This window comes from Duganella callida, from assembly GCF_004614165.1.
Taxonomy (GTDB): Bacteria; Pseudomonadota; Gammaproteobacteria; order Burkholderiales; family Burkholderiaceae_D; genus Rugamonas; species Rugamonas callida.
Genome location: NZ_SPVG01000185.1, coordinates 1 through 55,041 on the forward strand (window position 1 = coordinate 1; position 55,041 = coordinate 55,041).

General features: G+C 60.6%; 60 protein-coding genes, 1 tRNA gene and 1 pseudogene (1 of these 62 only partly in view). 40 read left to right on the plus strand and 22 right to left on the minus strand.

The features are described 5' to 3' along the window. The 3 genes from E4L98_RS18370 to E4L98_RS18380 all read left to right on the plus strand — a co-directional run. On the plus strand, window positions 1–599 hold a 599-nt coding region (locus E4L98_RS18370; protein ID WP_135203000.1), incomplete at its 5' end, for a type II secretion system F family protein. A 12-nt stretch (window positions 600–611) separates the two neighbouring features. Beyond that, window positions 612–1,526, plus strand: a complete 915-nt coding sequence (locus E4L98_RS18375) for a type II secretion system F family protein (protein ID WP_135203001.1) — start codon at window positions 612–614, stop codon at window positions 1,524–1,526. A 9-nt stretch (window positions 1,527–1,535) separates the two neighbouring features. Next, window positions 1,536–2,168 carry a LytR C-terminal domain-containing protein gene (locus tag E4L98_RS18380; protein WP_135203002.1) on the plus strand — a complete coding sequence of 211 codons (633 nt, stop codon included), beginning with the start codon at window positions 1,536–1,538 and terminating at the stop codon, window positions 2,166–2,168. 90 nt (window positions 2,169–2,258) lie between these two features. On the opposite strand, the gene E4L98_RS18385 is transcribed toward E4L98_RS18380, so the two are convergent. From E4L98_RS18385 to E4L98_RS18395, 3 genes are all read right to left on the minus strand, one after another. After that, window positions 2,259–3,026, minus strand: coding sequence for a head GIN domain-containing protein (locus E4L98_RS18385; RefSeq protein WP_135203003.1), 768 nt, complete (start codon window positions 3,024–3,026; stop codon window positions 2,259–2,261). A 29-nt stretch (window positions 3,027–3,055) separates the two neighbouring features. Beyond that, entirely contained in the window at window positions 3,056–3,250 is a 195-nt protein-coding gene (locus E4L98_RS18390; RefSeq protein WP_135203004.1) for a hypothetical protein, read from the minus strand. 113 nt (window positions 3,251–3,363) lie between these two features. After that, window positions 3,364–4,266, minus strand: a complete 903-nt coding sequence (locus E4L98_RS18395; protein WP_135203005.1) for a LysR family transcriptional regulator — start codon at window positions 4,264–4,266, stop codon at window positions 3,364–3,366. A gap of 151 nt (window positions 4,267–4,417) precedes the next feature. On the opposite strand from E4L98_RS18395, the gene E4L98_RS18400 reads away from it, so the two are divergent. Further along, complete coding sequence (locus E4L98_RS18400; RefSeq protein WP_135203006.1) at window positions 4,418–5,395, plus strand: alpha/beta fold hydrolase; 978 nt, start codon at window positions 4,418–4,420, stop codon at window positions 5,393–5,395. Window positions 5,396–5,532: 137 nt separating this feature from the next. Continuing rightward, on the plus strand, window positions 5,533–6,528 hold the full coding sequence (locus E4L98_RS18405) for an alpha/beta fold hydrolase (protein ID WP_135203007.1): 996 nt from the start codon (window positions 5,533–5,535) through the stop codon (window positions 6,526–6,528). Here E4L98_RS18405 and E4L98_RS18410 read toward each other — a convergent pair. Continuing rightward, the gene (locus E4L98_RS18410) at window positions 6,525–7,409 is read right to left on the minus strand and encodes a dienelactone hydrolase family protein (RefSeq protein ID WP_135203008.1); all 885 of its coding nucleotides are present in this window, start codon (window positions 7,407–7,409) and stop codon (window positions 6,525–6,527) included. The genes E4L98_RS18405 and E4L98_RS18410 overlap by 4 nt on opposite strands. Before the next feature lie 64 nt (window positions 7,410–7,473). Here E4L98_RS18410 and E4L98_RS30100 point away from each other — a divergent pair, with 64 nt between their 5' ends. The 5 genes and pseudogenes from E4L98_RS30100 (at window position 7,474) to E4L98_RS18430 (ending at window position 11,805) form a co-directional block, all read left to right on the plus strand. After that, entirely contained in the window at window positions 7,474–8,265 is a 792-nt protein-coding gene (locus E4L98_RS30100; RefSeq protein ID WP_167761373.1) for a transporter substrate-binding domain-containing protein, read from the plus strand. Window positions 8,266–8,582: 317 nt separating this feature from the next. Then, window positions 8,583–8,780, plus strand: a pseudogene (locus E4L98_RS30105) (transposase domain-containing protein); the annotation flags it as partial. Window positions 8,781–9,098: 318 nt separating this feature from the next. Beyond that, on the plus strand, window positions 9,099–9,284 hold the full coding sequence (locus E4L98_RS18420; protein ID WP_135203010.1) for a hypothetical protein: 186 nt from the start codon (window positions 9,099–9,101) through the stop codon (window positions 9,282–9,284). A gap of 354 nt (window positions 9,285–9,638) precedes the next feature. Continuing rightward, complete coding sequence (locus E4L98_RS18425; protein ID WP_167761375.1) at window positions 9,639–10,940, plus strand: AAA family ATPase; 1,302 nt, start codon at window positions 9,639–9,641, stop codon at window positions 10,938–10,940. Then, window positions 10,930–11,805 (plus strand): DUF4435 domain-containing protein, encoded by an 876-nt coding sequence (locus E4L98_RS18430; RefSeq protein ID WP_167761376.1) that lies wholly within the window; start codon window positions 10,930–10,932, stop codon window positions 11,803–11,805. The genes E4L98_RS18425 and E4L98_RS18430 overlap by 11 nt, the downstream gene beginning before the upstream one ends. 79 nt (window positions 11,806–11,884) lie before the next feature. Here the strand turns inward: E4L98_RS18430 and E4L98_RS18435 are convergent, their stop codons facing one another. The 3 genes from E4L98_RS18435 to E4L98_RS18445 are packed head-to-tail and all read right to left on the minus strand — an operon-like array spanning window position 11,885 to window position 13,563. Beyond that, the gene (locus E4L98_RS18435) at window positions 11,885–12,526 is read right to left on the minus strand and encodes a DUF6753 family protein (RefSeq protein WP_135203013.1); all 642 of its coding nucleotides are present in this window, start codon (window positions 12,524–12,526) and stop codon (window positions 11,885–11,887) included. Beyond that, window positions 12,519–13,211 (minus strand): nucleotide-binding protein, encoded by a 693-nt coding sequence (locus E4L98_RS18440; RefSeq protein ID WP_443093091.1) that lies wholly within the window; start codon window positions 13,209–13,211, stop codon window positions 12,519–12,521. The genes E4L98_RS18435 and E4L98_RS18440 overlap by 8 nt, the downstream gene beginning before the upstream one ends. Before the next feature lies 1 nt (window position 13,212). After that, window positions 13,213–13,563: a protein mobC gene (locus tag E4L98_RS18445; RefSeq protein WP_135203015.1), complete on the minus strand. Its 351-nt coding sequence runs from the start codon at window positions 13,561–13,563 to the stop codon at window positions 13,213–13,215. Window positions 13,564–13,847: 284 nt separating this feature from the next. On the opposite strand from E4L98_RS18445, the gene E4L98_RS18450 reads away from it, so the two are divergent. Continuing rightward, a complete protein-coding gene (locus tag E4L98_RS18450) occupies window positions 13,848–14,168 on the plus strand; it encodes a plasmid mobilization protein (RefSeq protein WP_135203016.1) in 321 nt (106 codons plus the stop codon). Beyond that, window positions 14,149–16,212, plus strand: coding sequence for a TraI/MobA(P) family conjugative relaxase (traI, locus tag E4L98_RS18455; protein ID WP_135203017.1), 2,064 nt, complete (start codon window positions 14,149–14,151; stop codon window positions 16,210–16,212). The genes E4L98_RS18450 and traI overlap by 20 nt, the downstream gene beginning before the upstream one ends. Window positions 16,213–16,448: 236 nt before the next feature. Here the strand turns inward: traI and E4L98_RS18460 are convergent, their stop codons facing one another. Both E4L98_RS18460 and E4L98_RS18465 read right to left on the minus strand, forming a co-directional pair. Beyond that, complete coding sequence (locus tag E4L98_RS18460; protein ID WP_135203018.1) at window positions 16,449–16,748, minus strand: hypothetical protein; 300 nt, start codon at window positions 16,746–16,748, stop codon at window positions 16,449–16,451. Further along, window positions 16,729–18,750 (minus strand): PHP domain-containing protein, encoded by a 2,022-nt coding sequence (locus E4L98_RS18465; protein WP_135203019.1) that lies wholly within the window; start codon window positions 18,748–18,750, stop codon window positions 16,729–16,731. The genes E4L98_RS18460 and E4L98_RS18465 overlap by 20 nt, the downstream gene beginning before the upstream one ends. A gap of 423 nt (window positions 18,751–19,173) precedes the next feature. Here E4L98_RS18465 and E4L98_RS18470 point away from each other — a divergent pair, with 423 nt between their 5' ends. The 4 genes from E4L98_RS18470 (at window position 19,174) to E4L98_RS18485 (ending at window position 22,697) form a co-directional block, all read left to right on the plus strand. Beyond that, entirely contained in the window at window positions 19,174–19,536 is a 363-nt protein-coding gene (locus E4L98_RS18470) for a helix-turn-helix transcriptional regulator (protein ID WP_135203020.1), read from the plus strand. Window position 19,537: 1 nt separating this feature from the next. Continuing rightward, a complete protein-coding gene (locus tag E4L98_RS18475) occupies window positions 19,538–20,881 on the plus strand; it encodes a type II toxin-antitoxin system HipA family toxin (RefSeq protein WP_135203021.1) in 1,344 nt (447 codons plus the stop codon). Between the two features lie 204 nt (window positions 20,882–21,085). Next, complete coding sequence (locus E4L98_RS18480; RefSeq protein ID WP_135203022.1) at window positions 21,086–21,349, plus strand: hypothetical protein; 264 nt, start codon at window positions 21,086–21,088, stop codon at window positions 21,347–21,349. Window positions 21,350–21,485: 136 nt separating this feature from the next. Next, window positions 21,486–22,697 carry a DUF6932 family protein gene (locus tag E4L98_RS18485; RefSeq protein WP_135203023.1) on the plus strand — a complete coding sequence of 404 codons (1,212 nt, stop codon included), beginning with the start codon at window positions 21,486–21,488 and terminating at the stop codon, window positions 22,695–22,697. Between the two features lie 18 nt (window positions 22,698–22,715). Here E4L98_RS18485 and E4L98_RS18490 read toward each other — a convergent pair whose 3' ends face one another. From E4L98_RS18490 to petA, 7 genes are all read right to left on the minus strand, one after another. Further along, window positions 22,716–23,717, minus strand: coding sequence for a tyrosine-type recombinase/integrase (locus E4L98_RS18490; RefSeq protein ID WP_135203024.1), 1,002 nt, complete (start codon window positions 23,715–23,717; stop codon window positions 22,716–22,718). Window positions 23,718–23,909: 192 nt separating this feature from the next. Then, window positions 23,910–23,985: transfer RNA gene (locus E4L98_RS18495), tRNA-Thr, on the minus strand. 27 nt (window positions 23,986–24,012) lie between these two features. After that, window positions 24,013–24,483 carry a ClpXP protease specificity-enhancing factor gene (locus E4L98_RS18500; RefSeq protein ID WP_135203025.1) on the minus strand — a complete coding sequence of 157 codons (471 nt, stop codon included), beginning with the start codon at window positions 24,481–24,483 and terminating at the stop codon, window positions 24,013–24,015. 82 nt (window positions 24,484–24,565) lie between these two features. After that, window positions 24,566–25,177 (minus strand): glutathione S-transferase N-terminal domain-containing protein, encoded by a 612-nt coding sequence (locus tag E4L98_RS18505; protein ID WP_072788101.1) that lies wholly within the window; start codon window positions 25,175–25,177, stop codon window positions 24,566–24,568. Window positions 25,178–25,290: 113 nt separating this feature from the next. Next, entirely contained in the window at window positions 25,291–26,055 is a 765-nt protein-coding gene (locus E4L98_RS18510; RefSeq protein WP_135203026.1) for a cytochrome c1, read from the minus strand. A gap of 22 nt (window positions 26,056–26,077) precedes the next feature. Continuing rightward, window positions 26,078–27,490, minus strand: a complete 1,413-nt coding sequence (locus E4L98_RS18515) for a cytochrome b (RefSeq protein WP_135203027.1) — start codon at window positions 27,488–27,490, stop codon at window positions 26,078–26,080. Window position 27,491: 1 nt separating this feature from the next. Next, entirely contained in the window at window positions 27,492–28,100 is a 609-nt protein-coding gene (gene petA / locus E4L98_RS18520; RefSeq protein ID WP_135203028.1) for a ubiquinol-cytochrome c reductase iron-sulfur subunit, read from the minus strand. Window positions 28,101–28,438: 338 nt separating this feature from the next. Between petA and mscL the strand changes: the two genes are divergently transcribed. The 3 genes from mscL to E4L98_RS18535 are packed head-to-tail and all read left to right on the plus strand — an operon-like array spanning window position 28,439 to window position 30,771. Then, window positions 28,439–28,879: a large conductance mechanosensitive channel protein MscL gene (gene mscL / locus E4L98_RS18525; protein ID WP_135203029.1), complete on the plus strand. Its 441-nt coding sequence runs from the start codon at window positions 28,439–28,441 to the stop codon at window positions 28,877–28,879. 36 nt (window positions 28,880–28,915) lie between these two features. Then, on the plus strand, window positions 28,916–30,076 hold the full coding sequence (locus tag E4L98_RS18530) for a trypsin-like peptidase domain-containing protein (RefSeq protein WP_135203030.1): 1,161 nt from the start codon (window positions 28,916–28,918) through the stop codon (window positions 30,074–30,076). 8 nt (window positions 30,077–30,084) lie between these two features. Further along, window positions 30,085–30,771: a DUF2461 domain-containing protein gene (locus tag E4L98_RS18535; RefSeq protein ID WP_135203031.1), complete on the plus strand. Its 687-nt coding sequence runs from the start codon at window positions 30,085–30,087 to the stop codon at window positions 30,769–30,771. Window positions 30,772–30,863: 92 nt separating this feature from the next. On the opposite strand, the gene E4L98_RS18540 is transcribed toward E4L98_RS18535, so the two are convergent. From E4L98_RS18540 to E4L98_RS18560, 5 genes are all read right to left on the minus strand, one after another. Beyond that, window positions 30,864–31,889 carry an NAD(P)H-dependent glycerol-3-phosphate dehydrogenase gene (locus E4L98_RS18540; protein ID WP_135203032.1) on the minus strand — a complete coding sequence of 342 codons (1,026 nt, stop codon included), beginning with the start codon at window positions 31,887–31,889 and terminating at the stop codon, window positions 30,864–30,866. Window positions 31,890–31,929: 40 nt separating this feature from the next. Then, on the minus strand, window positions 31,930–32,373 hold the full coding sequence (locus E4L98_RS18545) for an SH3 domain-containing protein (protein WP_135203033.1): 444 nt from the start codon (window positions 32,371–32,373) through the stop codon (window positions 31,930–31,932). A 67-nt stretch (window positions 32,374–32,440) separates the two neighbouring features. After that, window positions 32,441–32,914: a protein-export chaperone SecB gene (secB, locus tag E4L98_RS18550; protein ID WP_135203034.1), complete on the minus strand. Its 474-nt coding sequence runs from the start codon at window positions 32,912–32,914 to the stop codon at window positions 32,441–32,443. A gap of 172 nt (window positions 32,915–33,086) precedes the next feature. After that, window positions 33,087–33,347 (minus strand): glutaredoxin 3, encoded by a 261-nt coding sequence (gene grxC / locus E4L98_RS18555; RefSeq protein ID WP_135203035.1) that lies wholly within the window; start codon window positions 33,345–33,347, stop codon window positions 33,087–33,089. An 11-nt stretch (window positions 33,348–33,358) separates the two neighbouring features. Next, window positions 33,359–33,760 (minus strand): rhodanese-like domain-containing protein, encoded by a 402-nt coding sequence (locus E4L98_RS18560; RefSeq protein ID WP_135203036.1) that lies wholly within the window; start codon window positions 33,758–33,760, stop codon window positions 33,359–33,361. Between the two features lie 100 nt (window positions 33,761–33,860). On the opposite strand from E4L98_RS18560, the gene gpmA reads away from it, so the two are divergent. The 21 genes from gpmA to E4L98_RS18665 all read left to right on the plus strand — a co-directional run bounded on the left by gpmA (window position 33,861) and on the right by E4L98_RS18665 (window position 54,528). Continuing rightward, the gene (gene gpmA / locus E4L98_RS18565; protein WP_135203037.1) at window positions 33,861–34,607 is read left to right on the plus strand and encodes a 2,3-diphosphoglycerate-dependent phosphoglycerate mutase; all 747 of its coding nucleotides are present in this window, start codon (window positions 33,861–33,863) and stop codon (window positions 34,605–34,607) included. Between the two features lie 43 nt (window positions 34,608–34,650). Beyond that, window positions 34,651–36,084 carry a murein hydrolase activator EnvC family protein gene (locus E4L98_RS18570; protein WP_135203076.1) on the plus strand — a complete coding sequence of 478 codons (1,434 nt, stop codon included), beginning with the start codon at window positions 34,651–34,653 and terminating at the stop codon, window positions 36,082–36,084. A gap of 14 nt (window positions 36,085–36,098) precedes the next feature. Continuing rightward, the gene (locus E4L98_RS18575; protein ID WP_135203038.1) at window positions 36,099–37,592 is read left to right on the plus strand and encodes a S41 family peptidase; all 1,494 of its coding nucleotides are present in this window, start codon (window positions 36,099–36,101) and stop codon (window positions 37,590–37,592) included. 28 nt (window positions 37,593–37,620) lie between these two features. Then, window positions 37,621–38,382 carry a HesA/MoeB/ThiF family protein gene (locus tag E4L98_RS18580; protein ID WP_135203039.1) on the plus strand — a complete coding sequence of 254 codons (762 nt, stop codon included), beginning with the start codon at window positions 37,621–37,623 and terminating at the stop codon, window positions 38,380–38,382. Next, window positions 38,379–40,499, plus strand: a complete 2,121-nt coding sequence (locus E4L98_RS18585; RefSeq protein ID WP_135203040.1) for an amidohydrolase family protein — start codon at window positions 38,379–38,381, stop codon at window positions 40,497–40,499. The genes E4L98_RS18580 and E4L98_RS18585 overlap by 4 nt, the downstream gene beginning before the upstream one ends. Before the next feature lie 132 nt (window positions 40,500–40,631). Next, the gene (gspG, locus tag E4L98_RS18590; protein ID WP_135203041.1) at window positions 40,632–41,075 is read left to right on the plus strand and encodes a type II secretion system major pseudopilin GspG; all 444 of its coding nucleotides are present in this window, start codon (window positions 40,632–40,634) and stop codon (window positions 41,073–41,075) included. 20 nt (window positions 41,076–41,095) lie between these two features. Continuing rightward, window positions 41,096–41,566: a type II secretion system minor pseudopilin GspH gene (gspH, locus tag E4L98_RS18595; RefSeq protein WP_135203042.1), complete on the plus strand. Its 471-nt coding sequence runs from the start codon at window positions 41,096–41,098 to the stop codon at window positions 41,564–41,566. A 2-nt stretch (window positions 41,567–41,568) separates the two neighbouring features. After that, window positions 41,569–41,946: a type II secretion system minor pseudopilin GspI gene (gspI, locus tag E4L98_RS18600; protein ID WP_135203043.1), complete on the plus strand. Its 378-nt coding sequence runs from the start codon at window positions 41,569–41,571 to the stop codon at window positions 41,944–41,946. Next, complete coding sequence (locus tag E4L98_RS31195; RefSeq protein ID WP_307722132.1) at window positions 41,943–43,256, plus strand: FimV/HubP family polar landmark protein; 1,314 nt, start codon at window positions 41,943–41,945, stop codon at window positions 43,254–43,256. Before gspI ends, E4L98_RS31195 begins: the two co-directional genes overlap by 4 nt. Window positions 43,257–43,306: 50 nt before the next feature. Beyond that, on the plus strand, window positions 43,307–44,110 hold the full coding sequence (gene truA / locus E4L98_RS18610; RefSeq protein WP_135203044.1) for a tRNA pseudouridine(38-40) synthase TruA: 804 nt from the start codon (window positions 43,307–43,309) through the stop codon (window positions 44,108–44,110). 10 nt (window positions 44,111–44,120) lie between these two features. After that, window positions 44,121–44,822 carry a phosphoribosylanthranilate isomerase gene (locus E4L98_RS18615; protein WP_135203045.1) on the plus strand — a complete coding sequence of 234 codons (702 nt, stop codon included), beginning with the start codon at window positions 44,121–44,123 and terminating at the stop codon, window positions 44,820–44,822. Continuing rightward, window positions 44,794–46,020, plus strand: coding sequence for a tryptophan synthase subunit beta (gene trpB, locus E4L98_RS18620; protein WP_229257451.1), 1,227 nt, complete (start codon window positions 44,794–44,796; stop codon window positions 46,018–46,020). The genes E4L98_RS18615 and trpB overlap by 29 nt, the downstream gene beginning before the upstream one ends. Before the next feature lie 11 nt (window positions 46,021–46,031). After that, window positions 46,032–46,829: a tryptophan synthase subunit alpha gene (trpA, locus tag E4L98_RS18625; RefSeq protein WP_135203047.1), complete on the plus strand. Its 798-nt coding sequence runs from the start codon at window positions 46,032–46,034 to the stop codon at window positions 46,827–46,829. 69 nt (window positions 46,830–46,898) lie between these two features. Further along, window positions 46,899–47,147: a BrnT family toxin gene (locus tag E4L98_RS18630; protein ID WP_135203048.1), complete on the plus strand. Its 249-nt coding sequence runs from the start codon at window positions 46,899–46,901 to the stop codon at window positions 47,145–47,147. A gap of 347 nt (window positions 47,148–47,494) precedes the next feature. Further along, window positions 47,495–48,367 carry an acetyl-CoA carboxylase, carboxyltransferase subunit beta gene (gene accD, locus E4L98_RS18635; RefSeq protein WP_135203049.1) on the plus strand — a complete coding sequence of 291 codons (873 nt, stop codon included), beginning with the start codon at window positions 47,495–47,497 and terminating at the stop codon, window positions 48,365–48,367. A 78-nt stretch (window positions 48,368–48,445) separates the two neighbouring features. Then, entirely contained in the window at window positions 48,446–49,735 is a 1,290-nt protein-coding gene (gene folC / locus E4L98_RS18640; protein WP_135203050.1) for a bifunctional tetrahydrofolate synthase/dihydrofolate synthase, read from the plus strand. Window positions 49,736–49,756: 21 nt separating this feature from the next. Further along, window positions 49,757–50,752 carry an SPOR domain-containing protein gene (locus E4L98_RS18645; RefSeq protein ID WP_135203051.1) on the plus strand — a complete coding sequence of 332 codons (996 nt, stop codon included), beginning with the start codon at window positions 49,757–49,759 and terminating at the stop codon, window positions 50,750–50,752. Between the two features lie 18 nt (window positions 50,753–50,770). Continuing rightward, window positions 50,771–51,259, plus strand: a complete 489-nt coding sequence (locus E4L98_RS18650; protein ID WP_135203052.1) for a CvpA family protein — start codon at window positions 50,771–50,773, stop codon at window positions 51,257–51,259. A 38-nt stretch (window positions 51,260–51,297) separates the two neighbouring features. Then, entirely contained in the window at window positions 51,298–52,824 is a 1,527-nt protein-coding gene (purF, locus tag E4L98_RS18655; protein ID WP_135203053.1) for an amidophosphoribosyltransferase, read from the plus strand. Between the two features lie 2 nt (window positions 52,825–52,826). Continuing rightward, complete coding sequence (locus tag E4L98_RS18660) at window positions 52,827–54,071, plus strand: cystathionine gamma-synthase family protein (RefSeq protein WP_135203054.1); 1,245 nt, start codon at window positions 52,827–52,829, stop codon at window positions 54,069–54,071. A 4-nt stretch (window positions 54,072–54,075) separates the two neighbouring features. After that, window positions 54,076–54,528 carry a hypothetical protein gene (locus E4L98_RS18665; protein ID WP_135203055.1) on the plus strand — a complete coding sequence of 151 codons (453 nt, stop codon included), beginning with the start codon at window positions 54,076–54,078 and terminating at the stop codon, window positions 54,526–54,528. On the opposite strand, the gene lexA is transcribed toward E4L98_RS18665, so the two are convergent. Next, window positions 54,455–55,041, minus strand: partial view of a transcriptional repressor LexA gene (lexA, locus tag E4L98_RS18670; RefSeq protein ID WP_135203056.1) — the 3' portion only. It continues 55 nt past the right edge of the window; only the last 587 of its 642 coding nucleotides appear in the window; its start codon lies off the right edge, out of view; its stop codon occupies window positions 54,455–54,457. The genes E4L98_RS18665 and lexA overlap by 74 nt on opposite strands.

Genomic DNA, 55,041 nt, shown 5'->3' on the forward strand with positions numbered 1-55,041 from the left:
TGCCGGCGCTGGCGGCCGCGCTGCCGTGGGTGGCGCTGGTGCGCGAGCGCGCCGCGCGCCTGCGCAAGCTGGAGGAGCAACTGCCCGAGACCGCCGACTTCCTCGGCCGCGCACTGCGCGCCGGCCATTCCTTCGCCAACGTGATGCAGATGGTGGGCGACGAGATGCCCGAGCCGATCGCCGGCGAATTCAAGTTCGCCTACGAAGAGGTCAACTACGGCGTGCCGATGAACGAGGCGCTGCACAACCTGGCGCTGCGCGTGCCGCTGACCGACCTGCGCTACCTGGTGATCGCGGTGCTGATACAGCGCGAGTCGGGCGGCAATCTGGCCGAGGTGTTCGGCAATATCAGCCGCCTGATCCGCGCGCGACTGAAGCTGCTGGCGCAGGTGCGGGTGATGTCGGCGGAAGGCCGCATGTCGGCTTGGGTGCTGGGACTGCTGCCGCTGGGCGTGATGGCCTTGCTGACGCTGTTGAACGCGCCCTACGTGCGGGTGTTGTGGACGGATCCCATCGGCGTGCACCTGCTGTGGTATGCGGGCGCCATCGCCATGGTCGGCGTGCTGTGGATGCGCAGGCTGATACGCATCCGCGTCTGAACGGAGATGGTCATGAATGGCGGGCAGATCGCGTTTCTGGCGGTGGTGTTCCTGGTGGCGGCGGGTATCGCCGTCGTGGTGGTGTGCCTGTTCGCGCCGGTGGCGGTGCGCGAACGGCTGAACGAGGTGGTCGATGCGGTGGACGCGCCGGCCGAGCCGCTGGCCGGCGGCTGGGTGGAGAAGGTGGCGCAGGCGGCCCAGCCGTTCTCGCGTCTGTCGCTGCCGGAGGAGGGATGGGAGCGCTCGCCGCTGCGCACACGCTTCATGAACGCCGGCTGGCGCAGCGCCTCGGCGCCGTCGCTGTACTTCGCGGCCAAGACGCTGCTGGCGCTGGGATTGCCGGCGCTGCTAACGCTGTCCGGTGCGTTTACGCTGACCGGCTTCATGTACCTGTTGCTGTTGTCGGCCGCGGGCGGCTATTACCTGCCCAACATGGTGCTGTCGCATAAGGCCACGGCGCGCTGCCGCGAAATCTTCGAAACCTTCCCCGATGCGCTGGACCTGCTGACCGTATGCGTGGAGGCGGGGCTGAGCCTGGAGCGCGCACTGGCCAAGGTGGCCGGCGAGATTCACATCAAGAGCGTGGCGCTGGCGCAGGAACTGCAGCTGGTGCTGATGGAGATGCGCGCCGGCTTCACCAAGGAACGCGCCTTGCGTAACCTGGCGCTGCGCAGCGGCGTGGAAGATGTCGACACGCTGGTGGCGATGCTGATCCAGTCGGAGCGCTTCGGCACCAGCATGGGCGAATCGCTGCGCGTGCACTCGGATAATCTGCGCAGCAAGCGCAGCGTGCTGGCGGAGGAGGCGGCGGCCAAGATCGCGCTCAAGCTGTTGTTCCCGCTGATCTTCTGCATCTTCCCGACGCTGATGCTGGTGCTGGTCGGTCCGGCCGGCATCCAGATCTACCGCATGATGGCCAGCCATTAGGAGGTGACGATGAACAAACCGCTGGCCGCATGCGCCGGCATGCTGCTGATGGCGTGCAGCGGCATGCCGGTGGAGCCGGACCTGATTACCCCGCTGGAGCAGGCGTGCCTGCGTGATCCGCTCAATCCGTCGCGATGGGAGCAGCTGGCGGCGGCGCTGGCGGTGGACGGCCAACGCGAGCGTGCCGCCACCATGTACCTGCAGGCCGCATCGCTGCGTACCCACGACATCCGGCAGGATTACGCAATCCTGAAACAGGCGCGCGACGACGCCGTGGCGGATATGCCGCGCACGCTGGTGCGCCAGGTCGGACCGGCGCTGGTGGAAGTGAGCCGCAGCGTCGCCGCGCAACCGGTGACTGCCGCCAACGCGTTACGGCTCGAAATCGCCAACGGCAACGGCGTGCGCGGCGCGGCCGCACGGCTGGCGCGGTCGCTGCAGGTCGACGGCGTGCGCACGGTGCGGCTGTCCAACCTGCGTCCCTTCGATGTGCCGCTCAGCCGCATCGAATATCAGCGTGACCGGAAGGATGCGGCGCAGACGCTGGCGCGCCGTCTCAACATGCCGCTGCATCCCTTGCGCAGCGGCGCGTATGCCGACATGCGCATCGTGCTGGGACATGATGTCCGCTACCTCAAATAAAAAAACCGTCCGAAAGGAGGGGGCTCCTTCGGGACGGTAAAAACACACCCATGTGTTTCCGGTGCCCGGCCCCGCAGGCCGGCGCATTCCTTACTGCCAGCTGACGCTGCCCATGCCGCGCGCGCTGGCGTTACGATTGGCCGGGTTGCCGTACACCTTGGCCGAACCCATGCCCGTTAATTTGAGATTGGCGCTGGTCTTCGCATACAGCGAGGCGCTGCCCAGGCCCGTCATGTTGACGTCGATGATGTCGGCGCGCAGCTGCTGCGCATCGAGGCTGCCGACGCCGCCCAGCGTGGCGTGCAACTGCCTGGTCTGGCCGCTCATTTCGATCTTGCCGGCGCCGCTCAGATGCAGGTCGACGTTGTCGCTGTTGCCGCCGTTGACGGTGACGCCGCCGACGCCGCCCAGGCGCACGTCGAAATTGCGGTACTGCGCATCGACCTTGGCCGAGCCCGCGCCGTCCAGCGACAGGCGCAGGTTGTCGCCTTTGAATCCGCTGACTTCACTCGCGCCCACGCCGCCGGAGGTCAGCTGGCGCAGATTGGGCAGCGTCAGTTCGGCGCGCAGTTCGCGGTTGTTGCCGAAGTTGATGCTGTTGAATTTCCTGGTGCCGATGTGCAGCGTCTCGCCATTCTGTTCGACGATCACTTTCTGCAGCATTTCCGGCTCGCCGTAAATGGTCAGCGCCGGCGCGGCGCCTTGCTTCACCTTCAGGCTGATCACGCCATCGAGTTCGATGTTGACGGTGCGCGCATCGACGCTGCGGCTCTCGCTGGTGATCTCCGCGGCCGGCGCTGCGTGTGCGCCGCTGCTCAATACCGCTGCCAGCATCATGGCCTTGATCGTGTTCTTCATCGTGCGCTCCATCGTCATCGGTCGGGTGATTACAGTGCGGCTTTTTCAGCGGCGGTCAGGCGCTTGGCGACCACCGTCACGGTGGGCAGCGGCTGTGCTTCCGCTTTCACTGCGACCACTGGCGCGGTGCGCGCCGCCGGCACGGCCGCGGTGGCGAAAGAGGTGGCGCTGGCGACCACGATGGCGGCGACGAAGATGGCTTCCATGTTTTTTGCGATGTTCATTTTGAGCTCCTTGTGGGTGGTTAGTTCGTTGCGTTGAGTGAACTATAGACAAGGCCCATACGTCCATCCACCGGGATGTGACGAACTGCAAAAAACGGGGGGCAGAATGCGTTTTAGCGGTGTAAAGCCGCGCCGCACAACAGGTGTTCGTTGGCGGCGTAGACCTGCGACAGCCAGGCGGAGACGGTTTTAAAGCGCGCGATGGTGCCGGCGTCGCGATGGCTGAGCAGCCAGATATCGCGCTGCACTTCGACCGTGGCGCCGATGCGCACCAGGCCTTCCTGCTGGCCCATGATGCAGGGCAGGAGCGCCATGCCGACGCCGGCGCGGCAGGCGCGCACCATGGTGCTCAGGCTGTTCACCTTCAGCACGCGGCGCGGCTGCGGCTCCATCGCCGCCAGCCACTGCATCTCGCCGGTGCCGGCCAGGCTGTCGTCGTAGGCGATCCACGGTTGCGTGCCCCAGCAGCCGCGCGGCACGTCGGCGTACCGCTGGTGGCCGTAGACGGCGAAGCCCATGTCGCCCAGCTTGCGCATCACCAGCGCGGCGTCCTCGCTGGGTTTGCCCAGGCGCAGGGCGAAGTCGGCTTCGCGGCGGGTGAAGGACAGATTCTGGTTTTCCGCCTGCAGCGTCAGTTGCAGTTGCGGGTGCTGGGCGTGCAGGGCGGGCACGTGGTCCAGCAGCCAGTAGTCGAACAGGAAATCGATGGACGTGATGTTGACCGCACCGGCCACCGCGCCCGCCTCCTGCGAAGATGCCTGCAGCATGCTTTGCACATTGCCGTAGACCGCCTCGCCATGTTCGACGAAGACCTGGCCGGCGTCGGTCAGCTGGTAGCCGGTGTTATCGCGGATGAACAGGCGCAGTTGCAGCGCCTTTTCGGCGGCGGCGATGCGGCGGCTGATGGTGGAGGCGTCCACACCCAGCTGGCGGCCGGTGGCGCTCATGCTGCCGCTGCGGGCCAGCGCCAGGATCAGGGGAATATCGTTCCAGTCGAATTCGGTGCTAGATGGCATGGGGGGTCTGCATTTGTGCAAAGTGACCTTGCAGTGTTGTCTGTTCCGCAAATCATGCGCCGGGCCTAAGATGCATTCCATCGCAGCTGCAGACAGCAACGACTGTAGCACACCACTGAATATCCATACATAGACTAAAAGGAAGAACATCATGAACAACGTCGATCTGAGCCGCCGCAATGCCCTGTTCAACAGCGTCGGCGCCGCTGCCGCCGCCGTCGCACTGCCGCTGGCCGCGCTGGGCGCTTCGGAAGCGCAGGCTGCGCCAGTCAACGCCAAGGGCGCGGTCGGCAAGACCGCCAGCACCATCACCACCCGCGACGGTGTCGAGATCTATTACAAGGACTGGGGCCCACGCAACGGCCAACCGATCATTTTGAGCCACGGCTGGCCGCTGAGTTCGGACAGCTGGGAGTCGGCCGCCTTCTTCCTGGCCAATAACGGCTTCCGTGTGATTACCCATGACCGCCGCGGCCATGGCCGTTCCAGCCACCCCTGGGAAGGCAACGACATGGACCACTACGCCGACGACCTGGCGCAGCTGATCGAAGCGCTGGACCTGAAAAACATCATCCTGGCCGGCTTCTCGACCGGCGGCGGTGAAGTGGCGCGCTATGTCGGCCGCTACGGCACCAAGCGCATTGCCAAACTGGGCCTGATCTCGGCCGTGCCGCCGCTGATGCTGAAAACCGACACCAACCCGGACGGCCTGCCGCTCGAGGTGTTTGACGGCATCCGCGCCGGCCAGGTCAAGGACCGCGGCCAGCTGTACCTGGACATCGCCTCCGGCCCGTTCTACAACTACAATCGTCCCGGCGCCAAGCCGTCGCAGGGTGTGATCCAGGCGTGGTATGCGCAGGGCATGCAGGGTGGCTTCAAGAACACCTATGATTCGATCAAGGCGTTCTCGGAAACCGACTTCCGCGAAGACCTGAAAAAGTTCGACAAGCCGACCCTGGTAATCCACGGCGACGACGACCAGGTCGTGCCGATCAAGGCCGCCGGCATCGCCTCGGCCAAGATTGTCAAAGGATCGAAACTGATCGTCTATCCGGGTGCGCCGCATGGCTTGACCGAAACGCACAAGGACAAGTTCCACGCCGACTTCCTGGCCTTCGCCAAAGCATAAGCAGAAATATTTTTAAAAATTGCTTGCTATTGAATAGCGAGCGATATATATTGAGTACATGGCCGCACGAAATACGGCCGAGCAAGATCAAAATACATAGTTTGCTACTAAATCGTTACCTATTAATGGAGTTTATCATGAGCAAAGATATCCAAGACCAAGCTATCAACGCCTCCCGCCGCAGCGCACTGTTCAGTGGCGCCGGCGCCGCAGCGGCCGCCGTGGCGGTTCCACTGGCCGCGCTGGCCGGCGGCAGCGCCGAAGCCGCGCCAGTGGCCGGCAAAGGTCCGGTAACGAAGACCGCCAGCACCATCACCACCCGCGATGGTGTCGAGATCTATTACAAGGACTGGGGCCCACGCAACGGCCAACCGATCATTTTGAGCCACGGCTGGCCGCTGAGTTCGGACAGCTGGGAGTCGGCCGCCTTCTTCCTGGCCAATAACGGCTTCCGTGTGATTACCCATGACCGCCGCGGCCATGGCCGTTCCAGCCAGCCTTGGGAAGGCAACGACATGGACCACTACGCCGACGACCTGGCGCAGCTGATCGAAGCGCTGGACCTGAAAAACATCATCCTGGCCGGCTTCTCGACCGGCGGCGGTGAAGTGGCGCGCTATGTCGGCCGCTACGGCACCAAGCGCATTGCCAAGCTGGGCCTGATCTCGGCCGTGCCGCCGCTGATGCTGAAAACCGCCGACAATCCGGACGGCCTGCCGCTCGAGGTGTTTGACGGCATCCGCGCCGGCCAGGTCAAGGACCGCGGCCAGCTGTACCTGGACATCGCCTCCGGCCCGTTCTACAACTACAATCGTCCCGGCGCCAAGCCGTCGCAGGGTGTGATCCAGGCGTGGTATGCGCAGGGCATGCAGGGTGGCTTCAAGAACACCTATGATTCGATCAAGGCGTTCTCGGAAACCGACTTCCGCGACGACCTGAAAAAGTTCGACAAGCCGACCCTGGTGATCCACGGCGACGACGACCAGGTCGTGCCGATCAAGGCCGCCGGCATCGCCTCGGCCAAGATCGTCAAAGGATCGAAACTGATCGTCTATCCGGGTGCGCCGCATGGCTTGACCGAAACCCACAAGGACAAGTTCCACGCCGACTTCCTGGCTTTCGCCAAAGCCTAACCGAGGCGGGTACGGAAAAAATCGATGGTGCGCTGCCAGGCCAGCTTGGCAGCCGCAGCATCGTAGCGCGGCGTGGTATCGTTGTTGAAGCCGTGCTCGACGCCGGGGTAGACGTGGTATTCGTACTTCACCCCGGCTTCTTTCAGCGCCTTTTCGTAGGCTGGCCAACCGGCGCGGATACGCTCATCGTTGCCGGCATCCTGGATCAGCAGCTGTGCCTTGATGCGCGCCACCTCTTCCGCCTTGGGCTGGGCGCCGTAGAACGGCACGGCCGCCAGCAGATCCGGCAGCTGCGTTGCCAGATAGTTGGCGATGCCGCCGCCATAGCAGAATCCCACCACCCCCAGCTTGCCATTGCCTTCCGGCTGCTGCTTCAGCCATTGCGCGGCGGCGATGAAATCGGCGCGGGTCTTGGTCTGATCGAGTTTGCCGAACAGCGCGCGGGCCTGGTCTTCATCGCCGGGATAACCGCCCAGCGGATACAGTGCGTCCGGCGCGAAGGCGATGAAGCCGTCCAGCGCGAGGCGGCGCGCGATGTCTTCGATATGCGGATTCAGGCCGCGGTTCTCGTGCACCACCAGCACCAGCGGCAACTTGCCCCTGGCCTCGGCTGGCGACACCATGTACCCGCGCACCTTGCCATAGCCTTGCGGCGAAGGCAGTTCGACATGGCGGGCGTGCAGACGTTTGTCCTCCGGCGCCACCAGCGGCGCGGCAAAGGTCGGACTCAGCGCGCTGAGCAGGCCGGCCGCCGTGGCGCCGCCCACCGCGTAGCGCGTGGCCGACGTCAGGAATTCGCGCCGGCTGATGCCGCCGTGGACATATTGGTCGAACAACCTCAGGACTTCCGGATCAAAATCGGCAGCGGTCTTGCGGGTCATGGCGGGACTCCGTGGCGAATAAAGACTTGTCAAGTTTAGCCGATGAAACGCTATACTCGGAGGCATGAAGTATTGGAGCGGGCCATTATTATTCATCTGCGCGGCGGCTGCGCATGCGGCCACGTCCTGCACGCCCGTGCGCATCGGCTACTCCGACCGCGAGCGGGTGCCGTACTACATGGGCAACGGCGGCGAAGCGCCGGAAAAGCCGGGCGTGCTGGTGGAACTGTTCCGCGACGCTTTCCGCTCGGTGGGTTGCCAGGTAGTGCTGGTGCGCCTGCCGGTGGCGCGCGTGCGCCTGGCGCTGAGCAGCGGCGCGGTCGACGTCGCTCCGGCCGACACCCCGGCCGATGAACGCGCCGGCTATGTGATCGCCACGCTGGCCGGCGGCCAGGCCGACCTGCGCCGCGCGCTAAAAACCACGTCATATGTGTTCGTCCGCAGCGACGACAAGCTGCCGCCCGAAACCGACCCCGCCGAATACTTCAGGACCCACACGCTGGCGGCCAACCAAGGCACGCTGCTGGCGTCGCAGCTGAAGTCGATGGGGCTGCAAGTGGACGACGGCAGCTTCAGCTCATGGAACAACCTGGACAAGGTGCGCCTGAAGCGCGCGGATGGCTTCACGCTGGCGCTGCTGACGCCATCGGCGCTCGATCCGTATGTGACCGAGCGCTACGGCAAACTGCTGACGCGGATGGAGAAACCGGTGCGCACTTCCTACATGTGGCTGGGTGCGAACAGCGACTATTACCGCCGCAACCGCGTACAGGTCGAGGCGGTTTGGAACTGGCTGGGGACCCATGGCATGCAGGAGGTGGATGCGCTCACGCGCCGGTACGCGCCCGGGCCTTAATTCGAGGCACCGAGGTCAAACAAAAAGCCCAGCCAAAGGGCTGGGCTTTTGCGCTTGGTGCCGACTGCCGGAATCAAGAACGCAAAGAATGCAAGGGCTTAGACCCGGAATTGGCAAATTTTTGCCAGTGGCAGACTGGCTCATCCAGGTGCATTCCCCGGTTTAACCGGACTCTTACCTGGCGCCCCCATCCTGCGCGTTCAGCGAAAGATGCGGTAGGGCCGCTCACTCAGGCGGTCGTATTGATGATGTTGCCGACCGTGCCGGCAGTAATTTTCGGCGGTTCGACAGCGGCGACCTTGCTGCGGAGATATTGGGGGCGATTGAATTACCTGTTCGCCGGTTCGGCGCGTGGCTGCCACGCGGCGGCGACGACGTACTCGTTGATTGGCACGGCCAAGCTGAACGGAATCAATTCCTACCTGTGGCTCAAGGACGTGCTGGCCCGGCTACCATCGCATCCGATCAACCAGGTCGCCGAGTTGCTGCCGCTGGCGACCTACCAATGGGCGTGACGCGTTAGAATTGCGGGATGGACTCCGTCTCCTTGACACCCTGCGTAGCGCCCCCAGCCTGGATTTGTATGAATTGAGCCTGGCCATCAACCAAGTGCTCGCCGACCTGCGTCGCATTCTCAACGTGCGTCGCCATCTCACTTGGGCGCCCAGGTGATGTACTTCAACCATCGGCGTAGCACCCTCGCACCGGGCCGCGTGCTGCGGCTTCAAGCGACCAGCGTCACCGTTCAGGACACTACCGCGCACACGCGACGGAAGCTGCCCTACGCCGCCATCGTCGCTGATCCGGGCTAGCGCACGGAGCCGGTGCCTGCCATGCCGCCATGCCTCGCCGACGTGGCCACGTTCAAACTCGGCGACACGGTCAGCTTCACCGACAAGCATCTGCGCGAACGCATCGGCACCGTCACACGCATCAACGTGAAGTCATGTTCCCTGCTGTGTGATGGTGAGCAATGGCGTGTCTCACCTAAGTTGCTGCGCAAGATCATCGATTTGTAGGTAATACGCCGGGGACGGGTTTCGCTGACGCTTACAATTGAAATTGATCCGGCACAAAAAAGTGATTGTTCAGCAGAAGTAAAGTGAACAGTAATTCCCAGTCCCGATTATCTTGGACCGTCTGAACTACAGCAGATCACTTTTTTAGAGCTATGTGTTCCAGCGGGTAACCGTCTAGGACACACATGTCCAAAACATGCTCCTCTAGAGTAAGTGAGAATGTGCGTATTTTTCGGCATAGCAACATGCTATGCTGCCATGTTGGCTCTTTGCCTACGGCTCACCCAACTTGATGGTGCGTCGATCTGTCGGGCGAGGTTGCTGGCATCTGCCATACCTTCTCAAAGGACTATTTTGAAAATTGCTAAATTTTCGGCCACGAAAGTACATGGTCATTACAATTTCGACTTCCGATTTTTTCCAGATATTAATTTTCTAGTGGGCATCAACGGCAGTGGCAAGACAACTGCTTTAAGGTTGATTCAGGCCATTCTTACCCTAGACTTTTCGACATTGCAAACGATTAAGTTTTCAAGATTAGTTTTGGTAGTGGAGCGCGATAACCGCAACCATGAGATTCAGATTCATAATGAGGGTAAAGGACTCGTTGTTATCTTTGATGGAACTCCAGCGGACCAGCATGTGCCATTCTTAGGGGATGAGGAACGAATTTTGTACATGAAAAATGATCGACTGGACGATCATTATGAGCAACTTCGGTTGCAATTCTTGAAATCATTGGGCGATAGCAATCGTCGCCTGATTAGTGGCGAACACCCTTTGTTTCTTGGTTTGGAGCGTCGTACCAATCGCTATGACGAGGAATTGAATTTTCCTGATGACCACCGAAGGGTGACACTAAGACATGGATCATATGTCCGGCGTGAAACTTTTGAAGGATTGGAAAATTGTGCACGTCTAATCGAACAATCATATAAAAATTATCGAAGATTAAGTGATCTATCTTTTGATAAACTGATTCGAGTCCTAATCGAATCATCGTTCGATTATGTGCAGTTTGATTCAAAAACTCTTTCCACGCCAGCAGAAACTTACACAGATCTGCAATCCCTTTTAGCTAGGCGAGAAGAGCTTGAGCAGTTTGCTTATAATTTTGGTGATTCCAGGTTGTTTAAACCTACCGTTGATTCATTTTTTAAGAAAATTGCGGAGTTATTGGAAAGTGAAGATAAGAACGAGCTTAGCTTAGAGCTGTTACTGAACAGAGCACAAATTCTCCGCTTTCAGAAAATATTTGGTGAGCTAGATAGTCAAAAGAAAGCGTCAGAACGAGCATATCTTCCTATTAAGTCATTCGAGGCAGCTCTAAATAGGTTTTTTGAGTCTTCAAGAAAATCGGCCGAGATTGATAGCATTGGCAAGTTAAAAATAATGCATAACGGAGAAAATGTACCTGTCCAGTCGCTCTCATCCGGTGAGAAACAATTAATTATTTTATTGGCTCACGCTTCGCTCTCGAAAAACAAGGGCGGTGTGGTAATTGTAGATGAGCCAGAGCTTTCGTTACATCTGAGATGGCAGGAGATGTTGGTTGACGAGCTGGTCGGTGGAAATAAGAACAATCAATATATTTTTGCCACCCATTCGCCTGAAATCGTGGGTTATCGTAAGGAGAATTGCGTCCGTGTCGGCTGAATTATTTTCTAGAGGCGATGCTGCGAGAGCAGCACTTTCTGTATTTTACGAAACATTTAATGATTTAGATGTTTATATCGAGGATACTGCTGAGGGCTACGATAAGATTTTTGCTCGGCTGTTAAGCCGTGCATTGGATGGAAAGATTGCAATTGATAGAGTATTTCCACTTGGCGAACGAGGAATAGTTATTGACGCCGCTCGAGCAAATGTTGGACAAACTTCTACGCGGGTTTCAGTTTATATAGTAGATGGAGACCTATACTTGCTTGCGGGTGAGAAAGTGGCACTACCCAATAATTTGATTGTTTTACCTCGATATTGTATTGAAAATTTCTTGTTTGATAAAGAGTCGCTCTTACAGATTTTAGATGAAGCGGACGCTATTAACGATATTGGCACGCTTGAGCAAGCCCTCGATTATGAGGGCTGGATAGGAGCACTATCAGTTGCACTACGTCCATTATTCTGCATTTTTGCTGTTTCGCATTCACTTTCGAGTGGAATTAAAACAGTGAAGAATGGTAGTCGAAGCGTTTGCAAGGATGCATTCGGGAATATTGACCAAGCTAAAGTAGCCGGCTTGTTCAATCAAATTCACACTGAGCTTAGCGCGCTTCATGGTGTTGTCGTTGTTGAATCATTGCTGAAGAAGGTTGAAAATCGAGTAATGGCAAGTGAGTGCTTTGCTACAAAATATGTTTCTGGGAAAGATTTTGTTTTGCCACTCTTATTTTTGCGATTGCGCTCAATTTCTAAATCAAAGGCCAGCCACATTAATTTTAAAATTCGATTGGCGAATAAGTGTAATACAGATTCCTTTAGCCATGTGGCTTCGAAAATAAAATTTGCGATGGCTGCCTAAAGGGCACCTCGAAAAACCCCAGTAGCTCTGGCGTGATGCGAGCCGAAACTACTATGATAAATGTCGTCAAATTTATCGGCTAATGAATTTTCCAGCCGTAGATTTGCTGATCCGATGTCGGATGAACGTAGCAGATTCCTTGTGCGATTTTCCAGCCCGGTTGATTGCACTTGATAAGGCTGTCAATCGTGCCATATTGCGCTAAGCGATAAGCTGCCTTGCCTTGCGGTGTATTCGCCCAAGCAGCGGCGGCCTTTTCGTCTTTGGCGTCCCCATAGGCCTGGCCATACCCTTTGTCATAGCCGGCCTCGTAAGCATCGCGCTGAATGTAAAAGCTCAAGGCGCCGATCGCCATGCAACAGGCCAGCAGACACGTAGCAATCCAGCTGGCCGTTTGTTTCGCTGTTGTCAGGCGCGCGACATCTCGCGCCGCCGCTGATACGGCCTTGGCCAGGTCGGCTTTGGTGGATTGGCTGGTCGCGGCCAGGACGGCGTCGGCGGATTGCTGAAATTGCTGCAATGTGGTGGCTGCCGCTTGCTGAATGGGCTCCGGGAAATGCGCATACATGGAGTGGTGGTACTGCAGGGCCATCAGAACGAGCCACAGCGCATCGTTGTTCTTCAATCCCAGGGCATCGCGCACCTGGTACAGCTGCTGGCGTTCAGCGTCGGTTGGCTGTCTGCCCAGCAGTTTCGTGAAGCTCTCGTCGAGGTCATTCATGCCGCAGTTGGTCCAGCAGAGATTTCACAGCGGCGCGCCAACGGTGTAGCTCCGCGCGATTACCCAGCGGCAGATCCTTTGCTGCCAATGCGATGCTCAAGCGCTTACTGTAAATGTCATCGCTTACACGGTCGGCCAGGTCGGGGAAGGTCAGTGAGAGACCGCCGCGCTCTTCCACCAGAGTGCGACGCTTGGAACTGTTGTAGAGCTCAAATTTGCGTTCCTCCCCGAAGTAGCCATTGCGCATGACATGGACGATGGCGTCGGGGATGGCGTCCATGTATTCCTTGAGTAGTTCCAGGCTGTCGCGCTGGCGGTTGATGACCCATAGCGTCACCAGTTTTCGTTTGAGTTCGGACAAGGTGCCGTTCAAGGTCGTGCCATAGGCGCTCACCCCTTTGTTGTTGCGGGCAGCGGTGTTGATGACGACGATGCACTCCGGATTGTTGTCGCACAGGTTGATCAGCTCTATCCAGTCGTCCGCTTTATCCAGATCCAGCAGATCGGTGCGCACGATGTCCTTGTAGGCCTTCCAGACGTCGGGATTGCTGGTATCCGCGTCGACGAGCAAGACCTCTTCATCACGCTGCATGAGGTAGTCCACTGTCGCCATGGAGACCAGTGATTTCCCAACTCCGCCCTTGCTACCGCCGATCAGGTAAATATTCTTTGCCATGGTGCTCATCCTAGATGTCGTCGGTATCGGGGGAGACGGGGAACGATGCGGTACGCGCTGCCCCTTTGTCTTTGGTTGCTACCGCTGCAGGGCGGGACGGTGGTGCTGGCGTCTTCTGGCGTGCTGTCCTGTTGCGTAGCAGGTAGCTCTTTAAAGTTGGCGTGGCAATGTCCAATCCTTCACCGCGCAAAGCCTCAGCGATTTGCTGCAAGGTGTAGCCGCGCTTTTGCAAAGCGGTGATTTCCTTGGTGAGCAAGGCGATGGCCTCTTGCTTGCTGAAGTGCTGGTTGCGTTTTTCCACAGCCGGCAAACCTTTTAGTTTGGCTGCGATCGCATCGATTTGCTCGCTGGTGTATTTCATCGTCCGACTCCGTGCTCACTGTTTGATACGTTAGCACCACAAGCGCAATGGACTTTGTGGCAGATCAGTTTGCGGCTTCCACAAATCCGTAGACTTGGCTGGTGAGGAAAAGAGATACAGGATGGCCCTTGTCACACGCATGCTTCGCCTGCTATGCCAAGGGACGCCTCGCCATTCGGCGCTACGCTTCTCACGGCAAGGCTCATCCTGCAAGGGGCGGGCCCCTTGACCCCAGACGCGCTGCGCGCACACCCCAAAACTTCATCGTCATATCCGGAGGCAGTATGCCTTTCGAAAAGCGTGGAGAAGAACCTTTGGACGCCGTGATCAATGTTCGACTGACGACGGCAGAAAAGACGCGCCTTCTTGAAGATGCCGACATGGCTGCATTGAGTATGTCCGAACTAGTAAGACGTCGCTACTTTAGCCGTCCCGTTTTGGCGAGCGCCGACCAGGCAATGATCCGAGAGTTACGGCGCCTGGGTGGACTGCTCAAGCACCTACACAACGACACTGGCGGAGTGCTTCATCGCGATGCCGCAGAGGTATTGGCGGCACTGAAAGCCTATATTGAGAGGCTCAGTCATGATCGTCAAAAAAATTAAGAACCCCAAGAAGTCTGCTTCCAAAGGTGCCCGCGTTGGTCGGCTGATGGACTATATCTGCGCACAGGAGACGGAGAGGGCGGGTGAAAAATGTTTATATGCCGGGGCGCGCGGTTTCCTATCTGACGACCACGAGGCACAGAGGGCCGAGATGCTGGCGTTGTCGCAGGAAGCGGTGCGCAGCGCCGACACCATCAATCACTATGTCCTGAGTTGGCAAGAGGGCGAGCAACCGAGCCCGCACCAGGTCGAAGAGGCCATCGACATTTTTCTCAAGGAGCTAGGCCTAGAAGGACACCAGGCGATGTATGGCCTCCATGTGGACACCGACAATGTGCACCTGCATATCGCCGTCAATCGTGTCGATCCTGATGCGCTGAAAGTCATTAAACCGAATCGTGGCTTCGACATCGAGGCGGCGCATAGGGCTGTGGCGCGCATCGAGGAAAAGCAAGGCTGGCAACGGGAGCAGCATGGGCGATACCGCGTCAACGAGAACGGCGAAGTAGAGCGCGATACGCGCGGGCGATGCGACTCACGACAGCCGGAGCAGGCCAAGCGGGATATGGAGCAACGCACCGGTGAAAAGTCGGCCGAGCGGATCGCGATCGAGATTGGCGCGCCAATCATCAAGGCGGCCGGCAACTGGCTGGATTTGCACAAGGCGCTGGCCAAGGAGGGCATGCGCTATGAGCGCACCGGTAGCGGTGCCGTGCTGTTCGTGAACGACGTCGGCGTGAAAGCCAGTCGCGCCGATCGCGACGCCAGTCTGGGCAAACTAGAAAAGCGCCTGGGAGCGTTTGAGCTATCGTTGACGCGGAAGGTGGTGGAGCGTGCACCGGAAGCGGTTCAGCATGTTGCACCCGGTTGGGAGGAGTACATCGGCGGACGGCATGCGCATACCGTCGAAAAGGAAGCGGCCTTGAAGGCGCTAAAAGAGCGCCAGGAGGCCGAGCGCAAGGCGCTGAGGGCAAGGCATCAACGCGAACGTTTGGAGGTGCTGCAGGGGCGCTGGCAGGGGCGCGGCGAGCTACGGCGTGCGCTGGAGAGTATATTGGCGGCGCGGCGGGCCGTGGAGCAAGCCGAGTTGCGAGACCGTCAGCGCGAGGAGAGGGCATTGCTGCGCGAGCGGTATCGACCGTATCCCGATCTGGAGCAGTGGTTGCGGCAGCAGGAACATCCTGAGCTGGCCGAGCAATGGCGTTACCGCGCCACCGAAGTGCAGCATATCCGGGGTGAGGGTGCGGAGCCAGTTAGGCCGCGTGACCTCCGCGACTATGTGCCGCAGATCCTTGGCGAGGAGGTACGCTACGCGCGGCGCGACATGGCGCACGCAGGCGTTGAACCGGCCTTTGTCGACAAAGGCAGCGAGATCGATATCCATGCCTGGCGCGAACGCGCCAGTGTGCTGGCTGCGCTGCAGCTGGCGGAGCAGAAGTGGGAAACCTTCGAGGTGACGGGGCGCGCGCAGTTCAAGTCTCTGTGCGTTGAACTCGCGGTTGAACATGGGTTCAAGCTGGACAATCCGGAATTACAGGAGCAGATGGCGCAGGAGCGGCAGCGGCAGCTGGAGGCGAGGGCCATGTCGCGTGGTCAGGCTGCGGCTCCGCGTTCTCCTGCACGCAATGAGACCAGGGAGGCGCCTGCGATGTCGCTACCAAGAGATGACGCTAAGCTCCCCGTGGACTATGAGAGTGGCGCCAAAGCTTATGCGAGCCACTACCGGGACGTTCTGCAGCGTCAAGGTGGACGCCTCACCGACTTGTCGCGGGTGGATGCCATGATCGCTGTGCGCATGCGAGCCACCGGCCATTCGAAGCAGGAGGTCGAGGCTGTGTTGCGCTATTGTGCGCCGCTGATACGGCAAAAAGATGAAGGAAGGGACTGGGATAACTACGCGCATCGGACAGCTGAACATGCCTTTGGCGCAGCCGGCGAACGCCAGGCGAACGAACTGAAAAGGTATTGGTCGCAATGGAGGCAGGTGGAGGGGCGGCACGAAGTCGAGCGCCAGCGGGAGCAGGGCCGAGGCATGTCCCGTTAGGTGTAGTAGCTCAGACTTAATCTGACACCAACTGTCAGATAAGTTAGAGTTCTACGTGACAGTTACCAGGCAAGAGCTGACTGTGGGTTACGACGAGAGCAATCGATGCGACCAGAAATTCGAAGGCTAGTTGTATTGCGTTCTTCCTCTATCTCGTGTGGCCCGCGAAGGCGGCTTGGCAATGGCATGAGATCCACTAGATGCGTTAAGGAGCCTACGATCATTTGCTCTGGCAACTATGCAGCCGCTTGGGAATATTTATCGTATTCCTTTTGGAAGAGCTTTTCAGATTCGTCTTTGTACTCCTGCCTCCGGCTGGCCAGGTTTTGCAATTTTTCCGCGATGTTCTTGTAGACAATGCGTTGCGCCTGATTTTGTAAAGCATCCTCATCAAATGCATCGAGTTCGACGTCACTAGCCAACGTGGCGTTGATGATTGCCAGCAGGTGTTCCTTGTTGATCTTGTCTATCTCCAGGAAGTTTCCATCCTCCATACGGAAGAACCCGTTACCGCCTTCAATTTTTAATAGCTTCATATCGTTTCCTTCGTGCGTCGTAGGCCTCTTTACCTGCTTCTAGTGAGTTCATTACCACAGCATGACTTTCCATCGACTTCCCGTCGGTCGAGACCAGAGTCTTGTCAGAAGGTCTTCCTGAGTACAATCGATAGTAGGGTACGCCGTTCTCGAATTCCTTTCTTGCGTAAAGGATGTAATCAGCGCCGACCGATGCTCCTACAGTGTTGTTATGAGTGACGACCACCACCGGCATGGTCTCGGAGATTGCTTTGAGAATGGCGTTCACATCGCTTTTCAAAAACAGATTGTCAAACGAGGACTCTGGCTCGTCGATCAGTAGGATGTCATAGTTCTGAGCATCGCTAATATGCTGAAGCAATCGGAATTCGGAGCGTTCACCGCCTGAGACTTCGAAACCGTCGCGGTTCAAGATTCGATAGTTAATTTTGACAAACAGCCTGTAGATCTCTGAGCGCGCCAGTGTCTCAATTTTAAGGAGTTCGCGCAGATAGATGTAAGGCGCATCATATTTTTTGAAGGCGTCGCTGAAGGCCAATTTGGTGCCGCTTGCAGTCTTGACGTCCGCCGTATTTGCAAAAGGCAGTCGCTTTGCCTCGACTCTGAACCCTTGGATGCCCTGATCAGAAATCGTCGCTTCCTGTTTGAGCAGGGACACTAAATTTTCGAACCTCGCTACTTTTGCTCGATCCAGGCAATACTCGAACAGGTCAATCTCATCGACCGTAGTTGCCGATGTTCGGAGCCGTAGTTCCGATTTGACGTCCTTAATGATCTCGTTAGCGATCTTCCTTTTCCGCAGCTCATACGAGCGTTCTCGTAAGATCAATATGAGTTCACAGGCAAGGTCCTTGAGCGCTTGAATCTGTACATGCCTTTGGATAACGGTGCGAAATTCGATGTTCTCGATAATGTTCCGCACAGACTCGATTAGTTCATTTAGCGCCTTTGGGTCGGGCAAGATGAACTCGGTCTCGCTGAACAGCGCAGTCTTGGAGTAGGCATCTTGGCGATCAGCGTCGGCAGCTGACTTAAGCAAGGACTGTACATAACCATCAAGCCTTAACTCGTTGGCATGCAGATCGATGTTGATGACTCCATCGATGACCGTTTTCAGGCCGGATAGGTAAGCTTCGACAAAGATGCTACGACTATTTTGAACCTCGCTGTTGAACTCTCGCTCGTCAGCGGCATCTTGCTGCACTAGCTGAAATTGAGCGATGTACTTTGGATTGTCGACTGTTTCACGAATCTTATTAAGGGTGTATGTCTTGCCTGAGGATCGCTCGCCAAGAAGGATGTTGAGGCCGCTAGAAATCATTTGCCCGTCGTCGAAGATGGGAAGCAAACTGTTGCCATCTTCCGCGCTGAGCGCCACTTTGCTTTTGTCCTGCAGGCAGGACTTGATCGAATCAAAACTGACTTCACCGCAATCGATGTAGGTCTGCCGGCCAGTGAATTTATTCAGTTTTTGCTGAATGCGGAGGTCGCTAAACAGCACTGGTGTAGGTTTCTGAATGTCCTTGATCGCGTAGATGAATTTTTTACTACTAGCGACTTCACCAGCGGCCATGAAGGGCTTCAATTTCTCTAAAACGGTGCCTGTAATTTCTGGATTCTTATCCGCGTGGGGGATCAGCAGATAGTTGTCCAGATCTCCATAGATGGCATGCAACTCTTCAAAGCTGATGGAGTCCGTTTTCTTTTGGATTCTCGCGGTGACCTGATTGCACTTGGTTTGAAACCCATCTAAATCGCTGCCATTGCTTATCAAGAGAAGATGGCCTGCCGCCAAATTTATTTCGATCCCAGGAAACACCGGTATTGAAAGTGCATTCCTGATATTACGAAATTGCTCGGCATCGAACATGTCGTGATTGGTGACGGCGACGGCATCGAGTTTTGCTGTCGAAACGTATTCTTGAAATGAGGCTAGATTGAATTCAAACGGAACATCACTCTGTGTCGAGATAGTGTGTATGTGCAGATCGATTTTCTTCAAAAAAGCCCCCCGGAGCTAAGCCACGTCAAAGTCTTCGCGGCAGGATTGAAAACCTTGTAGGAAACATCCTACACGACGACCTTTGCTTGCTTTCTCACACATTGTCACGACCGGCCGGCCGGTAACGGTATCGGAGGCGAGCATGCCGACAAGCCAGTATTCATGTGCGAGTATCAGGTTAAGCTCATCCGTTTCTCGTAGCCTTAGGATGGCCGCTTTTGGGGCGGATTCAGCGGGTCATCAGACGCCATGTGTCAGGTGAACTCTGAGCCTTTACACGTTATGGCATGGGACCCGCCTAGGACAGCCTTTGGGCTGTAATTTAGATATACAGCTTAAGAGTTGTAGATATAAAATACAGTTTTAAAATTGTATTTTTAATTTACAGCTACTATACTGTAAGGCTAGATGAAAGGGCCATCCATGGACTATCCGATCCGCACGTTGCTGCAGGTTCGCCCGCTACTCGTCGGCTTCCGAAAGCGCGCAGGTTTGTCGCAGGCCGAGGTGGCGGGGTTGCTCGGGGTGACGCAGCAGACTTACGCGAAGATTGAGGCGAACCCTACCGCGACCAGCGTGGAACGGTTGTTCACGATCCTGCGACTGCTGGGCAGTGAAATCGTATTAGTACAAAGTGGTGAGTCAAACGACGCCATGGCGGCAGATATGGTGCCGGACCCAAGGCAAGCGGCAGGGATACCTCTGCCCGCGCTCAAGTCAAAGAGGGTCAACGTGGCTGCGCCTTCCAAAGTGACACCGCCGTCCAAGAAGACGGAGCGCTGGTAGCATGGGCAGGCGAGCGCACGCACAGCGATTGAATATCTGGCTCAACGGCTCCCCGGTTGGTTACTGGGATGCCTCGGCCGGCGGGAATACTCTGACCTATTTTGACGAGTGGGTTGACGATGAGCAGGGCCGTCCGCTCTCGCTTTCCTTGCCTTTCCAGCCTGGCAATGCACCGTATCGCGGCCAGGTGGTGCAGAACTATTTTGATAATCTGCTGCCCGACAGCGATGTCATACGCCGCCGGATCGCGCAGCATTTCAGGACAGCGGGCACGGAGCCGTATCAGCTGCTGGCCGCTGTCGGCCGCGATTGCGTCGGCGCGATCCAGCTGCTGCCGGCAGACGAATCGCCCACGGATCTTTTCTCGATCAGCGGTGAGCCTTTGGATGACCACGGCGTAGCGACGCTGTTGCGGCACACTTTGTCGGATCGGCCGTTAGGGCAAGGGGACGAGGTGGATGACCTCAGGTTGTCGATTGCCGGCGCGCAGGAGAAGAGCGCGCTGCTGTGGCATGAAGGCCAGTGGCAGCGGCCGCTCGGCAGCACGCCGACGACGCACATTCTCAAGCTACCGCTTGGCTTGGTCGGCGCAATGCAGGCGGATATGCGTACCTCCGTCGAGAATGAATGGCTGTGTTCGCGCATCATGCAGGCATTCGGATTACCGGTCGCACGCTGCGAGATTGCGCATTTCGAGGATATGAAGGTGCTGGTGGTCGAGCGTTTCGACCGCCGGCTGGCGGCAGACAGTAGCTGGATCGTGCGCCTGCCGCAAGAAGATTTTTGCCAGGCCACTGGCACCTCTCCGCTGCACAAGTATCAAGCGGATGGCGGACCAGGAATCAGTAAGATCATGGAAATTCTGCTCGGTTCAGAACAGGCGGAACAGGATCGTTTGAACTTCTTCAAGACCCAGCTGGTGTTCTGGCTGCTGGCGGCCACCGATGGGCATGCGAAGAACTTCAGCATTTTCCACTTGCCCGGAAGCCGCTACCAGGCGACGCCGCTATACGATGTGCTCTCCGCACATCCGATTATCGGGACGGGCGCGAACAATGTGGCGCCGCAGAAGGCGAAGCTGGCAATGGCTGTGCGGGGATCGCAGAACTACTACCACCTTCAGCAGATTCAGCGTCGCCATTGGCTGAATCACGCCAAGCAGGTTGGCCTGGGGGCCGCTGCAGCGGAAGTGGCGATTGCCGACGTGCTCAGTGCTGTTGATGGTGTCGTGGACTCAATCGCTGCGGAGATTCCCATCGGTTTCCCGGCAGATCTGGTTGAGTCGATCCTGCAAGGCTTGGTGCGGCAGAGGGATCGCATGGCTGGTATGGGCATGACGCCGTAACTTCGACACAAAATCAATAAGAATTGACATAAAGTTAATCATGATTGCCTCAACGGTACAAAATCGTGTGACGGTGCTTCAGATCGATGACGAGGACTCGGGCCATCAATCGCACCGAAGCGAGGATGCCTGACCAGAGAGTTGGGATCCCCTTGTCGACGTTCATCGATACGCAACCGTAGGGCTGTGCGAAGGAGTGCAAAAATGACTATTGAGGAAGTTCTTGAAAAATTGCTGGAGCATTTATCGAAACCCGCTGTATCCATGCCTGTGGCAATCGATTTATGGGATACCAGGCATATTGCCGCTTACCTGAAGCGTTCTGTCGATACGGTTCGAGACGATATCATCACGCTGCCGTCATTTCCGCGTCCTGTCCGACTCCCAGTGCGCGGTGTGGCCCGCGCGCAAGCGCTCTATAAGGCACGTGAAGTGATTGCATGGGCGGAGCGGCATACTGCACGGTAATCATTGATTAGCTCAGTAGCCGGAAGGAGAACCCAGCTTGATTGGCGCCGTGAATACAACTAACTTGCTACTGTCATAGTCGTGATATGCTTTAACAAAATATTATCGACTGCCGAAAATTAATTTCAACGGAAATATGAATAATCACGTGATAAATTTTGACGACTTTGGTTACATAAAAGATGAAGTTCATCAGCTAACCTTGGAATCTTTTATTGAAATTTTTTGCAGCGCAGAAGATCCACAATCAGTTCGCGTTCCCTATGGCGACGCAATGCGTCAGGTATATGAATGGGCTGATAAAGCAGGCGTCGCATCAATTATAGTTGGTGGGTCATTCATCACCAATAAGCATGATCCTGAAGATATTGACATATTAGTGATTTTTCGCAATCGCAGCGATATTGTCAAAGTTCCACGAGAGATCGGTGGAAGTCAGACGATAGTGGATTTTCAGTGCTTGTCTGAGGATGATTTGGAGCTTGTAAACGCATATCTCCAGTTACTTGGCTCAGATAGAAGAGGTGTAGGACGTGGATTAATTCAATTGAAACTACATTCAAGTATGCTGACTCACATAAAAAGCGCATCAAAGTCGGCTCTATTTGATCTTGCGAAGGTTTCATACGGCTATCGCACTCGGGTAAAAAAGTCACCACCCAAAAAACTGGTCATCCCTATCCATGGTGTTCGTTCGGATGCCTCTTGGATGGCAAAATTTACTTTTTTAGCTTCGAATGCTGGTTGGGTCGTCGCACCGTTTATGTATGGATTTGAAAGTGGTGTGATTATAACGGATGAAAAAAGAAAAGCCCAAGTGGTAAATGATTTCAGACTTTGGCTCGATGATGTACGCAAGAATTATGATGGAACTATTTCTATAGTTGCACATTCCTTTGGGACATACATTGTAGGGCGTTATCTAGAAGACGCTGGATTCTTGTCTGATGGCTTTTGCGGAATTGTGCTTGCAGGGTCTATTTTGAATAGCGAGTACCCATGGCACGAGGTTTTGGAATTCGGTGACGTGAGTATGGTTCTGAACACCAAATCTGATAATGACCAGTGGGTCAGTAAGCTGCCTGATGGATGGTTATCGGTTTTGACAGATGATCCGTTAATGGGCCGCGCAGCTGTCGATGGTTTTCATAACAAACATGACCGTCTCTTAGAGAGCAAGAGCAATCTTCTTGATCACAACAATATGTTCTACGCGGATGTAATGGCAGGACTCTGGCTTCCTTTCCTCGAGCTTGCAGATAGGCAAAGAAGGCAGGCTGAAAATGCGACAGAACTGTGGCCGGATCCAAATGGCGAGATAGGGCGACAAGTCGCTGGAAAAATCTAGATGTGCCAGATTCGAAACTTAGGCTTCTTTAAACACGTGCGATTCCCCCTGGACTTGTAATTTCTTTGCGATGTCTTCGGCGCTGGCGTTGTAGTAAGTCTGCAACTGCTTGATATCGTGGTGCCCGACCATTCGCGCCAATTCTAGAACATTCAGCTTGCCTGCAAGGCGCGTAATTGCTTCATGGCGGGTATCATGGAACGTTAGGCCTTCAATGTCGGCCCGCTTTCTCGCGGCACGAAACATGGCGTCCAGGGTTGCTGTTTTTATACCAAATCCGTCCGGAACCATTGCCCAGATCTCCATGGCGCGCGGCGATAACGCGACATTGCGCGGCAAGCCGTTTTTGGTCATCTTTAGGCGGGCGACACAGCCATTCACGTCGCCAGCGCGGAGTGCACAGATTTCGCCTGCACGCATGGCAGTTTCAATTGCGAAAAGGAAAGCCAGAGCGATTCGTTGCTGGACGGTTTCAGGCCGCGACAAGCTACCATCGTTGGGCCAGCGTAGGGCGATACAGATTCGATCAATCTCATCTTGGGTAATGCGACGGTCGCGGTGCGGTTTTGCTTTGGGACGGGCCACGTCTCTTGTTGGGTTCGTTGCCAGCCACTGCCACTCCTTGCGCGCTACGGAAAAGACGTGCGAAAGCAAATTCATCTCGCGGGTAACGGTGCCGCCTTGAACGCTGCGTAAACGCTCGTCGCGCCAGGCGGCGATATGGCATGACTTAAGTTCCGCCATAGTTATACGACCAAGGGACGATTCGGCCATCGCCGCAAGACGCCCGGCCTCCCAACGGTAGCCTCGCTTGTTTCGCGATACTTGCAGTTCGTATCGCCTGAATGCGTCTGCACAAGTTTTAGTAATACAAACAAGCACTCCAGAGCTGAGCGCGTTGCGTTGTTCGGCCTCCCAATTCAAAGCGGCGGCTTTGGTATCAAACGTTCCGGAGACCCGGACACCCTGGACCATGATGCGATGGCGCCACCGTTTGCCATCTTTGTACGGACTGGCCATGAGGAACCTCCTCTAGTCAAAGAAGGTTAGATTCGGGGAATTGGCAAAGGTTTTGGTAAATGATTGGAAAACAGTGGCTCAAAACGCCTTTTTTTACCTTACTTCTCCGCAAGCGAAGACGTAAAAAAACCCGGAGATCCCCTATGAAGAAGGCGATTTCCGGGTTTTTTGGGCGTTTCCAAAAACGCTATGTGGTGCCGGCTGCCGGTTTCGAACTGGCCACCTGATGATTACAAATCAACTGCTCTACCAAATGAGCTAAGCCGGCGTAAACTTGTACGGGGCGAATTATACGCTATTTAATACGCGTCAGAGTGGGGCGGCCGCCCTTTTTGGGCGGATCGGTGTCGTCGCCCGGCGTCTCGGCCGGTTCCGGCGATGCTGGCGGCGGTACGGCTGACAAGGCGGGCGCCGGGACACTGGGTTCCTCTTTCGGCGCCGCGGACGGCTGGCCCAGCTGCGGCTCGAAGGCCATGCCCTGGCCGTTCTCGTTGGCGTAGATCGCCATCACGTTGTTGACCGGGATGTAGATTTCGCGCGAAACGCCGCCGAAGCGGGCATGGAAACGGATGCTGTCGTTGTCCATCTTCAGGCCCGAGGTGGCGCCGAAGCTGATGTTGAGCACGATTTCACCCTTTTTCACGTATTCCATCGGCACCATGGTGCTGGCGTCGACTTTGACCGCGAGGTAGGGCGTATAGCCGCTGTCGGTGCACCATTCGTAGATGGCGCGCAGCAGGTACGGCTTGGTTGAGATTTCAGACATGGTCTTCCAGACTGCGGTAAAACACGGCGCGCCGCCGGCAAGTGCCGGCAAACGCGCCGCCATACTTCAACTAAATGCCCGATTAACGGCGCATGACCTTTTCCGACGGCGTCAGCGCCTCGATGTAGGCCGGACGCGAGAAGATGCGCTCGGCGTACTTCATCAGCGGCGCGGCGGTCTTCGACAGTTCGATGCCGTAGTGATCCAGACGCCACAGCAGCGGCGCCACCGCCACGTCCAGCATCGAGAATTCGTCGCCCAGCATGTACTTGTTCTTCAGGAACAGCGGCGCCAGGGTGGTCAGGCGGTCGCGGATTTCCGCGCGTGCCTTGTCGTGGCTCTTGTCGTTGCCCTTGGCGCGCTCGCTTTCCAGCGTGTGCACGTGGACGAACAGCTCTTTCTCGAAGTTGAACAGCATCAGGCGCGCGCGCGCGCGCATCAGCGGATCGGCCGGCATCAGCTGCGGATGCGGGAAACGCTCGTCGATGTATTCGTTGATGATGTTCGATTCGTACAGAATCAGTTCGCGTTCGACCAGGATCGGCACCTGACCATACGGATTCATGGTCGAGATATCTTCCGGCTTGTTAAACAAATCGACATCGCGCACTTCGAAGTCCATGCCTTTTTCAAACAGGACCAGGCGGCAGCGTTGCGAAAATGGGCAGGTCGTGCCCGAGTAGAGAACCATCATGTTTATCGTTCCTTAGAAGAACAAAAGGGGGTGGGCCGCGAACGGATCACCCCGAATCGATCGCCCGCCAACGCGGACATCGCAAAACAAGCGCCGCCAGGCGGCGCTCTCGACTATTTCACTTCTTTCCAGAACGACGCATTCAAGCGCCATGCCAGGAGGGCGAACACGGCCATGAAAATCACGACCAGGGCGCCCAATTTTTTGCGGGTCTGCGCTGCAGGTTCCGCCATCCACTCCATGTAGCCGACCAGGTCGGCAACGGCAGTGTCAAATTCAATCTTGTTTAGTTTACCCGGAGTGACCTGCTCAAATCCAGCAAACTGGTGAATCATTTTGCCGTGTTCGTGCGGATCGGGCACTTCTTCCATCTTCACCTTCTGAATTCCTTGCAATTCCCACAAGACATGCGGCATCGCCACATTGTTGACGACCAGGTTGTTCCAGCCGGTCGGCCGGGTGTCGTCCTTGTAGAAGGTGCGCAGATAGGTGTACAGGTAGTCACTGCCGCTGCCGGCGCCAGACGCTTTCGCGCGCTTGATGACGGACAGGTCGGGCGGCACCACCCCGAACCAGGCTTTCGCGTCTTTCGGGTTCATGCTGGTGACCATCATTTCGCCGACCTTCTCGCCGGTAAACAGCAAGTTGGCTTTGATCTGCTCCTCGCTCAAGCCCAGGTCCCGCAGGCGGTTGTAGCGCATGGAGGACGCATTATGACAGTTTAGGCAGTAATTGACGAACAGTTTGGCGCCGTGCTGCAGCGCCGCCATGTTATTCGAACGGTCCGGCGCCTTCTCCAGGGCGACGCCGCCCTCGTTGGCCAGGGCCAGGCCAGGTAACAATGCCAGAATGGCAAGCACACGTTTCGGGAATTTCATCTGTTGTCCTTTTTGTACTTTATCAATGGCCGTGGTAGACGACGCGGTCCGGAACCTTCTTGAACGTGCCCATGGCGCTCCACCATGGCATGAACAGGAAGAAACTAAAGTACAGCAGGGTGCAGACTTGCGAAACGATGGTGCGGCCTTCGGTAGGCGGCAGGGTGCCCAGGTAGCCCAGGGTCAGGAACGACAGGAAGAACACGGCGTACACGTACTTGTGCCAGCTTGGACGGTAGCGGATCGATTTCACCGGCGACTTGTCCAGCCACGGCAGGAAGGCCAGGATCACCACCGAGGAGCCGAAGAACACCACGCCCCAGAATTTCGCGTCCAGCACCTGCGGCAGCATGCCGATGATGGCCACCAGCGCGATCACGGCGATGATGGTCTTGGTCAGGCTGGCCAGCCGCGACTTCAGCCACACGAACACCACGTAGGCGGCCACGAAGAACATCAGCACCCACATGAAGTCGGCGGTGGTGGCGCGCAGCACCGAGTAGAACGCGGTGAAGTACCAGGTCGGCGCGATGTGCAGCGGGGTCTTCAGCGAGTCGCCGGGCAGGAAGTTGTTGTACTCGAGGAAGTAGCCGCCCATTTCCGGCGCGAAGAACACCACCGCGCTGAAGATCAGCAGGAACACCGACACGCCGAACAGGTCGTGCACCGTGTAATACGGATGCGACGGGATGGAATCGACCGGGTGGCCGTCCGGACCCAGGTTTTCCTTGACCTCGATGCCGTCCGGATTGCTCGAGCCGACTTCGTGCAGCGCGATCAGGTGGGCCGCCACCAGACCCAGCAGCACCAGCGGGATCGCGATCACGTGGAAGGCGAAGAAGCGGTTCAGGGTGGCGTCGGACACCACGTAGTCGCCGCGTATCCACAGCGACAGGTCCGGGCCGATCAGCGGAATCGCGCCGAACAGGTTGACGATCACCTGCGCGCCCCAGTACGACATCTGGCCCCATGGCAGGAGGTAGCCGAAGAAGGCTTCGGCCATCAGGCACAGGAAGATGGCAAAGCCGAACAGCCAGATCAGTTCACGCGGTTTGCGGTAAGAACCGTACAGAAGACCGCGTGTCATGTGCAGATAGACGATGATGAAGAACGATGAGGCTCCGGTCGAGTGCATATAGCGCACCAGCCAGCCCCACGGCACTTCGCGCATGATGTATTCGACCGAGCCGAAGGCCAGGTTGGCGTCCGGCTTGTAGTGCATGGTCAGGAAGATGCCGGTGACGATCTGCAGCACCAGCACCAGCATCGCCAGCGAGCCGAAGATGTACCAGAAATTGAAGTTTTTCGGGGCGTAGTATTTGCCCCATTGATCATTCCACAGCTTGGAGAGCGGGAAGCGGTCATCGATCCAGCCCACGGCTTTTTGTGCGGCCGGCGCATCGGCCGGGAATTTTGTCTCCTTGAATGCCCCCATCTTATGCCTCGCCTTTCTCGTCTTTGCCAATGACCAGCTTGGTGTCGCTCAAAAACATGTAGCGCGGAACTTGCAGATTGTCCGGCGCGGGTTTGTTCTTAAATACACGGCCAGCCATGTCGAAAGTCGAGCCATGGCAAGGGCAGAGGAAGCCGCCTTCCCAGTCGTCCGGCAGCGAGGGCTGGGGGCCCGGCGTGAACTTGGACGAGGGCGAGCAGCCCAGGTGCGTACAGATGCCGACCGCCACCATCAGTTCCGGCTTGCGCGAGCGCCATTCGTTGCGGGCGTATTCGGGGGTGAATTCGTCGGGATTGCGTTTGGAGTCGGCGTCGGCGACCTTGCCGTCGGTTTTCTTCAGCGACGCCACCATTTCCGGCGTGCGCTTGATGATCCAGACCGGCTTGCCGCGCCATTCGACGGTTTTCATTTCGCCGGGATTCAGGGTGGAAATATCGACTTCCACCGGCGCGCCGGCTGCTTTCGCGCGTTCGGAGGGCTGGAAGGTGCTTACCAAAGCCCCAGCCGTGGCCAGACCTACAACGCCGCCCGCCGCGCCGGTCGCAACCAGCAAACCACGGCGGCCGGAATCGACCTGCTTTTCGTTACTCATACAAACCCCAATCAGTCAAAGTGCGAACAAAATCCCGGGAACTGTAGAACAAAACTGAAAACTTGCTGAAGCACGAAATCCAGCAACCTTACCTTAGAAGGTATGCCAGATGCAACTCTAATCACCAACGTTGCTCGATGCCCAAGTTTTGGCTGTTCACACCGCCCCGGTGCGATGATATGGGTTAGGGCCATGAGCGGAAATTGATGTAGGTCAATTTATAGCGTAATTCGGCTTGCAAATGCGTAAATAGCAACCGTGTTTGGAATCCAATTGAAAAAATAGTATGATCCAGAGGCAGTTTTGTTCACAAATGACCACACCGAAGGGGCCGACACATGTCGATGATGAAGGAATTTAAAGAATTCGCGATGAAGGGCAATGTGGTCGATTTGGCGGTCGGCGTGATCATCGGCGGCGCCTTCGGCAAGATCGTCGATTCGCTGGTGGCCGACATCATCATGCCGCCCATCGGCAAGCTGTTCGGCGGCCTGGATTTCGCCAACTACTACATCCCGCTGAACGGCCAGGCGCCCAACCTGAGCCTGGCGGAAGCGAAAAAACTGGGCGCCGTGTTCGCGTACGGGAATTTTGCTACCATCTTGTTGAACTTCATCATCCTGGCGTTCGTGATCTTCCAGATGGTGCGGCTGATGAACAAGGCGCGTAACCTGGGCCACAAGCAGGAAGCGGCCGCCGCGGCCGCCGAGCCGCCGCCACCGCCGCCGGAAGACATCGTGCTGCTGCGTGAAATTCGCGATTCCCTGAAACACAAATAATTGATCGCCGCCCCGAAGGCGGCAGGCTGGACTTGGATGCGACGACTGTGGTTATTGTTTGCGCAAACGGTGACCGTCGTACTGGCACTGTATTTCGTCTACATGGCGGTAGGCCGCGAACGGCCGGCGCCGGTGCGCGTGCAGCAGATGGGCAATACCGACCATCCGGCCGCCATGCTGGAGGCCGGGCCGGCCAAGCCGCCGGCGTCGGCGGTGGGGTCGTACCGGGCGGCGGCGGCGCGCGCCATGCCGGCGGTGGTCAACATCATCACCAGCAAGCGGCCCAAGCGCGGCAAGCATCCGCTGCTGCGCGATCCCTTCTTTAAAAAGTTCTTCGGCGACCGCGACGAGGATGCAGATGACGAGTCCAGCCTGGGCTCGGGCGTGATCGTCTCCGGTCAGGGCTATATCCTGACCAACAACCACGTGGTCGAGGCGGCCGACGAGATCGAGGTGGTGCTGGCCGACGGCCGCAAGGCCGCCGCCAAGCTGGTCGGCACCGATCCCGAAACCGACCTGGCGGTGATCAAGATCAGCCTGGAAAAACTGCCGGTGATCGTGCTGGGCCAGGCCGAGCAGGCGCAGGTCGGCGACGTGGTGCTGGCGATCGGCAACCCGTTCGGCGTCGGCCAGACGGTGACCATGGGCATCATCTCCGCGCTGGGACGCAACAACCTGCACATCAACCATTTCGAGAATTTCATCCAGACCGACGCGGCGATCAACTTCGGCAACTCGGGCGGGGCGCTGGTCGATGCCAGCGGCAACCTGCTGGGCATCAACTCGGCCATCTATTCGCAGAGCGGCGGCTCGGTCGGCATCGGCTTCGCCATTCCCGTCTCGACCGCCAAGAATGTGATGGAAGCCATCATCAAGACCGGCCACGTGGTGCGCGGCTGGATCGGCGTGGAAACCCAGGAGATCACGCCCGAGCTGGCCAGCAGCTTCGGCCTGCAGCGCCAGAGCGGCGCCATCATCGCCGGCGTGGTGCGCAACGGCCCGGCCGACAAGGGCGGCATCAAGCCGGGCGACATCTTGATCTCGGTCGACAACCAGCCGGTGACCGACACCAACACCATGCTCAACCTGATCGCCCAACTGGTTCCTGGCGGAAAAGCTAAAATGGTGGTCCTGCGTAAAAACAAGGAAACCACGCTGGACATCACGGTCGGCAAGCGGCCGGCCAACGCCAAATAAGGAACTCCATGCATCTGCGTGATCTGACCCAATACCTGCGTGAACTGGCGGACAACAACAACCGTCCCTGGTTCATCATGAACAAGCCGCGCTACGACATCCTGCGCGAAGAATTTCTGCAAGTGGTGACCGAGATGATTGCCGAGCTGGGCAAATTCGACGCCCAGGTCAAATTCAGCAATCCGAAAAAAGCCATGTTCCGCATCAACCGCGACGTGCGCTTCGCCCATGACAAGAGCCCGTACAAGACGCGCTTCTCGGCCGCGGTGGCGCCGAACGACATGCGCCGTCCCAGCAAGGCGGGCGGCCCGACCTACTACATGCAGATCGACGGCACGGGCCGGCTGCTGTTCGGCGCCGGCGAATACATGCCGCCGCCGCACCGGCTGAAAGCGCTGCGCCGCCACCTGGTCGAGGACGCGGCCGGCTTCCGCAAGGTATTGAAGAACAAGAAACTGGTGGCGACCTACGGCGACATCCAGAACGAAGGCAAGTTGCAGCGGCCGCCGAAGGGCTTCGACCCCGAGCACGAGCACATCGAATACATCAAGCTGAAGAGCTTCTTCATCTGGACCGAGGTGGACCTGCCGCTGAACCAGCCGGAAAAACTGGTGCCCATCCTGGCCGCCGGCCTGAAAGACGCCTATCCGCTGGTGGAATGGATGCGCGCCGCCAGAGAAGACGAGGAAGCATAATCCGGGGTCAGGTCTTCCATGGCGTCACGAACCCAACCGTAAGCGTGCTTACGGTTGGGTTCGTGACGCAATGGAAGACCTGACCCCGGAGTTTATTCGTCGCGGGGATCGCGCGAGAGCAGGCGGGCGACCATCGCCTGCGGCTGGTCGCCGTCGAACAGCACGCCAGCCACGGCGTTGGTGATCGGCATGTCGACGCCGACCCGCGCCGCCAGTTCGCGTACCGCCTTGGAACACGGCACGCCTTCGGCCACGTGGCCCAGTTCCTGCACGATGACGTCCAGCGGCTTGCCTTGCGCCAAGCCCAGGCCGACGCGGCGGTTGCGCGACAGGTCGCCGGTGCACGTCAAAATCAGGTCGCCCATGCCGGTCAGACCCATGAAGGTTTCGGTCTGGCCGCCCAACGCCACGCCCAGGCGGGTGATTTCCGCCAGGCCACGCGTGATCAGCGCGGCGCGCGCGTTCAGGCCCAGGCCCAGGCCATCGGCGGCGCCGGTGGCGATCGCCAGCACGTTTTTCACCGCGCCGCCCACTTCGACGCCGACCAGGTCGTCGCTCGAGTAGACCCGCAGGTTGCCGCCGTGGACGATGTCGACCACGCGGGCGCGCAGTTCGGCCGAGTCGGAAGCGATGGTCAGCGCGCATGGCAGGCCTTTCGCCACCTCCTGTGCGAACGAGGGACCGGACAGGGCGCCGCCGGGCACCGCGTCGCCCAGCACTGCGCGCACGATCTGGTGCGGCAGCAGGCCGGTTTCGTATTCAAAGCCTTTGCACAACCACACCACGTTGGGGATGGCGCGCCCCTTCAGCTGCTGCAGCAGCGGGCGCAAGCCGGCCACCGGGCAGGCGGCGATCAGCAGGCTGCCCGGTTCGGCCACGTGGGCCAGGGCGGCGTCGAAGTCGGCGGCGATTTGCAGGCCCGGCGGAAACGGATGGCCGGGCAGGTAGCCGGTGTTTTCGCGCGCGGCCGCCATCTGTTGCAGCGCGGCCGCGTCGCGGCCCCACAGCAGCACCTCATGACGGTGCGCCAGGGCGATGGCCACGGCCGTGCCCCAGGCGCCGGCGCCGAGCACGCTCACTTTGCGGGCGGTGCCCGCAGCATTGCTTGTATCTTGCATGGGATCTCATCCGGCGCGTGGGGAGGCGCCGCTACGGCAATTATATGCCCCAGACTTCGGAATTCTTGACGTAACCGACCAGCCCGTCACGGTGACGTACCTTGATCCAGCCGCCATTGGCGCTGTCGGCCACTTCCAGCAGCACGCCCTTGTCGGCGGTGAACACGGCGGCGGCGCTGTCGTCCGGATTGGCGCGGACTTTCAGGTTGGCCATCTTGACGATGACGTTGCGCTTGGCGCTCAGGCCCTTGGCCTCGGTCCAGGCCAGTTCACCGGACACGTCGCGCACTTTCAGCCATTCGCCATAGGCCAGCACCACTTCCAGCGGCGCGCCGCGCGGCACGACAAACAGCTTGCCGCCCTTGGTGGAGGGGGCGTCGTACAGGATCACGGGATTGGCGCCCACCGTCTTGAAGTCGTATGCCTGGCTGGCGGCAGCGGCCAGCGTCATGGTCAGTGCGGCGATCCAACGGGGAAATGTCATGGCTTACCTTGAGGTGAAACAACCGCCGGGTGCGGGCCCGGCGGCATCGAGCTGTTGCGGCAGCAGCTTAGTGGGTCGCGTCTGGCGCAGGCGCGTTGGCGGCAGCCTCGGCGATCGCCTGTTGGCGCTGCTGGTAGAAGGCTTCGAAGTTGATCTCGGCCAGGTGGACCGGCGGGAAGCCGGCGCGGGTGATGACGTCGGCGATGTTCGAACGCAGGTATGGGTACACGATGTTCGGGCAGCCGATGCCCAGCAGCGGGTCCAGCTGCTCAGCAGGAATGTTGCGGGCTTCAAAGATGCCGGCTTGCTTGCCTTCAACCAGGAAGGCAACCTTGTCCTTGACCTTGGCGGTGACGGTGATGGTCACGGTCGATTCGAACACGCCGTCCGCCAGCGGCTCGGCGCCGACGTCCAGGGCCACTTCGATGGTTGGCGCTTCTTGTTCCAGGAAGATCGCTGGCGAGTTAGGTTGTTCCAGCGACAGATCTTTCAGGTAGACGCGTTGGATTTGAAATACTGGTTGCAGATTTTCTTCAGACATGGAGCGCTTTCGTGATGTGAAAACGAGCGGCCTATATGGCTATAAGCCGCCCAGGATGATGTTTTGCTTGGTAAGGCCAGAACACAGCGCAAATCAAACGCGAGGGCAATTGTATCAAAACCATCATGGTTTTAAAGGCTTTCACCTGCCCCGCGTTGTATTATGTGGGCTGTTAGCCATTTAACAAGGGGGACAGGCCGCCCGCTTGATCCAGCGCATACAAATCGTCGAAACCGCCGACATGGGTGTCGCCGATATAGATTTGCGGCACGGTGCGGCGGCCGGTTTTCTGCATCATCACGACGCGCTGTTCCGGGTCGAGGTCGACGCGGATCTTCTTCAGGCCGGTCACGCCCTTGGCTTCCAGCAGGCGCTCGGCGCGCACGCAGTATGGGCAGACGGCGGTGGTGTACATGGTTACTTCGGTCGTCATAACGTTCTCCTTTACTTGGCCAGTGGCAGGCCGGCTTTTTGCCATGCGGCAATGCCGCCTTCCAGATTGACCACGTCGCCGAAGCCGGCCTTGGCCAGTTTGGCGGCGGCGGCCGAAGCGCGGGCGCCGGTCTTGCATACCACGATGACACTCTGATTCTTGAACTTATTCAGTTCGCTAATTCGCTTATCGAGGTCGGCCAGAGGAATGTTGCGGGCTTCCGGCAGGTGGCCTTCGGCGAATTCCTTGGCGTCGCGCACGTCCAGCACCGTCGCCTTGCCGCGGTTGATCAGCATGGTGACGTCCTGCGGGCTGCCGCGTTTGCCGCGCTGGGTCAGCGACGGCCACAGCAGCGCACCGCCCGAAACCAGCACGATGGCAATCAAGAAAATATTGTCAATGAAGAATTTCACAGGATTCCAATGGTTGAACTTAATCTGCGCATTATAAAATAGAAGCTGTAAGCGTACTCAAAGCACCGGTTTTCCAACTTTTCCTGAAAAGATAGTCCTCATGTACAAAATCGTTTTCATGCGCCACGGCGAATCCACCTGGAACCTGTCGAACCGTTTCACCGGCTGGACCGACGTCGATCTGACCGAAAAGGGCATCAATGAAGCCAAGCAGGCCGGCAAGCTGCTGAAGGAAGGCGGCTACACCTTCGACCTGGCGTACACCTCGGTGCTGAAGCGCGCCGTGCGCACGCTGTGGCTGGCGCTGGACGAGATGGACATGATGTATCTGCCGATCAAGAACGACTGGCGCCTGAACGAGCGTCACTACGGCGCCCTGCAGGGCCTGGACAAGGCCGAGACCGCCGCCAAGTACGGCGACCAGCAAGTGCTGGTCTGGCGCCGCAGCTACGACACGCCGCCGCCGGCGCTGGAGCCGACCGACGACCGCGCCTCGTTCAACGATCCGCGTTACGCCGGCCTGCGCAAAGAACAGATCCCGCTGACCGAGTGCCTGAAAGACACCGTGGCACGCGTGGTGCCGGCCTGGGACGAGGAGATCGCCCCGGCCATCCGCGCCGGCAAGAAGATCATCATCTCGGCCCACGGCAACAGCCTGCGCGCGCTGATCAAGATGCTGGACGGCATCAGCGACGACGACATCGTCGGTCTGAACATTCCGAACGGCACCCCGCTGGTGTACGAGCTGGACGAGAACCTGAAGCCGATCCGCCACTACTACCTGGGCGACGCCGACGCCATCGCCGCCGCCCAGGCCGCCGTGGCCAACCAGGGCAAGGCCAAGTAATTTGTCGCGATCTTCGTACCGCCGCGTGGCAGCGCTGCTGCTGATGTTGTCGCTGGGCGCGCAGGCCGCTCCCTTCGCCAGGGTGACTGAGCGCAGCAAACAGAAAGCTGCCGCCGAGGCCGAGCGCGCCGGCCTGCAGCAAAAGCTGAGCGCGCTCAAAAAGGACATCAGCAAGACCGAAAGCGCCAAGGATGACGCGGCCGATACCCTGGCCGAGTCGGAAGAGGCGATTTCGGACGCCAACCGCGCGCTGCGCGACCTGCAGCAGGAGCAGGCCGACACCAACGTCAAGCTGCAGCAGCTGTCGTCCGAGCACGACCGGCTGGCGGCCACGGTCGCCCAGCAGAAACAGCAGCTGGCCAAGCTGCTGCGCGAGCAGTACGTGGCCGGCAACGAAGACCGCATCAAGCTGCTGCTGTCCGGCGACAATCCCAACCGCATCAACCGCGATCTGCAAATGCTGGCCTATGTGTCGCAGGCCCAGGCGCGGCTGCTGGAAGCGCTGCGCGGCAATCTCAAGGCCGTCGAGGTCAACCAGGAGCAGGCGCAGAACGCCAAGGACGAGCTGACGGAAATCGCCGACGAGCAGCTGCAACAGAAAGCCAGACTGGAACAGGAAAAGGCCCGCCGCGCCGCGCTGCTGGCCAATCTGTCCAGGAAGCTGGTGGCGCAGCGCAAGGAAGCCGGCAGCCTGGAGCGAGACGAACAGCGCATCACCGGCCTGGTCGACAAGCTCAACAAGCTGATCGCCGAGCAGGCCGCCGCCGCCGCGGCCGAGAAGAAACGCCAGGAACAGCTGGCCGCCGCGCGCGCCGCCAAGGCCAAGGCCGAGGCGGAAGCGCGCGCGCTGGCCAAGGCCAAAGCGGCCGAAGCCGAGCGCCAGCGCCTGGCCGCGGCCAAGGCCAACCACGGCAAGTCCGGCACCATCAAGCCGGCCGCGCCGGCGCCGAATCCGGCCGACGCCATCGACAACGACGAGCCGCCGAAAGTGGCGGCCGTGAAGCCGGCCCCGGTTCCGCAGGAGGAATCGCCGCCGCCGGCCAAGGCGGCCGACATCGCGCTGGCGCCCGCCGCGCCGGCCGGCGCCTTCGCCAGCCTGAAAGGGCAGCTGCGCGCGCCGGTCGCCGGCAAGGTGATGGCGAAGTTCGGCACCAAGCGCGGCGACGGTCCCAGCTGGAAGGGCGTGTTCATCCGCGCCGCCGAGGGCACCGACATCCACGCCATCGCCGCCGGCCGCGTGGTGTTTGCCGAGTGGCTGCGCGGCTTCGGCAACCTGATCATCGTCGATCACGGCGGCCAGTACATGAGCATTTATGGCAATAACCAGTCGCTGCTCAAACGGGCCGGCGACATCGTCAAGCCCGGCGACGCCATCGCCAGCGCCGGCAACAGCGGCGGCAACGAGGAATCGGGGCTATACTTTGAACTTCGCCATCAGGGCGCGCCATTCGACCCCTCCGGGTGGGTCAAGTTTTAAGGTCTGCGGAAAATATGGGCAACAAAGTCAAGAGCATCGGCCTGATCGGCCTCGGTATGGTGGCTGGTGTTGCCGCCTCCTTCCAGTTTTCCGCCATCGCGCAAAAGGTCGGCGGCGCGCCGCTGCCGCTGGAAGAACTGCGCCAGCTGTCCGACGTGTTCGGCCTGATCAAGTCGGACTACGTCGAAAACGTCGACGACAAGAAGCTGCTGACCGAAGCCATCTCCGGCATGGTCTCCTCGCTGGACCCGCATTCGGTCTACCTGGACAAGAAGGCGTTCCGCGAAATGCGCGAGACCGTGGCCGGCAGATTCGTCGGCATCGGCGTGGAAGTCGGCCTGGAAGACGGCTACATCAAGGTGGTGTCGCCGATCGAGGATACGCCGGCGTTCAAGGCCGGCATCAAGGCGGGCGACCTGATCACCCGCATCGACGGCACCCTGATCAAGGGCATGTCGCTCGACGAATCCGTGAAGAAGATGCGCGGCGAGCCGCACTCCAAGGTCAGCGTCACCATCAGCCGCAAGGACGAGGACAAACCGCTGGTGTTTAACATCACGCGCGAGGAAATCCGCGTGCAGAGCGTCAAGGCCAAGATCATCGAGCCGGGTTATGCGTGGGTGCGCATTTCGCAGTTCCAGGAGCCGACCGTCGAGGACATGGCCAAAAAGATCACCGCGCTGTACCAGCAGGACCCGCACATCAAGGGTCTGGTGCTGGACCTGCGCAATGATCCGGGCGGCGTGGTCCCCGGCGCGATCGGCGTCTCGGCCGCCTTCCTGCCCAGGGATACGGTGATCGTCTCCACCAACGGCCAACTGCCGACTTCCAAGGAGACCTTCTACGGCCGCCAGGAATTCTACGCGCCGCGCGCCAAGAACGACCCGCTGGCCAAGCTGCCGGCCGCGCTGAAGGAGGTGCCGATGGTGGTGCTGGTGAATGCCGGTTCCGCTTCCGCATCGGAGATCGTGGCCGGCGCGCTGCAGGACTACAAGCGCGCCACCATCATGGGTGCGCAGACCTTCGGCAAAGGTTCGGTGCAGACCCTGCGCCAACTGACCGCCGATACAGCCGTCAAGCTGACCACCGCGCGCTACTACACGCCGAAGAACCGCGCCATCCAGGCACGCGGCATCACGCCGGATCTGCTGGTCGATGAAACGGCCGAAGGCGGCGACCTGGATCGTCTGCGCGTGCGCGAGGCCGACCTGCAGCGCCACCTGGGCAACGACAAGGACCCGGACGGCGAAGCCAAGGCCGCCGCGCGCGACGTGCTGGAAGACGAACAGCGCCTGGCCGCCGCCGCGAAGAAATCCAAGCCGGTCGAATTCGGCTCCAAAGAGGACTTCCAGTTGGCGCAGGCCATCAACCACTTCAAGGGCCTGCCGGTGCTGCTGTCCAAGGCGGAAGCCAAACCGGCCAGCGACGTCGGCGAAACCAAGTCGGATTCGCTGCCCAAGGCGGGCGACAAGCAACCCGCCTTGCAGCCGCCGGTGAAATCCAAATAACGGCCGGCGCCAGCCGCCGCACAGAGAGATGAACGACTCCCAACTGCTGCGCTATTCGCGCCACATCCTGCTCGACGAAATCGGCATCGAAGGCCAGCAAAAGCTGCTGGACGCGCACGCGCTGGTGATCGGCGCCGGCGGCCTCGGTTCGCCGGCCGCCATGTTCCTGGCCTCGGCCGGCGTCGGCCGCATCACGCTGGTCGACGACGACCATGTCGACCTGACCAACCTGCAGCGCCAGATCGCCCACAGCACCGAACGCGTGGGCCAGCCCAAGGCCGAATCGGCGCGCCGGACGCTATTGCAGATCAATCCGGAAATTGCCGTCACCGCGCTGGTCGAACGCGTCGACGATGCGCGCCTGGCCGCGCTGGTGGCGGACGCCGACGTGGTGCTCGACTGTACCGACAACTTCGCCACCCGGCACGCCGTCAACCGCGCCTGCGTGGCCGCCGGCAAGCCGCTGGTATCGGGCGCCGTGATCCGCTTCGATGGCCAGATCAGCGTGTTCGATCCGCGCGGCGGACAGCCCTGCTATTCCTGCCTGTTCCCGCAGGATCAGCAGTTCGAGGACGTGGCCTGTTCCACCATGGGCGTGTTCGCGCCGCTGGTGGGCGTGGTCGGCGCCATGCAGGCGGCCGAGGCGCTCAAGCTGCTGATGAGGATCGGCAAGCCGCTGGCCGGCCGGCTGATGATGCTGGACGGGCTGCACATGGAATGGACCACAATAGGCGTCGGCCGCAACGATGCGTGCCCGGTCTGCGCCGCCAAAACCAGGGAGAATAAATGAAACGACTCGCCGTCTTGCCGCTGGCCTTGGCCATGGCCTTCAGCGCCCATGCCGCCAGCACCACCAGATATCTGATCATCTCGGAAAACGCCGGCAAGCAGATCGGCCAGCAGATCGTCGAGCATCGGGACGATGGCATGACCAAGGTAAGCTTTACCTACAAGGACAATGGCCGCGGTCCGGAATTGACCGAGCAGTTCCGCCTGGGCGCGGACGGCACCATGACCGAATATGCGGTCAAGGGCAATTCCACCTTCGGCGCGGTGGTCGACGAGCGCTTCACACGCAGGGGCGATCACGCCGAGTGGAAGTCCACCAGCGAGCAGGGCGAGAAGATCGTCAGCGGTGCGGCCGCCTATCTGCCGCTGAACAGCTCTTTTGAAGTGCAGTCGGTGGCGATTGCCGCGCTGTCCAAAGCGGCCGACGGCAAGCTGGCGCTGCTGCCATCGGGCACGCTGTCGCAGAGCGAACTGGATAAAGTCGAAGTCGCCGGCCCGAATGGTCAGAAGCAGACCGTGCGCCTGCTGGCGCAGACCGGCGTCGGCCTGTCGCCATCGTTTTACTGGGCCACCGAAGGCGCCAACCCGCGCCTGTTCGGCGTGATCATCCCCGGCTTCGGCAATATGCTGGAAGAGGGCTGGCAACCGGCCGCCAAGCTGCTGGCCGAGCGCCAGAAAATCGCCGAGCAGAAGATGCTGACCGATGTCGCCAACCGGCTGCAGCATCCGCTGAGCGGCCTGACGGTGGTGCGCAACGCGCGCATCTTCGACAGCGACAAGGCCACAGTCGGGCAGCCGTCCGACATCTACGTGCTGCGCGGCCGTATCACCGCCGTGCTGCCGGCCGGCGCGCCGGTGCGCGAGGCGGACAACACCATCGACGCCGCCGGCCGCATCGTGCTGCCTGGCCTGTTCGACCTGCACGGCCACGTGGACCGCTGGTCCGGCGCGCTGAACATGTCGGCCGGCGTCACCAGCGTGCGCGACATGGGCAACGACAATCACCAGCTGCAGGCCATGCTGGACGAAACCGCGGCCGGCAAGCTGCTGGCGCCACAGGTGGTGCCGGCCGGCTTCCTGGAAGGCGAGAGCCCTTTCAGCGCCAACAACGGCTTCGTCATCAAGGACCTGCAGGGCGCCAAGGACGCCATCGACTGGTACGCGGAGCGCGGCTACCCGCAACTGAAGATCTATAACTCCTTCCCGAAAGCGATCCTCAAGGACACCGTGGCCTATGCCCACAGCCGCGGCATGCGCGTCTCCGGCCACATCCCGGCCGGCCTGCGCGCGCAGGAAGCGCTGGACGCCGGCTATGACGAGATCCAGCACATCAACCAGGTGATGCTGAACTTCCTGGCCAAGCCGGACACCGAAACCCGCAATCTGAACCGCTTCGTGCTGCCGGCCGAAAAAGTGGCGGACCTGGATTTCAACTCCAAACCGGTCAAAGACTTCGTCGCCTACCTGGCGAAAAAGCAGATTTCCATCGACCCGACCATGGCCACCTTCGCCTTCCTCAAGCAGCGCGATGGCGACATCAACGAGCCATACGCCTCGGTGGCGTCGCACATGCCGCCGGACGTGGCGCGCGGCTTCGCAGTCGGCACCATGAAGATCGACGGCGATGCGCAGCTCAAGCGTTACGAGAAGTCCTACGCCAAGATGGTGCAGTTCGTCGGCATCATGTACAAGGCGGGCGTGCCGATCGTCGCCGGCACCGACGATATTCCCGGCTTCACCCTGCATTCCGAGCTGGCGCTGCTGGTCAAGGCCGGCCTGACGCCGGCCCAGGCGCTGCAGGTCGCCACCCGCAACGGCGCGCGCTACACCCGCACCAGCAATGAGCGCGGCAGCATCGTGCCGGGCAAGCTGGCCGATATCGTGCTGGTGGACGGCGACCCCACCAAGCACATCGAGGACGTGCGCAAGGTATCGGCCGTGATCACGCGCGGCTACGTGATTTATCCGTCTGAGATCGATGCCACGCTGGGCATCGCGCCGTTCGTGACGGCCGCGCCGCAAGTAATTAAAACCTCAACGCCGGTGGCGGGTATCTACGGCGGCAGCAACGACGGTGCCCGCGCCCGCATTGACACGACGGCACGAAAACGCGATTGAAGGGTAAGTCCTTGTAAAGAAACGGTCATATTAAGAGCCCTTTAAGCGCCAAAGCCGATAAATCACGGTCAAAAGTCGCCTTGGCCGTGATTCCGCCTTATACTCTGCACTCTTTTTATCAGTTGCCAAATTATGAAAAAGCTTTCCCTCCGCACGCGCGTACAACGCGGCTTCACCCTGATCGAAATCATGGTGGTGGTGGTGATCATGGGCGTGCTGGCCGCACTGGTCGTGCCCAAGCTGCTGAGCCGCACCGGCGAATCGAAGATCGCCGCCGCCAAGGTCGATATCGCCACCATCATGCAGGCGCTGAAGCTGTACAAGCTGGATAACCAGCGTTACCCGACCACCGAGCAGGGCCTGCAGGCGCTGCTGGAAAAGCCGACCGCCGGCCCGGCCGCCAATGGCTGGAAAGCGGGCGGTTATCTGGAGAAGATGCCGAAAGACCCATGGGGCAACCCGTATCAATACCTGTATCCGGGCGTGAAGGGTGAACTCGACGTGTTCTCCTACGGCGCCGACGGCCAGCCGGGCGGCACCGGCGACGATGCCGACATCGGTTCCTGGGAAAACTGATCGACAAGGAAGCGGCAATCATGGACACCGGCCAGCGTGGCTTCACGCTGATCGAACTACTGGTGGTGATGGTCATCCTGGGCATCACACTGGGGCTGGTGTCGCTCAACGCCATGCCGGGACAGAAGCAGGCCATGCAGCAGGATGCGCAGCGCATCGCCCTGCTGCTGCAGCTGGCGCGCGACGAGGCGATCGTGCGCAACCGCCAGATCGCCTTTGAAGCCGGCAGCGACAGCTATCACTTCCTGGTCCGTAACGACAACAAGCAGTGGGAAACGCTGACCGGCGACGACATGCTGCGCGAGCGCGAATTCAAGCAAGGCCCGGTGACGCTGATGCTGGACCCGCCGCCGGCGCTGCCGGACGCCACGCTGCGCATCGTCTTCGGCCGCGAGCCGGTCGACAAACCCTTTGCCCTGACCCTGGCCGGCAGCGACGGCAGCAGCGTCATCATCCGCGCCGACGGCATCGGCCATTTCACGGTGGATTGAAGATGCGGCCATCGTTCAAATCGTCGCGCGGTTTCACGCTGCTGGAGGTGCTGGTGGCGCTGGTCATCGTCGGCACCGCGCTGGGCGCCTCGCTGCGCGCGGTCGGCAGCCTGACCGCCAACAGCGACGGCCTGCGCGCCAACATGATGGCCACCTGGTCGGCCGAGAACCGGCTGGTGCAGATGCGGCTCTCGCGCGTGTTCCCGCCGGTCGGCAAGACCACCTACGAATGCCCGCAGGGCGACATGCAGCTGATGTGCGAGGAAGAAGTCATCCCCAGCCCCAATCCGCGCTTCCGCCGCGTGGAGGTGAGTGTGTATGCAGCGGACCATCCGGAACGGCGCATCATCAAGCTGGTGCAACTGGTGCTGAACTCATGAAGCAGCGCGGCTTTACCCTGATCGAACTGCTGGTGGCGATTTCCATCCTGGCCATCGTCGCGGTGCTGGGCTGGCGCGGGCTGGATGGCATCATCCGTTCGCGCACCGCGCTGACCGGGCAGATGGAACAGACGCGCGGCCTGCAGCTGGCGTTCGCGCAGATGCAGAGCGATTGCGCCAACCTGGCCTCGTCCTCGCTGCTGCGCAACCGCGCCTTCATCCAGGCCGAGGACAACCGCATCACGCTGGTGCGCATGACGCTGGCCGAGAACGAGCCGACGCGTCTGCAGGTGGTTTCCTACCGCGTGCGCGACGGCGTGTTGACGCGGCGCGAATCGGCGCCCACCCGCGACCTGCTGCAGCTGGATGCCTTGTGGCAGGCGGCCCTGAACGATACCGACCCCGCCGCCAGCGTGCCGCTGCAATCGGGCGTGCAGGCCATGAACATGCGCATGTGGGTGCCGACCGCCAACGGCGCGGCGGCCGCCGCCACGCCCGATTTCGGCAGCGATTTCGGCAATACCTTCGCGCCATCCGAGCCGCCGGCGCCCGCCCCCGCACTGGATGTGGATCTGAGCCAGGATAATGCGCCGGTGCCGGTGCCGGCGCCGCTGCCGGTGGTGACCGAGGACTTCATGGCCGATTTCAACGCCGAGCAGGACACGGCCCTGCCGCCGGCGGCAGATGCCTCGGTGTCGCCGGCCTCGGTGGCCCAGGACAACCTGATGGACTTCGATCTGGACGGGCTGAATTTCGAGCCGCCAGCCCCGGCCCCCGCGGCGGAAACGGCGGCGGTCCCAGCCCCGGCCGATGATATGGGCCTGGACTTCGGTCTCGATTTGCCGGCCAGCGCCGCGGCCACGCCTCTGCCGGCCGCCGAGCCGGCAGAGGTGACCGATCCGCTCGATCTCGATCTGGCCGGCTTCGACATCCCCGAGGTGCCGGCCCTGACCGAGCCGCCGAAGGAAGAGCCGGCACCGCTGGACTTCGACACCAGCCTGGAGCTGCCGGAAGAAGTCAGCGCCGCCGCAGCCGCACCGGCCCCGGCGCCGGCTGAATTCGACCTGTCGGGCATCGACCTGGACCTGGACAGCACGCTGGGCGGCAACGCCTTCGCCGCCGACACGCCGGCCGCTGGCGAGCCGCTGTCGGCCCACCACATGGAAATGGACACCAAGCTCGATCTGGCCGTGGCCTACCAGGAAATCGGCGACAAGGAAGGCGCGCGCGAGCTGCTGGATGAGGTCATCCGCGGCGGCAATCCCGAGCAGGTCGGCAAGGCCAACGCCATGAAGGCCCAACTGGCATAAAAGCCTGCCGTTATATAATGTCCGATTCAGACTCATAAGATTGGGCAGTGGTGAAACGGATCGCGATAGGACTCCAGTACGACGGCCAGGCCTGGCACGGCTACCAGAAGCAGGACCACGGTCTGACCGTGCAGGACAAGCTGGAGCAGGCGATCCTCGCGTTCGCCACCGTGCCGCTGGCCACCACCTGCGCCGGCCGCACCGATGCCGGCGTCCACGCATCCGAACAGGTGGTGCATTTCGATACCGAGCTGACGCGTCTGCCGCACGCCTGGGTGCGCGGCATCAACGCCTTCCTGCCGCCGTCGATCGGCGTGCGCTGGGCCAAGGAACTGGACGGCGATCCGACCGCCGAAAACTTCTTCCATGCCCGCTTCAGCGCGCAGGCGCGCACCTATCATTACGTGCTGTACAACCACCAGGTGCGCTCGCCGCTGCTGAACGGTCGCGCCGGCTTCTACCATCACCCGCTGGACGTCGAACGCATGCGCGCAGCGGTGCGGCCGCTGATCGGCACGCACGACTTCAGCACGTTCCGCGCCGCCCATTGCCAGGCCAAGTCACCGGTCAAGCTGATGCACGACATCCAGATCCGCCGCCAGGGCGACCTGATCATCTTCACGCTGAAGGCCAACGCGTTTTTGCACCACATGGTGCGCAACCTGGTCGGCTCGCTGGTCTACATCGGCCAGGGCCGCGAGGACGTGGGCTGGATGGCCGAGCTGCTGGCGGCGAAAAACCGCCAGCTGGCCGCGCCCACCTTCATGCCGGACGGCCTGTATCTGGCGAAAATCGACTACGATGAAAAATGGGCGCTGCCGCTGGAGACGGCCAGTCAGCTGCCGTGGTTTTAAAGGATAAGCAATGCGCACCCGTATCAAGATCTGCGGCCTGACCCGCGAGCAGGACATCGAGGCCGTGGTGGCCGCCGGCGCGGATGCGATCGGTTTCGTGTTTTATCCCAAGAGCCCGCGCCATGTGACGCCCGAACGCGCGGCCGGGCTGTTGCGCGCGGTGCCGCCGTTCATCTCCACCGTCGGCCTGTTCGTCAACGCCACGCCGGACCAGGTGGCGGCCGCGGTGCGCGTGGCACCCTTGTCGCTGCTGCAGCTGCACGGCGACGAAACGGTGGCCGAAGCCGCCGCCATCGGCGCGGCGGCCGGACGACAGTTCATGAAAGTGTTCCGCGTCAAACCTGACACCACGCCGGCCGAACTGTTAGAATATGAGCAGCAATGCCGCGCCGCCAGTCCCTTGTTCACCAGCCTGTTGCTGGACACATATGTGGATGCCTACGGAGGCGCAGGAAAGGGTTTTGATTGGTCTCTCGTCCCAAAAGAGCTCGCGCCTCGGGTCGTTTTAAGTGGTGGGTTGAGCGTACACAACGCGACTGACGCGGTGGTAGGTGTTCGTCCCTACGCCGTCGACATCAGCTCTGGTGTCGAGGCCGCCAAGGGAATCAAGGATGCCCGCAAGATCGCCGACTTTGTCGCCGCGGTGCGGGCCGCTGATGCCACACTTGAAAGAGAAACCCATCATGAACGCGAAGGCACTGTTCCACGCTAACGATTACGCATTACCCGATGCCAAGGGCCACTTCGGCCCCTACGGCGGCAGCTTCGTCGCCGAAACCCTGACGTACGCGCTGGCCGAACTGAACGAGGCATATGCGCGCTACAGCCAGGATCCCGAATTCCTCGAAGAATTCCGCTACGAGCTCAAGCATTTTGTTGGCCGGCCGTCGCCGATCTACCACGCCAAACGCTGGTCGCAGCAGGTTGGCGGCGCGCAGATCTATTTCAAGCGCGAGGACCTGAACCACACCGGTGCGCACAAGATCAACAACGTGATCGGCCAGGCGCTGCTGGCCAAACGCATGGGCAAGCCGCGCATCATCGCCGAGACCGGCGCCGGCCAGCACGGCGTCGCCACCGCCACCATCTGCGCGCGCTTCGGCCTCGAATGCGTGGTCTACATGGGCAGCGAGGACGTCAAGCGCCAGGCGCAGAACGTCTACCGCATGAAGCTGCTGGGGGCCAAAGTGGTGCCGGTCGAGTCCGGCTCCAAGACCCTGAAGGATGCGCTCAACGAGGCCATGCGTGACTGGGTCACGAATATCGAAAACACTTTCTACATCATCGGCACCGTGGCCGGGCCGCACCCGTATCCGATGCTGGTGCGCGATTTCCAGTCGGTGATCGGCGAGGAATGCCTGGTGCAGATGCCGGAGATGACCGGCCGCCAGCCTGATTACGTGTTGGCCTGCATCGGCGGCGGTTCGAATGCCATGGGCATTTTCTATCCCTACATCGACCAGAAGGAGGTGAAGCTGATCGGCGTGGAAGCGGCCGGCGAGGGGCTGGACGGCGACAAGCACGCGGCTTCGCTGACCAAGGGTTATCCGGGCGTATTGCACGGCAACCGCACCTATCTGTTGCAGGACGAAAATGGCCAGATCATCGAGACGCACTCGGTCTCGGCCGGCCTCGATTACCCGGGCGTGGGGCCGGAACACGCGTACCTGAAGGACATCGGCCGCGCCGAGTACGTGTCGATCACCGATGAGGAAGCGCTGCAGGCGTTCCACGATTGCTGCCATATCGAGGGCATCATCCCGGCGCTGGAATCGTCGCACGCGCTGGCTTACGCGGCCAAGCTGGCGGCCACGCTGCCGCAAGATAAGATTGTATTGGCCAACCTGTCGGGCCGTGGTGACAAGGACATGCATACGGTGGCTGAACGTATGGGTCTGAAATTCAACTGAGGAAAACCGACATGTCCAAGATTGCAGCAACCTTCAGCGCCTTGAAGGCGCAACACAAGACCGCGCTCGTCACTTTCATCACCGCCGGCGATCCGGCGCCGGAACTGACCGTACCGCTGATGCACGCGCTGGTGGCCGGCGGCGCCGACATCATCGAACTGGGCGTGCCGTTTTCCGATCCGATGGCCGAGGGCCCGGTGATCCAGCGCGCCTGCGAACGGGCGCTGGCGCATGGCGTCGGCATCAAGGATGTGTTTGCTTACGTGGCCGAGTTCCGCAAGACCAACCAGACCACGCCGGTGGTGCTGATGGGCTATGCCAATCCGATCGAGCGCATCGGCGCGGACGCGTTCATCGCCCAGTCGCAGGCGGCGGGGGCGGACGGCGCCATCGTGGTCGACTATCCGCCGGAAGAGTGCGAAGACTTCGCGGCGGCCATGCGCGCGGCCGGGCTGGACCTGATCTTCCTGCTGGCGCCGACCTCGACCGAGCAGCGCATCGCCCAGGTCGCCAAGGTCGGCGGCGGCTTCAGCTATTACGTCTCGCTGAAAGGTGTGACCGGCGCCGGCAATATCGATACGGTCGATGTGGCGAATCGCCTGAGCGCGATCCGCAAGCACGTGCAGTTGCCGGTGGGAGTAGGCTTCGGCATCCGCGACGGCGCCACCGCGCGCGCCGTGGCCGAGGTGGCGGACGCCGTGGTGATCGGCAGCCGCATCATCCAGGAAATCGAAACCGCCGGGAAGGACGGCGCGGTCGCCGCCGTGCAAGCCTTCACCGTCTCCATCCGCACCGCCCTCGACGCCTGAGGTCACGCAAATCCCGACTGCTCACCTTGATACATAGTTAAGTACTCGCTATGTTGAAAGGGAGCGGTCGTGCGCTTCACCTGGGATCCCCGCAAGGCCAAAGCCAACCTGCGCAAGCACGGGGTGAGTTTTGAAGAAGCTATTACTGTGTTCGATGACGGCAACGCCGAAGTCGAATTTGATGCGTCCCACTCTGCAAACGAGGACCGATATTTCATCCGCGGTCATAGCGAAAAAGCGCGACGGCTGCTTGTCTGTCACTGCTATCGAGATGGCGGAACCGTGCGAATGATTTCCGCGAGAAAGACTTCTTATTGAAAGGACATCCGATGCGCAAGGTTATATCTAATCCCTACTTTGACGAGCTAAGTAAAGAGATAACATTCCGATTGGATTTTCATTCCGTCGACTATTATCGGAAACTCGGCGAGCCATATGGCTTGTCGGCCGAGGAAATGATATACCGTTACCTGCGGTATATTGCGGGTGCGGGTTACACAATTGATATCAATGAGCCCACACTTTCAGAGCGGCAGAGGTAGTGGTTTTCCTCTAAACAGCCAACTTGGTCATGACGGACTGTCAAAATTATTGTAAGGCAATGTTCGACAGGGGGGCGAGAAACGGCTACACTTCGGCCCACGAGTAAGCTGCAAGGAGAATTTATGAGTTGGTTGGAAAAACTGCTGCCCCCACGTATCCAGCGTTCCGACGCCGGCGCCCGCAAGACCATGCCGGAAGGCCTGTGGGTCAAATGCCCGTCGTGCGAGGCGGTGCTGTATCGTACCGACCTGGAGTCGAATCTGCACGTCTGCCCGAAATGCGACCACCACATGCGCATCCGCGCCCGCGAGCGCCTCGACAGCCTGCTCGACGCCGGCGGCCGTTATGAAATCGGCATGGACACGCTGCCGGTCGATACCCTGAAGTTCAAGGACAGCAAGAAATATCCGGACCGCCTCAAGCAGGCGATGGAAGCCACCGGCGAAACCGACGCGCTGGTCGTCATGGGCGGCTCGATCATGAGCCTGCCGGCTGTGGTGGCGTGCTTCGAATTCGAATTCATGGGCGGCTCCATGGGCTCGGTGGTCGGCGAGCGCTTCGTGCGCGGCGCCCAGGTCGCGCTGGAGCAGAAGGTGCCGTTCATCTGCATCACCGCCACCGGCGGCGCCCGTATGCAGGAAGGTCTGCTGTCGCTGATGCAGATGGCCAAGACCACCGCCATGCTGACCAAGCTGTCGGACAAGAAACTGCCGTTCATCAGCGTGCTGACCGACCCGACCATGGGTGGCGTGTCCGCCTCGTTCGCCTTCATGGGCGACGTGGTGATCGCCGAGCCGAAGGCCCTGATCGGCTTCGCCGGCCCGCGCGTGATCGAGAACACCGTGCGTGAAAAACTGCCGGAAGGCTTCCAGCGTTCGGAATTCCTGGTGCAGAAGGGCGCCGTCGACATGATCGTCGATCGCCGCAAGATGCGCGAGGAAATCGCCCGCCTGCTGGCACTGTTGCAAAATCAGCCAGTGGAAGTGCTGGCTTAATCCAGCCACCGCCCCACGCAACGGCGCGCAATCGGATATCATCCGGCCTGCGCGCCGTTTTTCATTTCAGATTTCATCATGTCGAACCTCCCAACTACTTTGCCCGCCTGGCTGGCCTTGCTCGAATCGCGCCATGCCGAAACCGTCATCAACATGGGCCTGGACCGCGTGCTGGCGGTCAAGGAACGCCTGCAGCTGAGCTTCAGCTGCCCCGTCATCATGGTGGCCGGCACCAACGGCAAGGGGTCGACCTGCGCCATGCTGGAATCGATCCTGATGACCGCCGGCTACAAGGTCGGCCTGTACATCAAGCCGCACTTCCTCGACTTTAACGAGCGCGCCCGCATCAATGGCGACATGGCCAGCGACGAGACGCTGGTGGCCGCCTTCAACGCGGTCGAGGCCGCGCGCGGCGATGTCTCGCTGACCTATTTCGAATTCACCACCCTGGCCATCATGAAGCTGCTGTCGCAGGCCGGCATGGATGTGGTCATCCTGGAGGTGGGCCTGGGCGGACGCCTGGACGCGGTCAACATTGTTGATGCCGACGTGTCCATCGTCACCAGCGTCGATATCGATCATACCGATTACCTCGGCGACACGCGCGAGAAGATCGGCTTCGAGAAGGCTGGCATCTTCCGTCCGGGCAAGACCGCGATCTGCTCCGACCCGATGCCGCCGCAGTCGCTGGTCGACCATGCCAACGCCATCGGCGCCGACCTGTGGCTGATGGGCCGCGATTTCAACTACGCCGGCGACAAGCAGCAATGGAACTACGGCGGCCGCGGCCAGCGCCGCAACGCGCTGGCCTATCCCAGCCTGCGCGGCGCCAACCAGATCCTCAACGCCTGCGCCGCCCTGGCCGCGCTGGAGGCGCTGAAGATCGAGCTGCCGGTCGGCGCGCAGGAAGTGCGCACCGGCCTGGTCACGGTCGAGCTGCCGGGCCGCTTCCAGGTGCTGCCGGGCCGTCCGGCCATCATTCTGGACGTGGCGCACAATCCGCACGCCGCCGCCGCGCTCAACCAGAACCTCGGCAACATGGGTTTCCACCGTTACACCTATGCCGTGTTCGGCTCCATGCACGACAAGGATATCGACGGCGTGATCGCCGCCATGTCCGAGCATGTCGACCACTGGTGCCTGGCCACGCTGCCGTCGCCGCGCTCGGCCTCGGCCTCGGAACTGGCCGCCAAGGTGCAATCGGTGCAGCCCGATCGCGACGAACGCACCATCAATGTGTTCGACGACCCCGGTGCGGCGTACGCAAATGCCGTCAGCCGGGCTGGGGAGGATGATAGAATTGTGGTCTTTGGATCGTTCCTGACCGTCGCCGGCGTCATGGCGGCGCGAAAATCCTCACTTCATTGAACCACAGGACTGAAATCACGCATGGGCTTGTTCTCGAAATTCGGTAAAAACAAGCAAGAAACTGCCGGTCAAGACAGCGGCTACTACACCAGCGCGGATGACCGCGCGTTGTCGGAGCGCGCACGCGCCAAGCGCGCGTCGTCGGCCGAGGGCAACACCAAGCGCCGCACGCGCGAGCGTGAGGAAGATGAAGCCGTGTTGCCTGAAAAGAAACGCGCACGCCGCCGCCTGGTCGGCGCCATCGCGCTGGCGCTGGCGGTCGCGGTCGGCCTGCCGATGGTGCTGGATTCCGAACCCAAGCCGCTGGCCTCCGATATCGAGATCAAGATTCCGTCCAAGGACAAGCCGGCTGACGCCGTGACGCCGCCGCCCGCTGCCGCGGTGCCGGCCGCCGCCGCGCTGGACAGCAAGGAAGAAATCGTCGACGACGTCAAACCGTCCAAGCCGGCCGCCGCCGACCTCGCCGCCGCGCCAGCCAAGGCCGACACCGCCAAGGCCGACACCGCCAAGGCGGACGCCGAGGCCGAAGCCAGGGCCCGCGCCAGGGCGGAAGCCCAGGTCAAGGCCCAGGCCGAGCGCGAACTGAAAGCCAAGGAGGCGGAAGCCCGCAAGGAAGAAGAACGCAAGTTGGCCGACGCCAAGGCCGAAGCCAAACTGAAAGCGGAAAAACAGGAAGCCGAGCGCAAACAGGCGGAAGCGAAGAAAGCCGCCGACAAACCCGCCCCGTCCGCCAAGTCGGAAGATGCACGCGCCCTGGCCATCCTGGAAGGCAAGGGCGCCGCCGCCGACAGCGGCCAGAAATTCGTGCTGCAGGTGGCCGCCCTGAGCGACCAGGGCAAGGTCGATGAACTGCGCGCCAAGCTGAAAAGCGCCGGCATCAGCTCGTTCACGCAGAAGACCCCGTCGGGCGAGATCACCCGCGTGCGCGTGGGGCCGTTCAGCAGCAAGGAAGAAGCGGAAAAAGTGAAAGCCAAGTTGAGCAGCATGGGCCTGAGCGGCCGCCTGGAAACGGTCTGATCACGCTGGCTGCCCGACGTGACGATATTCGATTATCTGGTGATCTTCGTGCTGGCCGCGTCGGTCATCATCAGCATGATGCGCGGCCTGGTCAAGGAGGTGCTGTCGCTGGCCGGCTGGGTGGTGGCCTTCGTGCTGGCCAATGCCTACGCCGCCGCGCTGGCCGTGATGCTGCCGCCGGTGATTCCGGGCGAGGTGCTGCGCCTGATCCTGGCCTTCGTGGCGCTGTTCATCGGCGTGAAGATTTTGGCCGGCCTGCTGGCGATGGTGCTGGGCGCCTTGCTGGATGCCGGCGGCCTGAGCCTGCTGGACCGCGCGGCCGGCGCCGCCTTCGGCTTGTGCAAGGGGCTTGTAATTGTGTTGGCAGCCGTCATCTTGTGCGGGATGACGTCCATGCCGCAGCAGGATTTCTGGAAGCATGCGGTGCTCAGTCCGTACGCCGAGGCTGGTGTGCACGTATTAAAACCGCATCTTCCGGCTGCATTGGCGCAGCATGTGAATTTTTAGATTCGTTAAATCTGTAGTACCTGTCCAGGAGTACCATCATGTGTGGCATCGTCGGCGTCGTTTCCCATCAACCTGTCAACCAACTGCTGTATGACGCGCTGCTGTTGCTGCAGCACCGCGGCCAGGATGCGGCGGGTATCGCGACCAATCACAGCAGTATGTTCGCCATGTACAAGGCCAACGGCCTGGTGCGCGACGTGTTCCGCACCCGTAACATGCGTACGCTGCAAGGCAATTCCGGTATCGGCCACTGCCGCTACCCGACCGCCGGCTCGTCGAGCGAGGAAGAGGCGCAGCCGTTCTACGTCAACGCGCCGTTCGGCATCACGCTGGCGCACAACGGCAACCTGACCAACTGGGAACAGCTGAAGCAGGAGATGTTCGTCAACGACCGCCGCCACATCAACACCGATTCCGACTCGGAAGTGCTGCTGAACGTGCTGGCGCACGAAATTCAGAAGGCCACGGTCGACATCTCGATCGATGCCGACACCATCTTCAAGGCGGTGGCCGTGCTGCACCGCCGGGTGCGCGGCGGCTACGCGGCGGTGGCGCAGATCGCCGGCGTCGGCCTGCTGGCGTTCCGCGATCCGTTCGGTATCCGTCCGCTGTGCCTGGGGGTGAACGAAACCGCGGAAGGCACCGAGTACCTGATCGCCTCGGAATCGGTGGCGCTGGAAGGCATGGGCTTCCGCTTCGTGCGCGACATCGCGCCGGGCGAGGCGGTGTTCATCGATGCCGACAAGAAGCTGCATTCGCGCCAGTGCGCCGACAATCCGTCGCTGAATCCGTGCGTGTTCGAATACGTCTACCTGGCCCGTCCGGACTCGGTGATCGACGGCGCCTCGGTGTACAACACGCGCCTGAAAATGGGCGAGTACCTGGCCGACAAGATCAAGCGTCAGGGCCTGGCCGACGACATCGACGTGGTGATGCCGATTCCGGATTCGTCGCGTCCGGCCGCGATCCAGCTGGCCCTGAAGCTGGGCAAGGAATACCGCGAAGGCTTCATCAAGAACCGCTACATCGGCCGTACCTTCATCATGCCGGGCCAGGCCGCGCGCAAGAAGTCGGTGCGCCAGAAGCTGAACGCGATTCCCGATGAATTCAAGGACAAGGTGGTGCTGCTGGTGGACGACTCGATCGTGCGCGGCACCACCAGCCGCGAGATCGTGCAGATGGCGCGCGACTCGGGCGCCAAGAAAGTGATCTTCGCCTCGGCCGCGCCGCCGGTGATCTACCCGAACGTGTACGGCATCGACATGCCGACCCGCGACGAACTGATCGCGCACGGCCGCACGGTGGAGGAAGTGTGCCGCGAGATCACCGCCGACGCGCTGGTGTATCAGGATCTGGATGCGCTGAAGCGCGCGATTTCGGACGTAAATCCGGCGCTGCAGAATTTCGAGGCATCGTGCTTCGACGGCGTCTACATCACCGGCGACGTCAGCCAGGAGTATCTGGACAAGCTGGAATACGAGCGCCACAATCCGACCAAGGCCAAGGTGCCGGAAGACGCCGTGCGCACCCAGCTGAACCTGACCCGCGCGGCCGCCGAAGCCTGATCATGAGCGAGACCAAAACCTACGGTTTCACCACCACCATTCTGCACGGCGACCGGCAGAAGGGCATCGAGCACGGCTCGCTGCACAAGCCTATCCACACCTCGGTGGCCTTCGGCTACGCCGATGCGCGCCAACTGGCGGCGGTGTTCCAGAGCAAGGAGCCCGGCTTCCGCTACGGCCGCCAGGGCAACCCGACCATCTCGGCGCTGGAAGAGAAGGTCAACCAGATGGAGCAGGGCGTGGGCACGCTGTGCTTCGCCACCGGCATGGGCGCGATCGGCGCGGTGGTGCAGTCGCTGCTGCGCGCCGGCGACCACGTGGTGTCCTCGTCCTTCCTGTTCGGCAACACCAACAGCCTGTGGCAGACCGCCATGAGCCAGGGCATTGGCGTCTCGTTCGTGGACGCCACCGATGTCGCCAATGTCGAAGCGGCGCTCACCGACAACACCCGCATCGTGTTCGTGGAAACCATCGCCAACCCGCGCACCCAGGTGGCGGACCTGAAGCGCATCGGCGAACTGTGCCAGCAGCGCGGCATCCTGTACGTGGTGGACAACACCATGACCACGCCGTATCTGTTCCAGCCGAAGAACGTCGGCGCCGGGCTGGTGGTCAACGCGTTGACCAAGTCGATCGGCGGCCACGGCAATGCGCTGGGCGGCAGTCTGACCGATACCGGCGCCTACGACTGGGCGCGCTATCCGAACATCTACGAGAACTACAAGAAGAACGCGGCGAAGAACTGGGGGCTGGCGCAGATCCGCGCCAAGGGCTTGCGCGACTTCGGCGCCTCGCTGGCGCCCGATGCGGCGCACCACATCGCGGTCGGCGCCGAGACGCTGGCCCTGCGCATGCAGCGCACTACCGCCAACGCCCTGGCGCTGGCCGAGCTGCTGGAGAAGGATGAGCGCGTCGCGGCGGTCCACTATCCGGGACTGCCGTCGCACCCGCAGTACGCGATCAGCAAGGAACTGTTCCGCGCGCCCGGCTCGCTGCTGAGCTTCGAACTGAAGGACGGCCTGGATTGCTTCGACTTCCTCAACCGCCTCAAGCTGGCGATCCCCGCCTCCAACCTGGGCGACAACCGCACCCTGATCATTCCGGTGGCGCACACCATCTTCTACGAGATGGGCGCGCAACGTCGTGCCTCGATGGGCATCGCGGAATCGCTGATACGGGTTTCGGTCGGCATCGAAGACACCGACGACCTGCTCGACGACTTCTGCTGCGCGCTGGAAGGCTGCTGACGCCATGCGCGCGCTGATCGCCACCGGCCTGTTCGCGGCAAGCGCCGCGGCCCAGACCGGCGATCACCGCGCCGACGTCGCTTACTACACCCAGCGTTACGACGGCGCCGACATCGCGCTGTCGCACTTTCACTGCGGCGCCGCCAGCGCCGTGCGCACGGCCGACGAGCGCAGTGCCTGGCTCGCATGCTACGGGCGCTTTACCGCCAACTACCAGGCCGCCTTGCCGGTCGGCCGCAGCATTCCCGCCGAGGTGGCGGACGCGATGAGCGATGCCGAGCTGGCGCAGGCGCAAAAACGGATGAGTGAAGTGTTTGTGCAGATCGCACAGGAGGCACGCCTGCAGGCCGGACTGGTCTTGCAGGCGCAGGGGAACGGTGCGCTTAGTGCCAGGTCCGCATCAGACCGACCGCCAAGCCTTCCAGTGCAAACTCATCCGCCTGAGGATCGACCGTGATCACCTTGAAGTCCGGGTTTTCCGGCAGCAGCTCGACGGTGGAACCGGTCTTGCGGTAACGCTTGACCGTCACCTCGCTGCCGATGCGGGCCACCACGATCTGGCCGTTCTTGGCGCTGTCCACCTTTTTCACGGCCAGCAGGTCGCCGTCCATGATGCCGGCGTCGCGCATCGACTCGCCGCGCACCTTCAGCAGGTAGTCGGGCTTGGCGGAGAACATGGCCGGATCGACGTTGTAGCTGGCCTCCAGGTTTTCCTGCGCCAGGATAGGCGAGCCGGCGGCCACGCGGCCGATCAGCGGCAGCGACATCATCATCACCGCGGCCGGCACCTTCGGTGTGGCCGGCTCGGCATGCACGCCCAGCAGGCGGATGCCGCGCGACGTGCCGGCGGCGATCTCGATCGCGCCCTTGCGCGCCAGCGCCTGCAGGTGCTCCTCGGCGGCGTTGGCGGACTTGAAGCCCAGTTCATTGGCGATCTCGGCGCGGGTCGGCGGGAAGCCGGTATTTTCGA

Excerpts from the sequence above, each read along its gene's own strand:
- E4L98_RS18375 (WP_135203001.1), top strand. The coding sequence starts at position 612 with ATGAATGGCGGGCAGATCGCGTTTCTGGCGGTGGTGTTCCTGGTGGCG.
- E4L98_RS18380 (WP_135203002.1), top strand. The coding sequence starts at position 1,536 with ATGAACAAACCGCTGGCCGCATGCGCCGGCATGCTGCTGATGGCGTGC.
- E4L98_RS18385 (WP_135203003.1), bottom strand. The coding sequence starts at position 3,026 with ATGAAGAACACGATCAAGGCCATGATGCTGGCAGCGGTATTGAGCAGC.
- E4L98_RS18390 (WP_135203004.1), bottom strand. The coding sequence starts at position 3,250 with ATGAACATCGCAAAAAACATGGAAGCCATCTTCGTCGCCGCCATCGTG.
- E4L98_RS18395 (WP_135203005.1), bottom strand. The coding sequence starts at position 4,266 with ATGCCATCTAGCACCGAATTCGACTGGAACGATATTCCCCTGATCCTG.
- E4L98_RS18400 (WP_135203006.1), top strand. The coding sequence starts at position 4,418 with ATGAACAACGTCGATCTGAGCCGCCGCAATGCCCTGTTCAACAGCGTC.
- E4L98_RS18405 (WP_135203007.1), top strand. The coding sequence starts at position 5,533 with ATGAGCAAAGATATCCAAGACCAAGCTATCAACGCCTCCCGCCGCAGC.
- E4L98_RS18410 (WP_135203008.1), bottom strand. The coding sequence starts at position 7,409 with ATGACCCGCAAGACCGCTGCCGATTTTGATCCGGAAGTCCTGAGGTTG.
- E4L98_RS30100 (WP_167761373.1), top strand. The coding sequence starts at position 7,474 with ATGAAGTATTGGAGCGGGCCATTATTATTCATCTGCGCGGCGGCTGCG.
- E4L98_RS18420 (WP_135203010.1), top strand. The coding sequence starts at position 9,099 with ATGCCGCCATGCCTCGCCGACGTGGCCACGTTCAAACTCGGCGACACG.
- E4L98_RS18435 (WP_135203013.1), bottom strand. The coding sequence starts at position 12,526 with ATGAATGACCTCGACGAGAGCTTCACGAAACTGCTGGGCAGACAGCCA.
- E4L98_RS18440 (WP_443093091.1), bottom strand. The coding sequence starts at position 13,211 with ATGAGCACCATGGCAAAGAATATTTACCTGATCGGCGGTAGCAAGGGC.
- E4L98_RS18445 (WP_135203015.1), bottom strand. The coding sequence starts at position 13,563 with ATGAAATACACCAGCGAGCAAATCGATGCGATCGCAGCCAAACTAAAA.
- E4L98_RS18450 (WP_135203016.1), top strand. The coding sequence starts at position 13,848 with ATGCCTTTCGAAAAGCGTGGAGAAGAACCTTTGGACGCCGTGATCAAT.
- traI (WP_135203017.1), top strand. The coding sequence starts at position 14,149 with ATGATCGTCAAAAAAATTAAGAACCCCAAGAAGTCTGCTTCCAAAGGT.
- E4L98_RS18460 (WP_135203018.1), bottom strand. The coding sequence starts at position 16,748 with ATGAAGCTATTAAAAATTGAAGGCGGTAACGGGTTCTTCCGTATGGAG.
- E4L98_RS18470 (WP_135203020.1), top strand. The coding sequence starts at position 19,174 with ATGGACTATCCGATCCGCACGTTGCTGCAGGTTCGCCCGCTACTCGTC.
- E4L98_RS18475 (WP_135203021.1), top strand. The coding sequence starts at position 19,538 with ATGGGCAGGCGAGCGCACGCACAGCGATTGAATATCTGGCTCAACGGC.
- E4L98_RS18480 (WP_135203022.1), top strand. The coding sequence starts at position 21,086 with ATGACTATTGAGGAAGTTCTTGAAAAATTGCTGGAGCATTTATCGAAA.
- E4L98_RS18485 (WP_135203023.1), top strand. The coding sequence starts at position 21,486 with ATGAATAATCACGTGATAAATTTTGACGACTTTGGTTACATAAAAGAT.
- E4L98_RS18490 (WP_135203024.1), bottom strand. The coding sequence starts at position 23,717 with ATGGCCAGTCCGTACAAAGATGGCAAACGGTGGCGCCATCGCATCATG.
- E4L98_RS18500 (WP_135203025.1), bottom strand. The coding sequence starts at position 24,483 with ATGTCTGAAATCTCAACCAAGCCGTACCTGCTGCGCGCCATCTACGAA.
- E4L98_RS18505 (WP_072788101.1), bottom strand. The coding sequence starts at position 25,177 with ATGATGGTTCTCTACTCGGGCACGACCTGCCCATTTTCGCAACGCTGC.
- E4L98_RS18510 (WP_135203026.1), bottom strand. The coding sequence starts at position 26,055 with ATGAAATTCCCGAAACGTGTGCTTGCCATTCTGGCATTGTTACCTGGC.
- E4L98_RS18515 (WP_135203027.1), bottom strand. The coding sequence starts at position 27,490 with ATGGGGGCATTCAAGGAGACAAAATTCCCGGCCGATGCGCCGGCCGCA.
- petA (WP_135203028.1), bottom strand. The coding sequence starts at position 28,100 with ATGAGTAACGAAAAGCAGGTCGATTCCGGCCGCCGTGGTTTGCTGGTT.
- mscL (WP_135203029.1), top strand. The coding sequence starts at position 28,439 with ATGTCGATGATGAAGGAATTTAAAGAATTCGCGATGAAGGGCAATGTG.
- E4L98_RS18530 (WP_135203030.1), top strand. The coding sequence starts at position 28,916 with ATGCGACGACTGTGGTTATTGTTTGCGCAAACGGTGACCGTCGTACTG.
- E4L98_RS18535 (WP_135203031.1), top strand. The coding sequence starts at position 30,085 with ATGCATCTGCGTGATCTGACCCAATACCTGCGTGAACTGGCGGACAAC.
- E4L98_RS18540 (WP_135203032.1), bottom strand. The coding sequence starts at position 31,889 with ATGCAAGATACAAGCAATGCTGCGGGCACCGCCCGCAAAGTGAGCGTG.
- E4L98_RS18545 (WP_135203033.1), bottom strand. The coding sequence starts at position 32,373 with ATGACATTTCCCCGTTGGATCGCCGCACTGACCATGACGCTGGCCGCT.
- secB (WP_135203034.1), bottom strand. The coding sequence starts at position 32,914 with ATGTCTGAAGAAAATCTGCAACCAGTATTTCAAATCCAACGCGTCTAC.
- grxC (WP_135203035.1), bottom strand. The coding sequence starts at position 33,347 with ATGACGACCGAAGTAACCATGTACACCACCGCCGTCTGCCCATACTGC.
- gpmA (WP_135203037.1), top strand. The coding sequence starts at position 33,861 with ATGTACAAAATCGTTTTCATGCGCCACGGCGAATCCACCTGGAACCTG.
- E4L98_RS18570 (WP_135203076.1), top strand. The coding sequence starts at position 34,651 with ATGTTGTCGCTGGGCGCGCAGGCCGCTCCCTTCGCCAGGGTGACTGAG.
- E4L98_RS18575 (WP_135203038.1), top strand. The coding sequence starts at position 36,099 with ATGGGCAACAAAGTCAAGAGCATCGGCCTGATCGGCCTCGGTATGGTG.
- E4L98_RS18580 (WP_135203039.1), top strand. The coding sequence starts at position 37,621 with ATGAACGACTCCCAACTGCTGCGCTATTCGCGCCACATCCTGCTCGAC.
- E4L98_RS18585 (WP_135203040.1), top strand. The coding sequence starts at position 38,379 with ATGAAACGACTCGCCGTCTTGCCGCTGGCCTTGGCCATGGCCTTCAGC.
- gspG (WP_135203041.1), top strand. The coding sequence starts at position 40,632 with ATGAAAAAGCTTTCCCTCCGCACGCGCGTACAACGCGGCTTCACCCTG.
- gspH (WP_135203042.1), top strand. The coding sequence starts at position 41,096 with ATGGACACCGGCCAGCGTGGCTTCACGCTGATCGAACTACTGGTGGTG.
- gspI (WP_135203043.1), top strand. The coding sequence starts at position 41,569 with ATGCGGCCATCGTTCAAATCGTCGCGCGGTTTCACGCTGCTGGAGGTG.
- E4L98_RS31195 (WP_307722132.1), top strand. The coding sequence starts at position 41,943 with ATGAAGCAGCGCGGCTTTACCCTGATCGAACTGCTGGTGGCGATTTCC.
- E4L98_RS18615 (WP_135203045.1), top strand. The coding sequence starts at position 44,121 with ATGCGCACCCGTATCAAGATCTGCGGCCTGACCCGCGAGCAGGACATC.
- trpB (WP_229257451.1), top strand. The coding sequence starts at position 44,794 with ATGAACGCGAAGGCACTGTTCCACGCTAACGATTACGCATTACCCGAT.
- trpA (WP_135203047.1), top strand. The coding sequence starts at position 46,032 with ATGTCCAAGATTGCAGCAACCTTCAGCGCCTTGAAGGCGCAACACAAG.
- accD (WP_135203049.1), top strand. The coding sequence starts at position 47,495 with ATGAGTTGGTTGGAAAAACTGCTGCCCCCACGTATCCAGCGTTCCGAC.
- folC (WP_135203050.1), top strand. The coding sequence starts at position 48,446 with ATGTCGAACCTCCCAACTACTTTGCCCGCCTGGCTGGCCTTGCTCGAA.
- E4L98_RS18645 (WP_135203051.1), top strand. The coding sequence starts at position 49,757 with ATGGGCTTGTTCTCGAAATTCGGTAAAAACAAGCAAGAAACTGCCGGT.
- purF (WP_135203053.1), top strand. The coding sequence starts at position 51,298 with ATGTGTGGCATCGTCGGCGTCGTTTCCCATCAACCTGTCAACCAACTG.
- E4L98_RS18660 (WP_135203054.1), top strand. The coding sequence starts at position 52,827 with ATGAGCGAGACCAAAACCTACGGTTTCACCACCACCATTCTGCACGGC.
- E4L98_RS18665 (WP_135203055.1), top strand. The coding sequence starts at position 54,076 with ATGCGCGCGCTGATCGCCACCGGCCTGTTCGCGGCAAGCGCCGCGGCC.